Source organism: Herbidospora galbida (assembly GCF_005233835.1).
Classification (GTDB): Bacteria; Actinomycetota; Actinomycetes; order Streptosporangiales; family Streptosporangiaceae; genus Herbidospora; species Herbidospora galbida.
The window spans coordinates 1-57,164 of the sequence record NZ_SZQA01000041.1; the positions used below are offsets into that span (position 1 = coordinate 1).

Consider the following 57,164-nt stretch of genomic DNA (forward strand, 5'->3'; position numbering starts at 1 on the left):
CGCGTCGGCCGCCCGGAACACCGGCGGCATCGCGGCGGCCAGTTCGGCGGCCCGGCCCGCGTCGGCGCCGGTCAGCACCGGCCGCCAGCGGGCCTCGCGCCCCACCAGGCCAGGCAGCACCCGGCCGCGTCTGACCAGGTCACGCGCGAAGTCGTCGAGGGCGGCGAGGAAGCGTACCGAACCCGAAGGCTCCTCCAGCTCGGGCAGGTCGCCCGGGAAGACCACCGGCAGGGACCACTCGCGCAGGTGGGTCGCCGTGGTGAACGACGAGTGGACCGGCCCGTCGGCGTCGGACGGCAGCCGCAGCACGACCTCCTCGGGCCGGCCGTCGAGCTCCTCCGGCGGCCCCGCGAAGGGATGGTGTTCCGACGTCGCGGGGCATGGCGAACCTTCCGCCCAGAATCCGGCCCGCCCTCCGGCCCAGACCGCGTGCACTGGCATCCCGACAAGCTACCCCCGTTTTTGTCGGGCGCCGTTGCTTGAATGAGGGCCTACACGTGATCTTCCCTACGAGGACGGTGTCCCCCCATGGCATTGGTGACGTTCCGCGACGAGACCGCGACCGGCCGCGCGCTGGCCGAGTTCTCCCTGCCCGACCTGCCCGAACGCATCTCGGCGCGGGAGCTCGTCCGGCTGCGGGTGCGCGAGGAGGTGGCCCGCCACAACGCCTCCCCCTCCCACCACTACCGGGGCCTGGTGCGGCCGACCGACGCCGAGGCCGACCTCAACGGCTACCGCATGCGCACGGCCCGCACGCTCGACTGGGAGAAGCAGGCCGACGCGGCCGAGGCGGCGTTCCAGCGCAACGGCTTCCTGCTGCTGATCGGCGACCGCCAGATCCTCGACCTCGACGTCGAGATCGACCTGCTGGTCGACCCGGTCGTCTCGTTCGTCAAGCTGGTCCCGCTGGTGGGCGGCTGAGATGGGTGTGCTCGACGGCCTCCCGGCGGAGTCGCGCGGCTGGCTCGACGAGCTCGACCCCGAAACGCTGGAGGTGTTCGACCGCCTCGACGGCGTCGTCACGCCGCGCGGTCCCTACGGCTATATCGACAACCCGCTCTTCAAGGAGCTGTCCGGCGGGTGGGGCGAGGCCGAGTGGCGGGCGACGGCGCTCTGGGCGCAGTTGCTCACGCTGAACGGCGACGTCTTCGACTGGCCGTTCCTCATCCAGGTCGCCAAGCGCAAGCTGAACTGGACGCCGCACCAGCGAGACCTGCTGTGGCGGACCACCGGCACCGCCTCGGTGCGCTACGCCGACACCGTCCTCGAGATCCCCGTCTCCGCCGTCCGGGGGCTGCCGGTCGCCGAGCGCGAACCCCTGGTGCCCAGCATGACGCGGGCGCGCCGGGAGATGGACAAGCTCCCGCACGCCGTCGCTGCGCCGGTCGTGCGTCGGCTCGACGACCTCCTCGCCGAGCACCTGGCCGGTGAGCCCGCCGCGGCGGTGCACTGCCTGCTGCCCTCGGATGACGCCTTCGCCGAGCTGCTGCACGAGGAATACGGCGAGCGTCTGGGCCACGTCCTTCCGATGGTGCGCCACTGGGCCACCGCGATCGCGGCCAACCCGTCGGCGCGGTGGACGAAGGTCGCCGCCGAACGGCTCACCCCCGAGGCGGTCGAGCTGATCCGGGAGATCCTGGGTCGCGTACCGGCCTACCGGGAGAAGCCGCGGCACAACGGTTACGTCGAGGTCGTCGTCTACATGGAGCCCCGCACCGCCGACCTCCTGCGCGGCATGATCTGGACCTGCTCGGTCATCGACGAGCCCTGGGTGACCGGTCTGCTGGGTGACGTCGCCCTCGCCACCGGCACCGGGGTGGGCGGCTCCGGTCCCAATTCGCGCAACGAGCGGGTGGCCAACGCCGCCCTGGGCGTGCTCGACCGGCGCGGCGGGCTCGACGTCGTTCCCCAGCTCGCCAGGGTGCAGGCGAAGGTCCGTAAGAAGAGCATCCTGACGAAGGTCGCCGCGATCCTGGTGTCGATCGGCGCCCGGGAGGGCCTGTCGCCCGACCAGTTGCTCGAACGCACCGTGCCCGCCTTCGGCCTGGGCTTCGACGGCACCCGCACCGACGGCGGACTGACCCTGTCGGTGACGGGCGCGATCACCTACGACGGCCGCAAGACCATCCCCAAGAGCGTCGACCGCGCGCTGCTGGCGAAGTTCCGCGCCGCCGCCGCCGAGCTCAAGAAGGCGCTCCCCGCCGAGCGGTTCCGTGTCGAACGCGCGCTGGCCGCCGAGCGCGTGTGGCGCTGGCGCGACGCCTGCGCCCTCTACCTCGACCACCCCGTCACGGGCGGCTACGCCCGCACCCTCATCTGGGAGGTCGTCCAAGGCCCGGCCGGGCTGCCGGCGCGGGTCGAGGGCGAACGGTGGGAGCTGACCGATCCGGTCGGGAGACGCGTCGGGGTCGACCCGGAGACCCCGGTCCGGTTGTGGCATCCGCTCCGCCACACCGCCGACGAGGTTCGGCGGTGGCGTGACCACCTGCTCGACGCCGGGCTCCGGCAGCCGTTCAAGCAGGTGTTCCGCGAGGTCTACCTGCTGACCCCGGCCGAAGAGGAGACCCGCGACCACTCGCGCCGGTTCGCCGACCACCGGCTCCGCTACGGCCAGGCCAAGGCACTGCTCACCGAGCGGGGCTGGACCGGCATGTCACTGGGTCACTGGGACGCCGCGGGCGGTTCTGACCAGTGCACCGCGACCAAAGGGCTGCCCGGCGGCCTGACCGTGGCCTGGGACTTCTGGGCCGACGTCCACGCCGACGACCACACGGGTACGGTCGCCGTCTGCGTGAGCGGTGACGTGCGCTTCCACGACGAGCGCGGCGGCCGTGTCGCGCTGGCGGAGGTGCCGCCGCTGCTGTTGTCGGAGGCGCTGCGCGACGCCGACCTGGCCGTCGGAGTCACCTCGACCGGGCTCGATCCGGAGGGCGACGGCGACTACTGGCGGTCCTACGGCTTCGGCGACCTCACCGAGAGCGCGAAGACCCGGCGCGACGCCCTGACCCGGCTGCTGCCCCGCCTGGCCATCGCCGACCGGTGCGCCCTGACCGACCGGTTCCTGGTGGTCCGGGGCGAGTTGCGGACGTACAAGATCCATCTAGGCTCGGGCAACATCCTGATGGAGCCCAACGACGCCTACCTGTGCATCGTGCCGACCGGCGGCGGCGACCGGGTCTTCCTGCCCTTCGAGGAGGACGGCGGCATGTTGTCGGTCGTGCTGTCCAAGGCGTTCCTCCTGGCCGCCGACGCCGAGATCACCGATCCGTCCATCACCCACCAGATCCTGAGATGATCCCCATGACCTACACCGAACTGTCCGCGCTCGCGCGGCGCCTCTACCACGTGCTCAACGGAACCGCCCGCGACACGGGCACCCTGGCCGGGGCGAACATCCCCGACCTGCGGGTGATGGCGCCCTCGGCCCGTGAGCTGGTCGACAACGCGACGAACGACCGTCATCCCCGCATGGGGACGTGGCCCACCGTGGTCGCGGCCGGGATCGCGGGCATGGACGCCGAGCTGGCGGCCTGGCTCGCCGAGCGGCAGGGCGCCGTCGCGGTCGCCGAGCAGGCGGTGGTCTTCGGCTGGGACGTCGGACGGCGGGCGCGCTTCAGCGAGCTGCTGCGGAGCGTGGCCGAAACCCTGCCCCGCACGCCGATGCCCGCCGGCGGGCTCGACTGGCTGGCGGAGCAGCCCGGTTACCTCGGCTTCGCCCGCGCCGCGCTGGAGTCGGCCGAGGCCAGGGTCGGCGCGTTACAGGCGGGCGAGATCCCGTACACGACCAGGCTCTTCGACGACCCGGAGGTCATGGCGCTCGGCCGGGCCGTCCGGCTGGCGCTCCATCGCGACGAGACGTGGCTGCCCGGCCTGCTCGACCGTCTCGTACGCGGCATCGCGGTCGCCCCCACCGCGGCCAAGACCCTGCCCTCCCAGGCGCTGCTCTACGAGATCGCCCGCGCGACCGAAGACTTCCCGACCCCCGAGGCGATCTCCGCGCTGCGCACCGCCGCTCGCATCACCCGGCACGCGGGGGTGCCCAAGGAGCTCGCCAAGAAGTTCAAGCGCATCGAGCCCGCCCTCGCCGAGCGGCTCGACGTCGCGTTCCGGATGCCCGACGGCCGGCTCCGCGAGACGTTCGGCGAGCACACCGCGGTCATCTCCACCGATGGTGCCGTCGAGCTGTCGTGGTGGCACGGCGACCGGAGGCTCAAGTCGGTGCCGGCGGCGGTCCGGCGCGATCACCCCGACGACGTCAAGAGGCTGAAAGACCTGGCCAGGCAGGCCGCTCAGCAGCAGGTCACGCTGGCCAGGGCGCTGGAGGCCGGATACACGAGCCAGACCCCGCCGCCCTACCGCCAGCTGGAGGGCAACCCGGTCACCGACCGCCTGATCTGGGAGTTCGAGGTCGCGCCCGGCGTCTGGCAGGCGCAGCTCGGGCTGACGGTGCCCGACGTGCCGGTCCGGCTGTGGCATCCGGCGCGGGCCTCGGTCGAGGAGGTGCGGGCCTGGCGGGAGGTCGTCCAGGACAAGGAGATCCGGCAGCCGTTCAAGCAGGCGTTCCGCGAGGTCTACCTGCTGACCCCCGCCGAGGAGGCGACGCGGGTCTACTCCGGCCGGTTCGAGAACCACATCGTCCACTACTCGCAGATCCGCGCGCTGTTCAAAGACCGCGGCTGGACCTCCCGCTACATGGGCTTCTGGGACGGCGGACACGACGACGGGGAGGCCCGGCGCGTGCTGGCGGGCGGCCAGTGGCGGGCCACCCTGAGCCACCACCTCTACGAGGAGGGCTACGCCCAGACCTCTGTCGTCCGCTTCCACCGGCGGGCCGGGAGCTCGTGGGAGGAGGCGCCGCTGACGGAGGTCCCGCCGCTGGTCTTCAGCGAGGCGATGCGCGACGCCGACCTGTTCGTCGGGGTCAGCTCGATCATGTCCGAGCCCGAGTGGGCCGAGCGGGAACAGGGGGAGCTGCGCCACTACTGGGAGACCAACTCCTTCGCCGAGCTGTCGTCGTCGGCCGAGGTGCGCCGCGACGCCCTGGCCCGCCTGCTGCCCCGCCTCACCATCGCCGACCGCTGCACCCTGGCGGGCCGCTTCCTGGTCGTCCGGGGCGACCTGCGCACCTACAAGATTCACCTGGGCTCGGCGAACATCCTGATGGAGCCCAACGACGCCTACCTGTGCATCGTCGCCAAGACCACCGCGTCAGGGGGCCTGTTCCTCCCGTTCGAGGAGGACGGCCGCCTGTCGCTGATCCTCAGCAAGGCCTTCCTGCTCGCCGACGACACCGCCATCACCGACCCGAGCATCACGCGCCAGATCACGGCGGCCTAGAGGAACGAGGCGACCAGGTTCACGGCCGACAACAGCGCCGCGCCGGCGAGGCTGACGACCAGGACGAGACAGACGGCTTTCACCCAGGGCTTCACCCGGCCATGGTCGGGTGCGGCAGGCCGTAAATCAAATCGCGCCGCCTGCTCGCGTGGTGCAGGCCCATGTCACGGAGCGGTCAGGGCCTCGCGGTCCGCCCGCGCAGGCGGTCGGCGTGCCGTGCCTGGTTGTCCAGCGCGCGGCGCAGGAAGGTCTCAATGAGTTCGAGTTCGGTGACGCTGAACCGGAGCAGTTCGGCCCGGGCGTCGTCGGCGATCGGCCCCCAGATCTCCTGAACGGCGCTCCGGCCCGGCGCGGTCAGCCGCACCAGAACCCGGCGCCGGTCGGCCGTGTCACGGACCCGCTCGACCAGGCCGGTCCGCTCCAGCCGGTCGATGGCGGTGGTGGCGGCGCCTCCGGTGAGCCCGGCGGCGGCCGCCAGCTCGCTCGCGGTGAGCGGGCCGCGTGCGGTCAGCCGGCTCAGGCACCTCAGGTCGGTGCGGTTGACGCCGAGGCGCCGGCCTGCGAGTTCGTCGATGAGGTCGGTGGCATCCTGCAGCTCCTGAACGGCCCTGGCCACGGCCTGGACCCTGAATTCCTTTGACAATCTAACCTTTAGAAAGTTGAATCAACTGGGTGATCTGAAGTCTAACTCTCCCGGAGGGCACGATGCCAGGACTGAGACCGGCCACGGCCGACGACGTCACCGCCCTGCTGACGCTGATGGACTCCGTCCACGCGTGGCTCCTCGCCCGAGGCCGGCCGGGGCAGTGGGGCACGGTGCCGTTCTCCCGCATCCCCGGCTTCCCCGACCGGATCGCCGACTGGACCCGCCAGAACGTCATCACCCTGGCCGAACGAGACGGCCGCTGCGTCGGCATGCTGGCCGCCGCCCCGGTGATCCCGCCGAGGATCCCCGCCGGCGCGGTGCCCGACGGATCGATGTTCATCCACACCGTGATGACCGACCGAGGCCCCGCCGGGCGCGGCGTCGGCGCGGCCCTGCTGCACGAGGCCGAGCGCCTCGCCCGGGTTCACGGCGCGCCCGCGCTGGCCCTGGACCACTGGGCCGGCAGTCCGGAACTGGGCCGCCTCTACGAGGAACACGGTTACGGCACGGTCGCCGAGTACACCGAGGAACAAGCCGGCGGGCCCACCCGCAACGTGGTACGCGTCCGCCCCCTGCCCGCCCCCGGCTGAGCGAGCCGGGCTGCCCGATCACCCCAGCAGCAGCCGGACGAGCTCGCCGATGCCCAGGGCGGCGCCCACCGACACGATGGCCAGCAGAATCGAATAGAGGCAGCCGGTGCTGCCGCTGATCGGCTTGCTGTGGGCCGCCCCCTCACCGGGCCCCCGCCACAGCGGCCTCGGCTCCAGCACCAGGAACAGCAGCGCGCCGATCTCCCCGATGGTGAACAGCCAGAACCACGCCCACCGGTTGCCCAGCCTCGGCCGCGATCCCAGCATCATCAGGAAGGTGACGACCCAGGCGGTCGCCAGCCACCACAGGTTCGTGCCGCCGGGGAACCGGAACGGCCATGAGGGCGGGATGGAGCCGCTACTCCGATCGTTGAGACGCACGATCGACGGCGAGACCGGGTTGCGCGAGGCGTCGGCGTTGAGCCGCTTGATCGTGTACGGCCCCTTGGCGTCCCGCAGCCCGTCGCTCCGCACCTCGTGCCAGACCAGTGGTGACTCCGACCACATGAGCAGGGACATCTGGCCGCCGTCACCCTGCCACGTCACCCGGTCGACCTCGCCGGCCGAAAGCGCGAACCGGAACTGGTCGAGCGTGCGGATCGACGGCCGGAATGTGGCGCTGACCAGAACGGCCCCACCGACCATGACGACCAGCAGCACGATGCGCACCGCGAAATGGAACCAGTGCAGAAAACGCCGGGCTGAATCCGATTCCACTCTTCGGTTCTACCGCGTCTGTTTCGGCGTGGATGTTCTCATCGCGCCAAGGAATGTCACCATCCGTCCCAGGTCTTGCACGACCACCACGGGCCGGACAGATGCCGGAACGTCTCGCACCCGGAGTCGTCGGGCGGCTGAACTCCACCCGGAAGCCACAGGAAACCCCGTGACTGCGCGATCGGCGGATCGGTGACCATGATCTGGGCCCCGCCGGCGACGGGCTGCGCGCCGCCGACGTGGACGCCGCAGACGTAGTAGAGGCCGACCATTTCGCAGTCGTTCTTGGCGCCGTTGGCGACGATGTCGCGCGCGTACGCCTCCAGGCTGCTCTCCGACAACGCGAAACGCGCCTTGTAGGGAAGGTCGGACGCCATTCCCAGCAGGCAGACCGCGAAGACCACCAGCACCAGCAGCGACGGGACCGCCGAGGATCCGCCACCGGGCTTGGCCAGCACCAGCTTGACGACGAACGTCGGAAGAATGACGCACCAGGCCAGAAAGCCGAAGACCAACGCCTCCGAATAGGGGTCGGGAACGGAGGTCAGGTAGAAAGCCATCAGCGTCACCAGGATCGTGCAGGAAAGAAACATCTTTCCCGGCGGCTCACCCGTTCGCCATCCGGCGGGCGAAATCGCCTGATCGTTCAGATCGGTCACGCGAGCAGAATGCCGTACCTCAAATCGGAGGTCCAGGAAACGCATGTGGAAAGCCCCGCCCCCCTGCGGAATGAGGGGCGGGGCCGTTGGTGGCCCGCCTCCCCCAGAGGGGTCCGTCTGGGGAAGGCGGGCGGCTCGGGTCAGGCCGGGGTGCAGGTCACCGCCGGCACTCCGTTGCTGCCGTTCCAGCTGGCGTTGAAACCGAAGCCGGTCGAGGCGTTGGGGGACAGGTTGCCGTTGTAGTTCATGTTCCGGACCGTCACTGCCGAGCCCGACTGGGTGTGCTGGCCGTTCCAGAGCTGGGTGATGCTCTGGCCGTTGGGCCACGTCCAGTTGACGGTCCACCCGGTGATGGCGACGCTGCCGGAGTTCCGCACCGACACCTCGGCGCCGAAGGCGCCGCCCCACTGGCTGCTGATCGTGTAGGTCGCCGTGCAGGCCTTACCGGTCGGGGAAGGCGACGGGCTCGGGCTGGGGCTCGGCGAGGGCGAAGGCGAAGGCGAAGGCGACGGGCTGGGCGAGGGGCTGGGCGAGGGGGAAGGCGACGGGGACGGGGACGGGCTGGGGGAGGGCGACGGGTCGTTGCCCGGGGTGTTGCCCCAGATCTTGGTCGTGCCCGCGTACAGCGGGATGTTGGTGACGCGCACCGGCGTCGAGCCCGGCGTCGTCGACACGCCTGCGAACGACCAGTCGTTGGCCGCGCTCCACTGCTTCGAGCTGGCCACCCGGAACTGGACCTCGCGCCGGTGCTGCGACTGCCCGGCCGGGGCGATGTTCTGCCCGGTGCAGTTGATCGTCACGTAGTAGGTGGCGCCGGAGTGCTGGGTGGGGCCGGTCGGCGCGCTGCACTGGTTGTAGTTGGCCGTGATGGTGATGTCGGCCGGGGTGGTGTCGCCGTCGAGGGTGAAGTAGTAGCGGAACGAGCCGTTGGTCAGGTTCCTGGCCGGCCAGCCCGACTGGTTCCGGACCATGACCTTGACCTCGGTGAAGTTGCTCCCGGTCGCGTTCACCGACGCCTCGGTGAAGATCTCCGGCTCGGGCGCCGTCTCCGGCTGCGGGAAGTTGGAGAGCGGCGTGCCGCCGTACTCGCCGTAGAGGCGGGCCAGGGCGCTGGTGAAGCCGGCGTTGTAGTCGGTCGCGACCTCGTTCATCACGTAGTCGTCGCGCTTGTCGGTGTAGGCGTCGTTCGGGTCGGGCGGGCCGCCGACCAGGGCGCCGTACAGGACGTGGCGGGTGTCGACCGGGTTGGTCATCTGGTCGGTCCACGAGCCGTGCGCCGTGCGGTGGTGCGGGTTCTTCGGCGGGTTGGCGCCGAAGCCGATCACGTACGAGGAGTTGCGCGGGTTGTCGCCGAGCGCGTAGTCGATCTGGCGCTTGGCGAAGTCGTGGTAGCGGGCCTTGCGCGTCGCGTCGGTGATCGAGTCGCTGTGGACGAGCGCCGCGAAGGAGGTGTTGGCGGCGTACCGGAGGGAGCCCCAGCGGTCGAGGACGGCCTGGCCTCCCGGCGAGTAGGCCACCCGCTGCCCGTTGACTCCGACGGTCCAGTAGTCGAGCCAGCGGTTGGCGTCGTCGAGGTACTGCTGCTTGCCGGTCAGCTTCGCCAGCAGCACGTAGGCGCCGTAGGACTTGTCGTCCCAGGCGATCGTCCACTTGTACGACTTGGTCGTCGACTGCGGCTCGGTGCCCAGGTTCGCGTACGCGGCCTCGGCCTTGGCCAGGTAGGACGCCTCGCCGGTGGCCCGGTGCAGCCAGATGGCGCCCCACACGAGCTCGTCGTTGAAGCCGCTCCACGAGCGGTAGTAGCCGGCCGCGTCGGTGATGCAGTCGCTGTAGGCCCGCTTCACGTTCTCGGCGAAGGCGTAGAGCTGCCGCGCGTGGGTCACCAGCGTGTTGGCGTACGTCGCGTCGGTCGGCCGGAACACGATCGAGGAGGCCGCCATCGCCGCCGCCGTCTCACCGGCCAGGTCGGCGCCGCCGCAGCTCGCGTCGATCTTGTACGACGGCCGGTTCATCTGCATCGCCTCGGCCGGCCCCCACCAGGCGTGGTCGAGCCCGCCGTTGCCGACCTGCCCGTAGAGCACGTTGGCCGACGGGTGCGCCTTGATGAAGTAGTCGTTGACGAACCGCAGGTTGTTCATCAGGTGCGTGAGCTGGGTGCCGTACGACGAGCGGTACTCGACCGCCCCCCAGGCCAGCATCGTGGTGGCCGCCGCCATCGGCAGGCCGAACTTGACGTGGTCGCCGGCGTCGTACCAGCCGCCGGTCAGGTCGAGCCCGACGTCGGCCCCGTCGGTCAGCCCGGAGGGGCCACGCCACGAGACACGGTTCCAGGAGGGCAGCGGGCCCGACTGCTGGGCCTCGTAGAACAGGATCGACTTCTGCAGCGCCTCGCCGTAGTTGAACACGGCTGCGGAGGCCTGCTGGGGTTGAAGGGTGACGGCGGCGACCAGTGCGACGGCCGCGACGCGGAGGGTACGGCGCATAGGAGCGTCCTTACGGAGGGGGGTGTCGGGGGCGCGGCAGCGGGTCAGGCGCTGTCGCGCCCCTCGCCATCTGGGGCGTGGGAGCGCTCCCAAGGGGAATTTCGTGTACGACGGTTGAGATGTCAATCAAGCGGGCCTCGGCAGGCCGCTGACCTGCGGAATCGTCCTCTGAATGTTTCACATCGGGGGTCCCCGCAAAAAGGGGAGGAGCCCCCCGGAGGGGGCTCCTCATGGTCGTTCTGTAGGGGCGTGACGGCGGGTCCGGCACCGCCACGCCCCCGTCCGCGGGATCAGCCGTTCGGGAAGAGGCGGCCGTATTCGCCCATGGCGACGGCCACGTCGACCTGGGCCCAGAAACGGTGGTAGTTGAAGGTCGGGGCCGGGCCGGTCCCGTCCAGGTAGGCCTTGACCTCGGGGTAGTCGGGGTCGTTCTGGTAGAAGGACCGGATCGACAGGAAGGTCGAGCTGGAGTTGATCGGGTCGCCGTTCGGCATGGTGCCGGTCCAGCCCGGCGGCACGTAGACCGCGTCGTCGAGACGGTTGTAGTCGGCCTTGGTCTCCGGCACCGAGACGCCCTTGGCGTCCTGGTTGAGCCAGATGCCGTCCAGCAGCGCCTTGGCCATGTTCTTCGCGCCCGTGTGGTTCGCGCGGGCGGCGTAGTACATGAGGACCTTCGCGTACGAGCCGGCGACGCCGACGTCGGTCGTGTGGTCGGCCACGGTCACGTGCAGGCCCGGGTTGGCCGGGGGCATGCCGGTGGTCGAGCTCCAGCTGGCCACCGGGGCGCCCGACCAGCGCAGGGTCGACGGGATCTGGTAGGTCCCGTTGGCGTTGATGGTGGTGTTCGCCATCGCCCAGGAGACCCACTTGTCGAGGATCGTCTTGGCGTCGGCGTTGCCGCTGGCGTAGTACAGCGAGGCCACGCGCTCCATCGACCACGCCTGGAAGCCGAACCACTGGTTCGACGGCGGGTCGTGGTAGACCGGCTGCCAGTCATAGGTCATGCCGTGGAACTTGGGCAGGTTCGACGGCGGCGTCGCGTAGTGACCCTGCCACGAGTTGGTCGCGCCGCCGGCGATGGCGCCCTCGTCCGACTGCAGCCACTTGTAGAACTGGAGCTGGCGGGTCAGCGAGGTCGCCCAGTCGGAGGCGCCGGTGGAGCTGCGCGGACGCAGGTCCGTCTGGGTCGACAGGGCCCAGGCCGCGAGCGGGTTCTGGTAGCCGCCGTGGTTGTGCGACGAGCCGATGCGCCAGGCCCAGCCGGCCGACGAGTCGGTCGCGCCGCCCCACGCGTAGTACCAGCTCAGCAGGTAGGTGGCGCTGTTCTTGCCGGTGCCGGCCGGGCACGAGGTGCTGGTGCAGCCGGGCTGCTTGAAGTACTTGTCGTACATCGCGTAGCGCAGGTAGTCGCCCATCTTCGCGGCCTTGGCCACGGTCGAGGCGATCTGCGACTGCTTGCCCTGGGCCTTGGCCCACTCGTTGGCGTAGTAGGCCACCTGCACGGCGCGGGCGTCGGCGTCGGGGGCGTTGGTGTACTTCCACTGACGGGCGTAGTTGCTGTCCTTGATGAACAGGTCGAGGAAGCCGTTGCGGCCACCGTGCGCGAAGGTGTCGCACGACGGCTGCGGGATGGTCTCGAAGACCGACTCCTCGGGGCCGCGCTGGTAGGTGTTGATGTACGCAGGCTTGGTCGTGCCGTCGCCGCAGCGGCCGAAGCCGTAGGTGTTGTCGACGTCCAGCAGCCAGTGCATGCCGTAGATGTCGCTGGTGTTGTACGCCGTCCGCAGCTCGGCCGCGATCGGGTCGGTGCCGACCGAGACGCCCGAGTTGATCTGCGACGGGTAGGCGCTGATGTCGTCGAACTCACCGGCGTAGGTGGCCGGGGAGCTGGCGTTGTAGAACGAGTTGGTCGGCTGGTCCTGCGTGGAGGGGATGATGTACCTCTCCATCGACGCCCACGCGGTGTTGAACTTGGTCCAGTCGCCGGTCACCTGGCCGTAGACCGCCTCCAGCCACAGGTAGTAGCTGTAGGCCTCCGACGTGGTCTCGTGCCCGTGGTCGGGCGCCTCGACCAGGAAGGTCTCGACCGAGTGGTAGGGCACGCCCTCGGGCGAGAAGTAGCCGTTCGCCGGGTCGTGGATCTTGTTGTACAGGCTGGTGAACCGCTGGATGTACTCGTTGCCCGGCGTGGTGCCGTCGTCGTCGGCCTCGGTGGCGTCCAGGGGCGAGGAGAAGTAGAAGACCCCGCCCCCGCTCGTCGACATGTTGAACCGGGCGGTGCCGCCGGTCGCGTCGGCGTCCTGCGCCGCGCTGACCGTGACGGTCTGCGGGACGTTCCAGTTGGCCGGCGTGAAGGTCAGCGTCGTGGGCGCCGCGGTCAGGTCGGCGTCACCGCCGCTCTGCTTCGACACCGTGACCGTGACGTTCGAGGTCGGCTGCAGCGACAGCGACACCGCCGCCGTGGCCGAGCCGCCCTCGGCGACCAGCACCGACGTCGGCGCGATGCGGACGAACCCGTCAGGCTGCGGCGACGGGCTCGGAGACGGGCTCGGCGACGGAGAGGGCGAAGGGCTGGGGGAGGGCGACGGAGAGGGCGACGGAGAGGGCGACGGAGAGGGCGACGGCGACGGCGAGGGGGTGCCGCCGCAGACCACGTTGTTCACCCGGAAGGTCGTCGGCTTGGGGTTGCTCCCGCTCCAGGTCCCGTTGAAGCCCAGGGAGAGGGTCGCGCCGCTCGCCAGCGTGCCGTTCCACGGCATGTTGGTGGCGGTGACGTTGGCGCCCGACTGGGTCCAGTTCGCCGACCATCCCTGGGAGACGCGCTGGCCGGAGTTGGGGAAGGTGAAACCGAGGTTCCAGCTGCTCAGGGCGTCGCCGGTGTTCCGCACCGTGAGGTTCGCGGTGAAGCCGCCGTTGCCGGGGCTGGTCGTCCAGTCGTTGGTCGTGTACGTCACGTCGCAGGTCACGGCGGCGGACGCCGGTTGCGCGACCAAGGTCACGGCAGCCGTGCAGACGGCCAGCACGGCCGCCCACAGGGCGCGTTTGCGATAAGCACGTATCGCCATTGTCGGGGGGTCTCCAAGCTCTCAGGGACTAAGGGGGATGGGAGCGCTCCCACCGGTAGCATGCCCGGATCGCCCGAATCTCTGTCAATCGACGTGCGCATTCGCCGCCCTTTGTCCTGCCCGAAGGTGAAACTTTCACCTCGCCGAGTGCCACGTGTGAGGCCGTCACCTGCGGGTAGACGCGCGCCCATGGCCAACGACAGAGTGAACGAGATGACCGACGCTGCGAAGACGGCCGCCGCCAAGATCGAGGGGGCGTTCCACGAGACCGCCGCCAAGGTCGCCGCGACCGTGGAGGACAAGATGCCCGAGGTCCGCGACGCCGCCCAGAAAGCGGTGGCCAGCGTCGAGGAGCACATCCCCGACGCCGTGAAGGACAAGGTCAGGGGCGCGACCGAGACGGTGTCGGCCAAGGCGGCCGAGGTGACGCCGGTGCAGGTCAAGGACGCCACCGACCGCCTGACCGCCGAGGCGAGGAAGCGCCCGATGCTGGCGGTCGCCGCCGGGGTCGCCGCGCTGCTGGTGTTCCGCCGGCTCCTGCGCCGCAAGCGCTGATCAGGAGGTGATCAGGGTGCCGTGTTCGCCGGGCGCAGCACTCGCGTGCCGCCCGCGATGAGCGCCGTCGCCAGGATCCACCCCGATGCGATGAGCGCGTTGGCCACCCAGATCGTCCAGCCGGTGGGCTCCCAGGCGGCCCGTTGCTCGAACAGGCTCACCGGCACCAGATGGTCGAGGGTGTAGACGAACGGGTTGAAGTGGCGGGGACGCTCGTCCAGTCCGATCTGGACGGGGGGAACCAGGGAGAAGACGACCGTCCCCGCCGTGAGCAGCGCCGACAGCCACGCCCCCGCCAGCCAGGGGCGGAAGCCGTAGCCGACGACGGCGTCCAGGACCAGGCCCCAGGCCCGTCCGGACACCGCCAGGGTGCGGCGCCGGGCGCGCTGTTTGGCCAGCAGGACCCGCCGTGCGTCGTGTTCGTGGCCGATGCGGCGGTAGTAGGCGGCCAGTTGCTCGTAGGGCTGCGGGCGGTAGCGGTCGGGGTGGCGGTTCAGCCAGTTCAGGCGGTCGCGGATCGTGGCGGGGCTGCGGAGGGATTCGTACACGAGACCGTCGAGCCGCACCACGCCGGGGTAGCTCTCCGGACGGTCGGCGAGCAACCCGACGCGGGTGTAGCCGAGGTCGACCCCGCCCTCGATCGACTCGGGGGTGAGCAGGAACTCGCCGACGTCGAGGTGACGGGTGTGCACCGCCAGCTGCTCCGATTTCAGGCTCGCCCCGTCGAGTGAGAGGGTGCCGCTGATCCGGGCCCCGCGCAGGCTGATCTCGCCTTCGGCGGAGAACCCCGTGCCCATGTTCATGACCGTGGCCTGCAGATAGTCGCCGTGGACGGCGTACCGGCCGAGCGCCGTGATCGAGGTGTGCTGCAGCCACAGCCCGCCGTTGAACCGGGCGCCCTGGAGCCGCAGGCCGCCGGTCACCGTCATCCCGCGCAGGAACGCGCCGCCCTCCACCACCAGGCCGCCCGCCCAGAGCGCGGTCTGCTTCTGCTCCTGTTCGCGGGGGTCGCCGGCGTAGCGGGTCCCGGCCCACCCCGCCTCCTTGAGCGTCCAGTGGACCGGGCTGCCGATCTCGCAGCCGGACATCCGCAACTGCCCGCTGACGTGGGCGTTGTCGAGCCGGATCCCGTCGTGGACGACGCAGCCGCCGATGTCGAGCACGCCGTCGACCCGCGCCCGCCCGGCGCGTAATCGCAGCAGGTCGCAGTCGCGGAACCGCAGCGCCCGCGTCTGCGCCTCGACCAGGTCGATCACCCCGCCGACGTGACACTCGATCAGGTGCAGCGTCGTGGTCAGCTCGGCCCCCGCGAGATCGAGGTCCCCCACCACCCGCGCGCCGATGAGCCGGACCGCGGCCACCTGCCCGGGGAGCGAGGGCCGCGCGCCGAGCAGCAGCGCCCGGATCACCTCGGCCCGCACGACCCGCTCCCGATCGGCCGGGCCGCCCCCGTTCAGGGAGGCCCAGGCGGCCCGGACCCGGCCGGCCCTGGTGGTCTGGTCTTCGTCGGGCGGGTGCACCCGGTCGCGGGTGGTGCGGGCGCGGTCGGGGTGGACGTCGACCCATTCCCCGGTCGGGTAGGCGGCGACGAGTCGCTTCTCCGCCGGAGTGAGCCGCCGGAAGGGGAGTGATCTTCGCATGCCCCGACTGTATTCACCGTTTCATCGCGCCGTCGGCGATCGCGTCGGCGGCCTCGCCGATCGCGGTGCCCACGATCTCCAGGCGGCGGACGAGCTCGCGTTCGCGCAGGGCCTCGGCGGTGATGTCGGAGGAGAGGATGCGGGCGATCTCGTACTGGTACATCCGCCGGATCGTGCCGCCGGCCTTCTTGGCCTCCAGGGCGTCGTGGCCGACCGCCGACGAACGGGTGGCCAGGTCGCGGACCGACTTCTCCAGCGCGTCGACGCCCACGATGACCTGGTCGAGCATCGGGGCGAACCGCTGGCGTCCGCGCACCCGGTAGAGGTGCGACTCGCGGACGAAGTCGCGCAGCGAGTCGAGGATGTCGTCGATCGACCGCGACAGCCGGAACAGGTCCTCGCGGTCGATCGGGGTGACCAGGGCCCCGGCCAGTTCGGCGACCAGGCGGGCACGGCAGGTGTCGCCCCGGTGCTCGATCTCGCGCATCGCCTGGTGGGCCTTGGTGCGGCCGATCTCGCCGCCGCTCATGGCGATGGCCAGCCACGCGCCCTCTCGGGTGGCGTCGAGCTGGCCGATGAGGGCGTCGGCGAGGCTGGTGTCCATGCGGCCCCGCATCATGCCGAACATCCGCCGGAGCCGCCTCAACCGGCCACCCCCTTGATCATCAGCCCGGCCCCGAGGCCCAGCAGGCCGCTGACCGGCAGGGTCAGCGTCCAGGCCAGCACGATCTTCGACGTCGCCGCCCACCGCACCCGCCGGACGCTGTCGGCCACCCCCGCGCCGACGAAGCCGCCCGCGATGGCCTGCGTCATGCTCACCGGCGCCCCGGCCGCCGCGCAGCCGATCACCGACAGGCCGCTGCCCAGCCCGGCGGCCACCGCGTGCAGCGGACGGGCGGGCAGCAGCTGCCGGCTGAGGGTCCGCCCGGCGCGCGGCAGCCCGTAGACGGCGCCGACCGCGAACAGCGCCGCGACCAGCAGGCAGACCAGGGGAGGGGCGCCGCCCACCCCGAGCCCGATGAGGAAGACGGCCAGCATCTTCTGTCCGTCGTTGGCGGCGTACGCCAGGCACTGCACCGCGAACCCGCCCCAGTGGAGACGGGGCAGCGACTGCGCCCGGCCCAGCCCCGAAACCACGCGGCTGGCCAGCACCGCCACCGTGGCCCCGACGAAGGGCGCGACGACGCCCGCCACCAGGACCAGGCCGACCGCGCCCGCCGAGACGGGCAGCCCGAGCCCGGCGGCCGCGCCGGTCAGCCCTCCGACGATGGCCAGGGTCAGGCTGGTCGGCCACCCCCGGCTGCTCAGGACCAGGACCACGACGAGCGCGCAGACCACCGCGACGGTCATCGCGACCTGTCCGGCCGTGCCCGGCAGCGACGCCAGCCGGGTCGTGAAGGTCGCGGCCACCCGCGACGTCAGCATCGGGACCGCCGCGACCGCGGCGACCAGTACGAACAGCGCCACCAGCGGGCGCACCCCCGGGACCCGGAGCCCGGCGCCGAGCAGGGCGCCTCCGTCGTTGACCCCCGAGACCACCGCGAACACTCCGGCGAGAACAGCCAATGAGGCGGACAACAATCTCCCCTCGTTTGCCTTTTGTTCACCATTTGTTTACCCAGGCATTCCCGGGCGGCGGGGTGATCACTCCGGCGGAGATCTGGGGACGATAGGGGAGTGACCGTACACGCAGCCCATCTCGGCCGTTACTACGAGGATTTCGTCGTCGGTGACGTGTTCCAGCACCCCCTCGGCCGCACCATCTCCGAGGCCGACAACACCTGGTTCACCCTGCTGACGATGAACACCAACCAGAACCACTTCAACGCCCACTTCGCCGCGCGGGCCCCGGTCGGGAAGATCATCGTGAACTCGGGGCTGTCGGTCGCGATCGTGCTCGGCCTGTCGGTCATCGACGTCAGCCAGAACGCCTCGATGAACCTCGGCTGGGACGAGATCCGGCTCACCCACCCGGTCTTCGTCGGCGACACCCTCTACGCCGAGTCGCTGGTCGAGGCCGCGCGCGAGTCACAGTCGCGCCCCTACGCCGGGATCGTCACCTGCCGCACCCGCGGCCTGAACCAGGACGGCGACGAGGTCATGTCGTGGCGGCGCTCGGTGCTGGTGTACAAACGCGACGCCCCCCACGACAAGGGCTTCTTCCCCGTCGCGAAGAACGGCCCGCTGGCGTGAACTTCGACCTCACCGACGACCAGCGGCTCTTCCGGGAGACCCTCCGGGAGTTCGTCGACGCCGAGATCGTCCCGGTGGCGGCCGAATGGGAACGCTCGGGCCGCTACCCGGCCGAGATCGTCGACGCGTTCGCGTCGCTGGGCCTGTTCGGCATGACGATTCCGGAGGCGTACGGGGGTCTCGACCTCGACCGGGTGTCCTTCGCCCTCGTCTTCGAGGAGATCGCGCGGGGCTGGATGGGCGTGGCCGGGATCCTCGGCTCCCATTCGCTCGCGACCTGGATGGTGGCCCAGTACGGGACCGAGGCCCAGAAGGAGGAGTTCCTGCCGGGGTGGGCGTCGGGCGAGCGGCGTACCGGCATCGCGCTGACCGAGCCCGGCGCCGGCACCGACCTCCAGGGCATCGCCACCCGCGCCGTCCGGGACGGCGACCACTACGTCGTCACCGGCACCAAGACGTGGATCACCAACGCCCGGCACGCCGACCCGCTGCCCGTCCTGGTGAAGACGTCCGCCGAGACGCCGGCGCACCGGGGCATGTCGGTCCTCCTGATCGACCAGGACGACCTTCAGGTCAGCCGTGACCTGCCGAAACTCGGCTACAAGGGGACCGAGACATGCGAGGTCGTCCTGGACGCCGTGCGGGTTCCGGCCGAGCGGCTGCTGGGCGGGGTCGAAGGGCGGGGGATGCAGCAGGTGCTGGCCGCGCTCGAACTCGGGCGGATCAACATCGCGGCCCGCGCGGTCGGGGTGGCCCAGTGCGCCTACGACGCGGCCCTCGCGTACTCGAAGGAGCGGACGGCCTTCGGGCAGCCCATCTCCGAGTTCCAGGCGATCCAGCTGAAGCTCGCCGACATGGCGACCGAGATCCAGGCGGCCCGGCTGATGACCTACTGGGCGGCGACCCGGTCGGAGCAGGGGGCGGTGACCGGGGAGGCGGCCATGGCCAAGTACTTCGCCTCCGAGACGGCGCTGACCACGACGATGGAGGCCATGCGGGTGCACGGCGGCTACGGGTACTCGCAGGAGTTCGTGCTCGAACGCCTCTACCGCGACGCGCCGCTGATGGCCATCGGCGAGGGCACGAACGACGTCCAGCGCATGGTCATCGCCCGTGCCCTGCTGAAGGGGAGCCTCAGGGTCGGCTGGTAGGCGGATCAGGCGATCCGGAAGCTCCGCGCGTCGAATCTGATGAAGCTGTGGATGTCGTTGGCGGGGAAGTAGAGGGCGTGGCCGGTGCAGTCGGCGGTGGCGTAGACCTCGATGGCGACGTTGGTGTCGTTCCACTCCGCGTGCGCGACGGAGGGGAGCGCGTGGCAGCCCGCGCCCAGCGTGGCCGCGTCGTAGGCCGCGATCTGGGTGGTGAACCACGCGTCGGCGTAGAAGTTCACCGTGCCGGCCGGGCCCGTCGCGGCGGAGGCCGGCGCCGCCGCCGTGACCACCGCCGTCGCCGCGAACGCCGCGGCGGCCAGGCGCATGACGGATTGCTTCGTGAACGTGAGCATCTTCTGCCTTCCGGTTCAACAAGATCTCCGAGTGACGGGATCATAGGCAGAAGATGGTTGAATCTTCAATGGAAAGTTGGCGGCCGATCCTGACCGCCGGTCAACTAGGGTCGCGAAGGTGAGTGACTGCCTGTTCTGCGCGATGGTGGCCGGGGAGACCGGCACCGTCGGGGTCTACGACGACGACGTCGTGTTCGCGTTCCTCGACCACCGGCCCGTCTTCAAGGGCCACGTCCTGGTCGTGCCGAAGACCCACGTCGTCACCCTGCTCGATCTGCACGACGTCGGGCCCTACTTCGAGCGGGTCCAGGCCGTCACCCGGGCCGTCATGGCCGGGCTCGACGCCAAGGGCAGCTTCGTGGCCCTCAACAACGTCGTCTCGCAGTCGGTCGCCCACCTGCACACCCACGTCGTGCCGCGGAACCCGAAAGACGGGCTGCGCGGCTTCTTCTGGCCGCGCACCACGTACGCCTCCGACGAGGAGGCGCGCGAGTACGCCGCGAAGATCAGCGCTCAGATGAGCTGATAGACCAGCTCGGGCCGGCCGATCCCGCCGTACTGGGGCAGGCGGCGGGTGACGCCGCTCTCGGTGAGGTGTTCCAGGTAGCGGCGGGCGGTCACCCGGGAGACCCCGACCGAGGTCGCGACCGCCGTGGCCGACAGGCCGTCGGAGGCGCCGCGCAGTTCGGCCACCACGGCCTCCAGCGTCGGCCGGGTCAGGCCCTTCGGCAGGTGCGAGCGGGCCGGGCCGCGCAGGGCGGCCAGCATGTCGTCGACCTCGCCCTGGCCGCTGGCCTCGCCGGGGGCGTCGACCGTCGAGCGGAACTTGGCGTACTGCCGCAGCTTCTCGTTGAGCGCGGCGAAGGTGAACGGCTTCAGGACGTACTGGGCCACGCCCACCGACACCGCCGACCGGACCATCGACAGGTCGCGGGCCGAGGTGATGACGATGACGTCGCACAGGACGCCCGCGGCCCGGATCGCCCGGCACACCTCCAGGCCGTGCATGTCGGGCAGGTAGAGGTCGAGCAGCACCAGGTCGACGTGCTGCCGCCGGAGGAACCGCAGCGCCTCGCCGCCCGACCGGACGACCCCGGCGACCTGGAACCCGGGCACCCGGTCGACGTAGACGCGGTGGGCCTCGGCGGTGATCTCCTCGTCTTCGACCACGAGCACCGAGATCAAGACATCGTCCTCTCGGGCAGCGGGAGGCGGACCGTGAAGACCGCGCCCTGACCTGCGGCGACGTCGATCGTGCCGCCCAGCCGCCGCACCGCCTGGGCCGCCAGGGGCAGGCCGAGGCCCCGGCCGTCGCCCTTGGTCGTCCAGCCGCGCTGGTAGGCCTCCTCCACGCGGGCCGGGTCGAGGCCGGGGCCGCTGTCTGCGACCCGGATCTCGCACGCGGAGCCGGACGTGCCCACGTGCACCTCCACCCGGGCCGGCGGCGCGCCGGACATGGCGGCGTCGACCGCGTTGTCGATCAGGTTGCCCAGGATGGCGACCAGGTCGTGGGGGTCGAGGCCGATGTCGTCGAGGTCGCTGTCGGGGCTGATCGACAGTTCCACCCCGCGCTCGGCCGCCTGGGCCGACTTGCCGAGCAGCAGGGCCGCCAGCACCGGTTCCCTGACCGCCGCCACCACGCGGTCGGTGAGCTCCTGGGCGGCGCGCAGCTCCTCGGTCGCGAAGGACACCGCCTCGTCGGGGCGGCCCAGCTCGACCAGGCTGATCACCGTGTGGAGGCGGTTGGCCGACTCGTGCGCCGCCGACCGGAGGGCGTCGGCGAAGCCGCGTTCGGCGTCGAGCTGGCCCGTGACGTCCTGCAGCTCGGTGTGGTCGCGCAGCGTGACGACCGTGCCGAGGGAGCGGGAGCCGGAGCGTACGGCGGCGACGCTGACCAGCAGCACCCGGTCGCCGGTCAGGTGGATCTCGTCGGTCCGGTTCCCGCCCGACGACAGCAGTTCGGTCAGGGACGGAGGCAGGCCCAGGGACTCGACGAACGAGCCTTCGGCGTTCTCCGGGAGGCCGAGCAGCTCGCGGGCGCCGTCGTTGCACAGCGTGAGGACGCCGCGGCCGTCGACCAGCAGCAGGCCCTCGCGGACGGCGTGCAGGATCGCCTCGTGGTACTCGTACATGCGGGTCAGTTCGTGGGTTCCGAGGTCGTGGGTGTGGCGGCGGAGGCGGCGGCCGGCCAGGTAGGTGCCCGCGGTGCCGGCGGCGAGGCCGAGCAGGCCCGCCAGCACGCCGGCCTCCAGCTGCTCGCGCAGCCGGCCGCCGATGTTCTCCACCGTTATACCCGCGCTCACCAGCGCCCTGACCCGTCCCGAGGCGTCCTGGACGGGGGTGATCGTGCGGATCGAGGGGCCCAGCGTGCCGGTGTAGGTCTCGCTGTAGGGCCGCCCGGCCAGGGCGGGGGCGATGGTGCCCAGGTAGGGCTTCCCGATCTCCTCGCGGGTCGGATGGGTGTAGCGGATGCCCGCCGGAGTCATGATCGTGATGAAGTTGACCCCGGTCTCGGCCCTCACCTTCTCGGCATAGGGCTGGAGCAGGGCCGTCGGGTCGGGGTCCTCCAGCGCGGCCAGCACCGACGGCGCCGACGCCACGCTCACCGCCACCGCGTGGGTCACCGCCGTCGCGTCCTCCGCGACCAGCTCACGGGTCTGCAGCACGCCCATCACGGTGCCCGCAGCCACGGTCGCCACCACGACGACGATCTGGAGCGCGAGCATCTGCCGCGCGAGGCTCCACCGCCGCATCCGGCCTCACCTCTCCTGACTCGGTCCGGTGAACGAAATGTACGCAATAGTGACCCAGGTCACTCCCCGGGCAGATAGTCGCCCCACCGACACCCCCCAGGGAGAGTGAACTCCATGTCCGAACCCCAGGTGAGGCGCGACAAGACCCGCTACCTCTACCTCGCCGTCATCGTCGCGGCCGTCGCCGGCGTCGCCGTCGGCTTCCTCGCCCCGGACCTCGGGGTCGCGTTGAAGCCGCTGGGCACCGCCTTCGTGGCGCTGATCAAGATGATGATCAGCCCGATCATCTTCTGCACGATCGTGCTGGGCATCGGTTCGGTGGCCAAAGCCGCCAAGGTCGGCCGGGTCGGCGGGCTCGCCCTCGGTTACTTCCTGGTCATGTCGACCGTGGCGCTCGCGATCGGCCTGGTCGTGGGGAACCTGGTCGACCCCGGTCAGGGCCTGCAGCTTACCGACGAACTGAGGGCGTCGGCCGCGGCCGAGGCCGCCAAGGGCGGCGAGAGCGACACCACGGCGTTCCTGCTCGGCATCATCCCGGCCACGCTCGTGTCGGCCTTCACCGAGGGCTCGGTGCTCCAGACGCTGCTGGTCGCGCTGCTCGCCGGGTTCGCCCTGCAGGCGATGGGACCGCGCGCGACGCCCATCCTCGCCGGCGTCGAGCACATCCAGCGGCTCGTCTTCCGCATCCTCGCCATGATCATGTGGGCCGCCCCGGTCGGCGCGTTCGGCGCGATGGCCGCCGTGGTCGGCGCGACCGGCGTCGACGCCCTCACCAGCCTCGGCGTGATCATGCTCAGCTTCTACGCGACCTGCCTGCTGTTCGTGTTCGTCGTCCTCGGCCCGCTGCTGCACCTGGTGGCCCGCGTCAACGTGCTGTCGCTGTTCTCCTACCTGCGGCGCGAGTTCCTGCTGATCCTGTCGACCTCGTCGTCGGAGTCGGCGCTGCCCAGGCTGATCGCCAAGATGGAGCACCTCGGCGTGAGCCGTCCGGTCGTCGGCATCACCGTGCCGACCGGCTACTCGTTCAACCTCGACGGGACCGCGATCTACCTCACGATGGCCACCCTCTTCGTGGCCAGCGCGACCGGGGCCCCGCTGTCGTTCGGCGAGCAGGTCTCGCTGCTGGTCTTCATGATGATCGCGTCCAAGGGCGCGGCCGGGGTCACCGGCGCCGGTCTGGCCACCCTCGCCTCCGGCCTCCAGTCGCACCGGCCCGAGCTGGTCGACGGCGTCGGCCTCATCGTCGGCATCGACCGCTTCATGTCCGAGGCCCGCGCGCTGACCAACTTCGCCGGCAACGCGGTGGCGACCGTCGTCATCGGGAGCTGGACCGGCGAGTTCGACCGGGAGCGCGCCCAGGAGGTCCTGTCGGGCCGCGATCCCTTCGACGAGACCACGCTGCTGGACGAGGAGCACGAAACCGCATCGGAGGCCGCATCGAAGGACGCTGTTCCCGAACCGGTCCGGTAGGCTCCGCGACGTGGAGCCCCTGGTCGCCGTCCTGGTGGTCGCAGCCCTGGTCGGCGTCCCGGCGGTCGTGCTGTGGCGCGTGCTGAGCGGACGCCGCGAACTCGGCAGCGGCCCGGCCGAACGGGCCACGTTCGAGACCCTGCACACCGCCAGCCTCGCCGCGCCCCCGCTGCGCGCCGGGCTCACCCAGGCGGGCGTCCTGAAGGCCTCACGTCATCTGCGGCAACTCCTCGGCTCACCGGCGATCGCGATCACCAACGCCGAGGAGTTGCTCGTCTACGACGGGACCGGCGACCACCACGCCCGCGAGGCCTTCGACCACGCGGCGAGCACCCTCAAGGACGGCCGCATCCAGGTCCTCCAGCTCTCGTGCACGCAGCCCGAATGCCCGATCAGGCACGCGGTCGTCGTCCCGCTCACCACCGACGACCGGGTGGTCGGCTCGCTGGCCGCCTACGGCGACCACACCTCCGCCGGTCTGGTGCGGGCCGTGCAGGAGGTCGCGCGGTGGGTCGACTCCCAGCTCGAACTCGCCGAGCTCGACCGGTCGCGCACCCTGCTCATGGAGGCGGAGGTACGGGCCCTGCGGGCGCAGATCTCCCCCCACTTCATCTACAACTCCCTCACCACGATCGCCTCGTTCGTGCGGACCGACCCCGAGCGGGCCCGCGAGCTCCTGATCGACTTCGCCGACTTCACCCGCTACTCCTTCCGGCGGCACGGCGACTACACGACCCTGGCCGAGGAGCTGCGCTCGATAGACCGCTACCTCACCCTGGAGCGGGCCCGGTTCGGCGACCAGCTCCAGGTCACCCTGCGCATCGCGCCCGAGGTGCTGGCCGTGGCGGTGCCGTTCCTGTGCATCCAGCCGCTCGTCGAGAACGCGGTCAGGCACGGGCTGGAGAGCAAGCCCGGCGTTGGGCGGATCTCGATCGTGGCCGAGGACGCCGGGTCGGAGTGCTCGATCACGGTCGAGGACGACGGGCTGGGGATGGACCCGGAGCACCTGCGGCGGGTGCTGGCGGGGGAGGAGCGCGCGACGGGGGTCGGGCTGGCCAACGTCGACGAGCGGCTCCGCCAGGTCTACGGCGACGAGTTCGGGCTGGTCGTCGAGACCGGCAAGGGCGCCGGGACGAAGGTCAGCATGCGGATGCCGAAGTACCGGCCGGGGGTGACGGTCCGTTGACGGCGGAGCCGTGACGGAAGAGAAGTTAACGATCTGGAACTTGCGTTGACTTCCAAATGCCGATTTATCACGCTCTAGGGACTCATCCAGTGAAGGGGTTAGACGTGAGCGGGTTGCGGGTGCTGGCTGTGGACGACGAGCAGCCTGCCCTCGAAGATCTCGCCTATCTCCTGCGCGCCGATCCCCGCATCGGCGAGGTGCAGACCGCCCGCGACGGCGCCGCCGCGCTGAAGCTGCTCGACCGGGCCATGGCCGACGGGCGGCCCATCGACGCCGTCTTCCTCGACATCCGCATGCGCGGCCTCGACGGGGTGGTGCTCGGGCGGCTGCTCACCCAGTTCTCGCGCCCGCCGAAGGTCGTCTTCGTCACCGCCTACGAAGACCACGCCGTCGACGCCTTCGAGCTGAAGGCCGAGGACTACCTGCTCAAGCCGGTCCGCCCCGACCGCCTGGCCGAGGCGATCCGCCGGGTCTGCGCCGGGAGCGAGGCCTACACCGAGCCCGAGACCAGCGACACCATCCCGGTCGAACTCGGCGGCGTGACCCGGTTCGTCGCCTCGACCGAGGTGCGCTACGTGGAGGCGCGCGGCGACTACGCCCGCCTGCACACGGCGACCGGCAGCCATCTGGTCCGCATCCCGCTCGCCGCCCTGGAGGAGCGCTGGGCCTCGGCGGGCTTCCTCCGGGTACACCGCAGCCATCTCGTCGCGGTCAAGCACATCGACGAGCTGCACATCGACTCGGGCCGCTGCGTCGTGCGGATCGGCGACACCGAGATCCCGGTCAGCCGCCGCCACACGCGTGAGCTGCGCGACCTGCTGGTTCGACGGGCCCGCCGTGCCAAGCCGGAGCAGTGACCCGCCCCCGGCCCCGCGCCGCCGCCGCGCCCCGGCCCGTCAGCCGCGCGCCGGCGACGACCCGGACGTGACCAGGCCGCGCCGCGAGACGGTGACGAGCCCCCGCACGAGCGCCGCGCGCCGGCCCCGCTATCCCGCCACCCGCGAGATCGACGAGCAGACGCGGCTCGGCGAGGTCTACATGCGGTCGCTGATCCGCACCCAGCTCCGCCTGGCCCTGTTCGTCTGCACGCTGCTGGCCTGCGTGATAGGCGGGCTGCCCTTACTGTTCATGCTGGTCCCGTCGATGCGGGAAGTGGTCGTGCTCGGGCTGCCACTGCCGTGGCTGGTGCTCGCCGGGCTCATCTACCCGGCGTTCGTCGTCGGGGCCTGGCTGTACGTCCGGGCCGCCGAGCGGAACGAACGACGGTTCGCCGAGCTGGTGGAGGGCGATTGAGCTCGCTCGTCGCGATCGTGCTCGTGGTGCTCGCGGCGGTCCTGATCGGGGCGTTCGGGGTCCGGGTGTCGCGGACCACCTCCGACTTCTACGTCGCCTCGCGCACCGTCACCCCGCTGTGGAACGCCTCGGCCATCGGCGGGGAGTACCTGTCGGCGGCCTCGTTCCTGGGCATCGCCGGGCTGATCCTCACCTACGGCGCCGACATGCTGTGGCTGCCCGTCGGCTGGACCGGCGGCTACCTCGTGCTGCTGGTGCTGGTGTCGGCGCCGCTGCGGCGGTCGGGGGCGTACACGCTGCCCGACTTCGCCGAGGCGCGGCTGGAGTCGATGGTCGTACGGCGGGTGTCGAGCGTGCTCGTCGTGCTCATCGGGTGGCTCTACCTGATGCCGCAGTTCCAGAGCGCGGGCATGGTGTTCCGGGCGATCACCGGGGCGCCCGCGTGGGCGGGCGGGCTGCTGGTCGCCGGGGTCGTGGCGGTGAACGTGCTGTCGGGCGGGATGAAGTCGATCACGTTCGTGCAGGCGTTCCAGTACTGGCTGAAGCTGACCGCCCTGGCCGTGCCGCTGGTGTTCATGCTGCTGGCCTGGCGGGCCGACGGCGCTCCCGGCCTTCAGGCCGGCGACCCGTGGGCGCTGCCGCTGCACGGGCGCGAGCATCCGGTCTACGCGACGTACTCGCTGATCCTGGCCACCTTCCTGGGCACCATGGGGCTGCCGCACGTGCTCGTGCGGTTCTACACCAACCCCGACGGGCGGGCCGCGCGGCGGACCACGCTGGTCGTGCTGTCGCTGCTGGGGGCCTTCTACCTGCTGCCGTCGATCTACGGCTATCTCGGCCGGGTCTATTCGCTGTCGCTCGACGGGCCCGACTCGGTCGTGCTGGCCCTGCCGGGGCACCTCGTCGGCGGGGTCGCGGGGGAGCTGCTGACCGCGCTCGTCACCGGCGGGGCGTTCGCGGCGTTCCTGTCGACGTCGTCGGGCCTGGCCGTGTCGGTCGCGGGCGTGCTGGGGCAGGACATCCTGCGGTTCACCGACGGCGTGCGGTCGTTCCGGGTCGCCACCGTCATCGGAGTCGCGGTGCCGTTCGGGCTGGCCGTCGTGGCGCGGGCGCTGCCGGTCGCCGACGTCGTCGGGCTCGCGTTCGCCGTCGCCGCCTCGTCGTTCTGCCCGCTGCTGGTGCTGGGCATCTGGTGGCGGCGGCTCACCACCTCGGGGGCGATCGCCGGGCTGCTCGCCGGGGGAGGGCTCGCCGCGGTGGCCGGGCTGGTCACCGTCGTCGGCGGGCCCCACGGCGGGTGGGCCGGGGCGCTGCTGGCGCAGCCGGCCGCCTGGACGGTGCCGATCTCGTTCTCGGTCATGGTCGTCGTCTCGCTGCTCACCCCCGGCCGGACGCCGCCGAACGTGGCGCGCACGATGGTACGTCTCCACACACCCGAGACACTTGACGTGGACCGGGGCGATTGGCGTCCACGGTCGTCATAACGGACAGTTGAGGGCGGCCGAAAAGGGTGCCGTTCGTCGTGGATAGCGGACCATTCGGCGCAAGCCGTACAACACTGAGCGCCTTTGCCCGTCGGCTCGGCGAAGGACGGGTCTCCGTATCTCCTCCCGGGGTAGCGTCCACTCCTACCGTGTGGGTGATCCAGATCACAGCGTGGGAGGTCTCGTGACGACGGAGCAACATGACTCGTCGGTATATGAGCAGATAAGAGCGACGGACCGGTTCCAGGAGCTGCGCCGCCGCTATCGCTCGTGGGCGTTCCCGATGACGGTCGCCTTCTTGGTCTGGTACCTCCTGTACGTCGTGTTGTCCGCGTTCGCGCGCGACTTCATGGCCATCAAGGTGCTGGGCAACATCAACGTCGCGTTGATCTTCGGACTGCTCCAGTTCGTGTCCACCTTCTACATCTCGTGGGCTTACGCGCGGCACTCGGCGGCCAAGCTCGACCCATTGGCCGACGAGCTTCGCGGTGAGATCGAGAAGGTGGAGAAATAAATGAGCCACACGACACTCGCCACCGTCCTGTTCCTGCTGTTCGTGGTCGGGACGCTGGCGATCACCTTCTGGGCCAGCCGGCAGAACAAGACCGCCGCCGACTACTACGCGGGCGGTCGCGCCTTCAGCGCGGCGCAGAACGGCCTGGCCATCGGCGGCGACTACATGTCGGCCGCCTCGTTCCTGGGCATCGCGGGCCTCATCGCCCTCTACGGCTACGACGGCTTCCTGTACTCCATCGGCTTCCTGGTGGCGTGGCTGGTCGCGCTGCTGCTGGTCGCCGAGCTGATGCGGAACTCCGGCAAGTACACGATGGCCGACGTGCTCGCCTTCCGGATGAGCCCGCGCCCGGTCCGCACCGCGGCCGGCGTCTCGACGATCGTGGTCTCGATCTTCTACCTGCTCGCGCAGATGGTCGGCGCGGGCGCGCTGGTCGGCCTGCTGCTCGGCATCACCTCCGACTCGGGCAAGGCGCTCACCATCGTCGGGGTCGGCATCCTGATGATCGTGTACGTCGTCGTCGGCGGCATGAAGGGCACCACCTGGGTCCAGATCGTCAAGGCCGTGCTGCTGATGGGCGGTGCGACCCTGGTCACCCTGCTGGTCCTCGGCAAGTACGGCTTCAACGTGTCCAACCTGCTGGGCACCGCCGCCGAGCAGAGCGGCAAGGGTGACTCCTTCCTCAACGCCGGCCAGCGCTACGGTACCGACGCCCAGGGCATCTGGGGCAAGTTCGACCTGATCAGCTTGGGCCTTGCCCTGGTTCTCGGTACCGCCGGCCTGCCCCACATCCTGATCCGCTTCTACACCGTGCCCACCGCCAAGGACGCCCGTAAGTCGGTCCTGTGGGGCATCGGCATCATCGGCACCTTCTACCTGCTCACCCTGGTCCTGGGCTTCGGCGCGGCGGCCATGGTCGGCAGCGAGGCGATCCGGGCCGAGAACGCGGCCGGCAACACGGCGGCGCCCCAGCTCGCCCTCGCGATCGGCAACGCCATCTTCGGCGACGTCGGCGGCACGATCCTGCTGGCCGTCATCGCCGCCGTCGCCTTCGCCACGATCCTCGCGGTGGTCGCCGGTCTGACCCTGGCCAGCTCCTCCAGCTTCGCCCACGACCTCTACGCGCACGTCTTCAAGCGCGGCAACGTCACGGAGAAGCAGGAGATCCTGGTCGCGCGGATCTCGGCCTTCGTCATCGGCGCGGTCGCGATCGGGCTGGGCATCCTGGCCCAGGCGCAGAACGTGGCGTTCCTGGTCGCCCTGGCCTTCGCCATCGCGGCCTCGGGCAACCTGCCCGCGATCCTCTACAGCCTGTTCTGGAAGAGGTTCAACACCGCCGGCGCGGTGGCCTCGATCTACGGCGGTCTCGTCTCCGCCCTGGTCCTGGTCATCTTCTCGCCGGTCGTGTCGGGCCGCCCGACGTCGCTGATCAAGGACATGGACTTCCACTGGTTCCCGATGGAGAACCCGGGCCTGTTCTCGATCCCGATCGGCTTCCTGTGCGGCTACATCGCCACGCGGATGAGCAAGGAGTACAACGAGTCGAAGTACGCCGAGATGGAGGTCCGCTCCCTCACCGGCGTCGGCGCCGAGAAGGCGTCGACTCACTAAAGCGCCACCCAGATAACCCCTCCAGGAAAGAGAAGCCCTCGGGACCCGCCCCCGAGGGCTTCTCGCTTCTATTGAGGCAGATTCATGGCGCGAGCCACGGCCGCCCTTCGGCCGTCCGCGTCTCGCTTCTATCGAGGCAGATTCATGGCGCGAGCCATGGCCGCCCTTCGGCCGTCCGCGTCTCGCTTCTATCGAGGCAGATTCATGGCGCGAGCCACGGCCGCCCTTCGGCCGTCCGCGTCTCGCTTGTAAGGCGGGTGTTCCTTTTCCGGCATGTCGGGCCGGTATGGGCAGCGGTTATGGTCGGCGCGTGGACAGCCCATCGGACGCGCGCAGCCGGATCCTCGACGCCGCCGAGGAACTGTTCGCGGGCGGCGGCTACGACGCCACCCCGACCGCGCGGATCGCGGCGGTCGCCGGGGTCCCCAAGGGGCTCGTGTTCCACTACTTCCCCCGCAAGATCGACGTGCTGGTGTCCCTGGTCGACGAACGCACCCTCGTGACCGAGGAGGATCCCGAGCCCGCGCCCGGCGACGCGGCCCGCGCCCTGTCGAAGCTGGCCCGGCGGCTGCCGCTGACGGCGTCGCCGTCGATGCGGCGGATCCTGTTCCGCGAGGCCGACACGCACCGGTCGGTGAAAGACCGCATCCACGGGCTGAACTCCGAGATCATCCGGCGGGCGCGGTTCGCGCTGGAACTCGCCCTGCCGGGCGGGCGGGGCGACGCGGCGCGGCTGGAGGCGGCGGCGGCCACGTTCGCGGCCGTCTTGCTTTATCAGGAGAGCATCGCCCATTTGACCGGGCACACGATCGACGCCGACGTGGTGGCCGACCTGATGGCGACGGCCTTGGCGCAGTTCGGCTGAAACGTACAGCTTTTTGGGCGCGTGAATCGGCTAGCCTTTGTCATGAAAAAGGCTGATGAATAGGGCGGGGAATTGTCCCCATTTAGGTCGGCGACAAATCGGGGGTTCTGGTGGACTCGGCCAAAGTGATCGCCGCCGCCGTCATCGTCGCCGTGGCGGCCGCCGTCATCGCGGTGGGCGCGGTCCTGACGGCCGGCCCGGCGGACCCGCCCGCTCCCGTCGCGAACGCCGACGTCACGAGAGAGCCGGTCGTCCCGAGCACGGAGGCCGCGCCGATGGTGGTCGTTCCCGACGTGGCCAGTTCGGCGCCCCCGCCGCCGCCACCCCAGACGGTCGCCCCGACGTTCGACCCCGCCGTGCCTCCCGCCGTCGAGATCCACGGCGACCCCGGACTGCGCGCCATCAACCTTCTGTTCAGCGGGTTCGAGCCGGGTGAGGTCGTCGTCGTGACCGTTGAAGGGCGCGAGGCCGCGCAGATGGAGATGGGGGAGACCGGGGCCGCCGAATTCCGGGGCTTCGACTACCACCTGACCCTGCCCGACGGCCATCACGAGTTCACCGCCACCGGCCGGCGGTCGGGGCGGTCGCTGATCTTCGGTCTGGACGTCTGAGAAATTCCTCGGCGGCGGTGTCGAAAAACGCCGTCCCCGTTCGAGGCGAGGGCATGAACCGAACCTCGCTCGTCCTCGGCGCCCTCGCCGGCCCCTGCTACGTCGTCGTCTCCCTGCTCGAGATCGCCTTCCGCGACGGCTTCGACCCCCTGCGCCATCCGTGGAGCGCCCTGTCGCTGGGCGAGCAGGGCTGGATCCACGTCGTCACCCTCGGACTGTCCGGCCTGGCCGTCGTGGCCGGCGCGTTCGGGTTCACCGGGCTGCTTCGAGTCCTCTTCTCCCTGTACGGCCTGAGCCTCGCCGGCGCCGGCGTCTTCACGATCGACCCGGTCGGCGGCGAGGTGAGCTTCTCCGGCCTCATGCACTTCGCCTGCGGCGCGGTCGGCTTCACCGCCGTCACGGTCGCCGCCCTCGTCGTGGCCCGGCGGTTCCGCGCCCAGGGTGCGACCGGATGGGCGGCCGCCTCGGCCCTCAGCGGGCTCTTCTTCTTCGCGAGCTTCGCCGCGATGGCCTCGGCGGCCGGAGCCGGGTGGAGCCTGCTCCTGTTCACCGCCGGGGTCATCGTGATCTCGGGCTGGTACACCGCGATCTGCCTGCGGCTGCTCAGCTCACCGGCCGCCGCCGAGCGTGCGCAGGCCCGGTAGGGCGCGGTCGGCGTAGTCGAACAGGGCCTGGTTCTCCCAGGCGTTGCCGGAGCTCGGGTCGGCCGGGTCCCAGCCGTTGCCGGGCACGCCCGTCCAGGTCGCCTCCCAGTAGAACAGGCCCAGTCCCAGCCCGTTCGGGACGGCCCTGACGATCTCGTACATCTTGGCCAGGAAGGCGGCCTGGCCCTGCGGGGTCGCCGGGTAGCCGGGATAGGGCTCGGCCGAATAGACCAGGTTGGCCCAGCCGTCCTTGTCGGCGGTGGTGAAGGGGTAGCCGGTCTCGGCGACGACGACCGGTTTGCCGTAGCGGGCGGCGACGTCGTTGAGGTTGGCCTGGAAGGCCTCCAGGGTGCCGTGCCAGTACGGGTAGTAGGACAGCCCGATCACGTCGTAGCGGATCCCGTGGGTGGCGGCGTTGTCGAACCACCACCGGTAGAGGCCGTTGTCGCCGCCGTTGGCCAGGTGGATGACGACCTTGGTGTGCCGGGAGACGGCCTTGACGGCGTCGTATCCGGAGTTCAGCAGGCCGGCCATGCCGGGCCAGGCGTCCCACTGCCCGTCGGGCCAGAGCAGGCCGCCGTTGAGCTCGTTGCCGATCTGGACGAGGTCGGCCGTCGCCCCCTGCCGCTTCAGCGTGTTCAGGACGTCGAAGGTGTGGTCGTACACGGCCTGTCTGAGCTGGTCGTAGGTCAGGGCCGCCCAGGCGGCGGGCTTGTTCTGCTTGCCGGGGTCGGCCCACGAGTCGGAGTAGTGGAAGTCGACCAGCAGCTTCAGCCCGAGCGCCTTGGCCCGCTTGGCGACCGCCACGACGTGGGCCTTGTCGTTGTAGCCGTCGGCGGGGTTCACCCAGACCTTGAGCCTGATGTGGTTCACGCCGGCGTCGCGCATGATCCGCAGCGGATCGCCGCGCCTGCCGTGGGCGTCGCGGTAGACGCCTCCGTACGCCTCGGACTTGGCGAGGCTGGAGACGTCGGCGCCGCGGACCGGCGCGGGCGGCTGCGCCTGCGCCGGGGCGGGTGACCCGAGCAGGGAGAGCGCGGCCGTGACGGCCACGAGGGTGCGTTTCACCTGGTTCCTCCGGTGGGTGTCAGGGGGTGCGCACGACGCACACCCCACCGGCGGGCACCTCCCCGGTGAAGGGGGCGCCCGAGATCAGCTCCTCGCCCGCGACGTCCGCGACCTGCACGAGGCGTCGGCGTGGTTGACGAGGAAGACGTAAGGGCCACGATGGACCATCTCCAGGGTGTCGGGCAGATCGCGCGGCACGGCGACGCCGGCGTCGCCCGCGATCCCGGCCGGCAGCTCTCTCAGGTCACCGGGCGCGGTGGCGACGTACCAGGCGATTCCGCCGCCGAGGCGGTGCCTGGTCACCGCCGGATGCCCGGCGTCGGGCCCGGTGGCGAAGCTCCGCACGGTCCGCGCTCCGGCCGGCCGCACCCGCTCCGACCAGCTCCGACCAGCTCCAACCAGCTCCGACCAGCTCCGACCGACGCTCCGGGACGCGCCGGGGCCGCCCGTCGTGCCCGGCGCGGTGGCCCCGACGAGCCCCGGGTCGCCTGGCACGGTGAGGTGCGCGGGTTCCGGCCCGCGCAGTGCGGGGGCGGGTGAAAGGTTCAGCGGGATCGAACACGGCGACTGGACCCGCCAGTCGGGCGAACAGGCGATGGCCCGCCTCCTGGAGCGCTCCCCCGACCTCGACGCCGTCTTCTGCGCCTCCGGCGTGATGGCGGCCGGCGCGCTGGCGACCCTGCGCGCGGCGGGTCCCCGACGACGTCGCGGTGGGCGGCTTCGACGACTCCGACGTCGCCATGTCGACCCACCCGCCGCTGACCACCATCCGCCGGCCTTTGGCCGAGATCGCCGAGGAGACGGTGCGGATCCTGCTCGACCTGATCGACGGCGCCGATCAGGTCGCGTCGGTGACGGTGCCGACGCGCCTGATCGTCCGCGAGTCGGCCTGAGGGCCGAACGACCAGACGTTGCCGACGGGCCGTCCACCACGCCGCAGCACGGTGCCGAGCAGAGTGGTGAGCTCCTCGTCCACGTGGCCCACGAGGTCGTCGCCGAAGACGCAGAGCGACGACTCCCGCCAGTTCCCGAACGTGCCCATCCGCAGGTCGGCGGTCGCCTGGATGACGTGCTCGTCGTCGAGATAGGCGTAACACGTCCACGGCGGCTGCCCCGGGCCGCCGACACGGAGGGGGTCGATCCGGGTGCTGCTGATGTACCACTTCAGCCGGTAGAGCCGATCGCCCGGCCGGGCGCAGGCCCGCAGGCCCCGCTCGACGATCTCCTCCATCCGGGCGATCGTGGGCTCGTCGGCGTCACCCAGATGCCAGGTCGCGGAGGCGGCGGGTTCGGCGATGCCCTTCTCGGCGGTCTCGTAGGTCACTCCGAACCGTTCCTCGAAGCGGAGGAGGACCTCGACGTCGTCGCGGCCGCGCACGGGGGCCTCCACGGGACGATCCCGCGCGGGCTCGCCGGGCGGCGCCCACCGGTAGGTGGTCACCCGGCCGATCTCCGCGAACCCCGCCTTCTCGTACGAGCCCACCAGCGGACCGGCCGCCTCGGCGACCAGGAACAGGGTGTCCCGCCGGGGCCGCCGCAGTCTCCCGTCGTCGGGCGGGGGTGCCCACATGCGCGCCGCCTGGTGGAGCAACTCCGCACCTTCGCCGGCGATCCCGCCGACGGCCGCGAAGTCGGTGCCCACCAGCCGTTCGATCCAGAGCAGGCCCAGCACGTGGGCGTGCCACTCCAGCGTGAAGATCCGCATGTCCGACTCCTCGTCGGGGAGCCCGTCGGCCAGCAGTTCCCGCAGCGCCCGCCGCTGCCCGGGCCCGGCCTCGGGCACGCGCGGCGGCAGGGGGTCCCATCGGGTGAGCGTCCGGATCGTCGCCCCGTCGCGCAGGCTCGCGGGCGGTGGGACGGCCTCGACGTCGGCGGCGAGCAGGACCCGCTCGGGGCCGGGGGCGAACCCGGCCGCCCGGAGGTGGTCGGCCAGCCGGGGGGAGTCGGTGGCGTGCACCTTCCACTCGGCCGGTTCGCACCGGGCGGCGAAGACCTCCTGCTGGCGGCGGATCAGCCCTGGCAGGTCGTCGTGGTCGAACGTGGCGTGGTCGACCGTGCCGTGGGTGCCGTAGTGGACGCGGACCAGGGGACCGTCGCGCTCGACCACGGCGCCCGACGGCGGATGTTCGGGGCACAACCCGCGAACCTGGCGCTCATAGAGGTCCCGCAAGCTCACCCGGACAGCCTGCCCGGAAGATCACTCCACGTCGACCGCGTCGGCCAGCTTCACCAGTTCGGCCATCGCCTCGCGCAGGTGGTCCATGATCCGCCAGACGTCCGGCACCCGGGCCGGACACGCGACGACGCCGAAATCGAGGCTGCCGTCGTAGGAGAGGCAGGTGATGGACAGGCCGCCGGTCACGTCGGTGAGCACCGACATCGGGTAGTAGGCCATCAGCCGCGCCCCGCACAGGTAGAGCGGCAGCTGCGGGCCGGGCACGTTCGACACGATCAGGTTCACCCCGGGCGTCACCTTGCCGGCCAGGCGGAACAGGTGCGGGGTGGCCAGGTTGGCGATCGGGGCGGGCAAGACCGAGCAGAGGTCGTTCAGCCAGCTCGTGCGCGACTGGGCGAAGCGGCGCTTGGCGGTGGCCATCAGGCCCCTGACCGCCGACAGGCGCTCCTCGGGGTCTTCGACGTCGGTGGCCAGCGGGGTGATCATCGCGGAGATCTGGTTGCCGATGGTCTCGTGGCCCTTGGCGGTCCGGACCGACACCGGCACGGCCGCCACCAGCGGCTGGCCCGGCAGGGCGGCGTGCTCCTCCAGCCACGACCGCAGCGCGCCCGACACGACCGTCATCACGACGTCGTTGACGCTCATGCCGAACGAGCGGCCGACGTGCTTGACGTCGCTGAGCGCGATCGATCCGTAGGCGAAGGTCCGCATGCGGGTGATCGGACCGTTGAACGGGGTGCGCGGCGCGGCCAGCGAGGGCAGCGGCGGCAGCGGCTTCTCGCCGAGCAGGCGGCGGGCGGCGCTGGCCAGGCGGTGCGCGCCGGGCAGGCCGCCGGAGACCGGCATCGCGTCGAGGTCGGCGACCGCGCGGGTCAGCGACCGGACCGCGTCGCCGGGCTGGGCCAGCATCCGGCCGAACGCCCCGGCGAGCATCTCGGCCGAGTTGGGCGCCTTGGCGCGTGGCGTGTCGGCCGAGGGCGGCTCGACCTGCCGCTGTTCGGGCGTGAGGTCGAGGAAGGCGCCGAGGATCTCCGAGCCCGACACGCCGTCGATGGCGGCGTGGTGGACCTTGGTGTAGACGGCGACGCGGCCCTCGCCGAGGCCGTGGATCAGGTGCATCTCCCAGAGCGGACGGCTCCGGTCGAGCTTGCGGGCGTGCAGTCGGGCGACGTGGACGGCGAGTTCGTCTTCGTGCCGCAGGGTCGACTCGTGCACGTGGTCGGCGACGTCGAAGTCGTCGTCTTCGGTCCAGTAGGGCCGGTCGAGCCCGAAGGGCACGTCGGCGAGGCGCATCCGCAACGGCGGCGCCAGATGGACCCGATCGCGCAACAGCGCGACCAGGCGTTCCCGGGTGACGCTGCCGTCAAGGACGGCGACGCCGGCGACGTGGGTGACCGTCGTGTCGGACTCGGTGCTGAGGAACTGCGCGTCGAGTGCCGTGAGCTGGCCCATGGGCAACCTCCCCCTGTCGTTCTCCGCCGGATCCGCCCCCATCCTCCTCAGGAGCGGTTACCGGGGCGTTACCAAGACGTCTCCAAGGAGCGATTCTGACAGCGCGGAATCGTCTCCCCGTACTTCCCCCATAGGCGGCCAGCCCCTCGCGAACCCCCGCGAGCTGCACGAAAACCAGCGAACCTTCCGCAAAGGTAACACTTCGCTACTCGACGATCACCGGGTGCGCCACGATGGCGTCGAACAAATACCCCATCTTGTCGTAAGCAGTGATTTCCGGCTGCCTGTACCCATTGTGATCTACCGCTCGCGCGAGGAGCACGCCGGGGCCCTTCTCCCTCGGACACCACTCCAGGTGCCACGGGGTCCAGGCGCGGGTTCCCCTTCTGTGGAAGGCCTTCCGCCACGACCGGCCGCCGTCGGTGCTGACCTCGATCTTCGCGATCCCTCCGGCCCCCGACCAGGAGCGCCCGCGCAGGACGTGCCGCTGCCCGAACGGGATCCGGGCGGGCCGGGGCAGCTCGAAGGCGCTCTTCACCGAGGGCGTGGTGACGCCCGTGCCGAACGGGTTGTCCAGCGGTCGCGTCGACACCTCGACGTCCCCGAGCCACTTGACCGACGCGATCCCCACCCACCCCGGCACCACGAGCCGGGCCGGATATCCGTGGTCGGGCGGCAGGGGGACGCCGTTCATCTCGTACGCGACCAGCACGTCGTCGAGCGCCTTCGCGAGCGGCACGACATGCCGGACGCGACCCCGCGCGTCGGCCGGGTCGTCGAGCCCGGTGGCCAGCACGTCGACGGCGTCGGGCCGGACCCCGGCGAGCGCCAGCACCGCTTTGAGCGGCACGCCGCGCCAGCGGGCGACCCCTATCCCGCCGAGCCCCCACGACGCGCCGCCCGCGCCGCCCGCGCCGAACAGCGACCGGCCGTTGCCGGCGCACTCGATGGCCACGTCCATCGTGCGGGCCGGGAGCTTCCGCAGTTCCGTGTACGTCACGAGGCGCGGCCCCGCCAGGCCGTCGCCGTGCAGGCGCAGCCTCCAGGAGTGGGCGTCGATGAGGGGAGTGGTGGTGTGGTTGCCGACGAAGAAGCGGTCGTTCGGGGTGTGGTAGCCCTGCCCGGCCATGGCCTCCCAGCGGGTCTCCGCGCTGGCGCCGTGCGGGGTGAACAGGTGGTCGGGGAGCGGCTTGACGATGGGGCGGCGGTGGGCGGAGAGGGGCGGGATGTCGCCCAGGGTGCACAGAGCGGTCCGGTCCATGAGGAACCCCTTTCCCTTATAGGTATTTCCTACCAGGAAAGCGGCAAATCCTTCAACGTGACGGCGGGACCCGGCAGCGGTGCGGAGCGCCGGACGCGGCGCGGGCCGGGGGCGGTGGGCGGCGCCGGCGGGGCGGAGCCGTAACGGAAGAAAAGAGAACTAGCGGCCCAGGAAGCGGAGGAGCCGGTCGAGCGGCCAGGTGTTGATCACGTCGTCGGGGGTCAGCCAGCCGCGCTGCGCGATGCCGACGCCGAACTTCTGGTTGTCGAGGTGGGGGATGGCGTGGGAGTCGCTGTCGATGGAGAACTTGACGCCGTGGTGGCGGCCCAGGCGGACCAGGTCGGAGGGCAGGTCGGCGCGGTCGGGGTAGGCGTCGATCTCCAGCGCGGTGCCGGTGCGGGCGGCGGCGCGGAAGATCGCGTCCCAGTCGGCGTCGACCCCCGGACGCTTGCCGATCTTGCGGGTGGTCGGGTGCCCGACGATGTCGACCTGCGGGTTCTCGCAGGCCGCGATGAACCGGCGGGTCATCTCGTCGCGCGACTGGTTGAAGTGGGAGTGGACGCTGGCGACGCAGACGTCGAAGCCCGCCAGGATCTCCTCGGGCCAGTCGACGCTCCCGTCGGGCCCGATGTTGAGCTCGCTGCCGTGCAGCAGCCGCATGCCCGGATAGCTCTTCTGGAGTTCGTCGAGCCGGGCCCGCTGCGCGAGCGCCTTCTCCAGCGTCATCCGCTGCATGACCAGGTCGGGGGCGTGGTCGGTGACGGCGTAGTAGGCGTAGCCGCGCTTGGCGGCGGCGGCCAGCATGTCTTCGAGGGTGGCGATGCCGTCGGTCAGGTCGGTGTGGGTGTGCAGGTCGCCCTTCAGGTCGTCGAGGGTGACCAGCCGGGGCAGCTCGTGCTTGAGCGCCGCCTGGATCTCGCCGCCGTCTTCGCGCAGCGTCGGGGGGATCCACTCCATCCCGAGCGCGGCGTAGATGTCTTCCTCGGTCGCGGCGGCGATCACGTTGTCGTCGGCGTCGAAGAGCCCGTATTCGGAGAGCTTCCACCCCTTCTTCACGCACATCTCGCGAAGGTGGACGTTGTGCTCCTTCGACCCCGTGAAGTAGATCAGCGCGGCCCCCCACGACTCCTCCGGGATCAGCCGCAGGTCGACCTGGAGCCCCCGGTCGGTGCGGACCGACGTCTTCTTCTCGCCCCGCGCGATGACCTCGGTGACGTAGGGCTGGGCGGCGAACCGCTCCATCAGATCAGGTGACCCCACAGCCAGGATGTCGATGTCGCCGACCGTGTCGCGCATCCGCCTGAGCGACCCGGCGAAGGCCATGCGGCCGGCGTCGAGCGAGGCCATCACCCGGTCGGCCAGCTCGGCCGCGATCCCCAGGTGGACGCGGGTCTCGGCCATCTGCGCGATGCCCTTGAGGATGTTCTCCTCGGTCTTCGGCCCGAAGCCCTTCAGCCCCTTGAGCCGCCCCTCGCCGATCGCCGCCGCCAGGGCGTCGGGGGAGTCGATGCCGAGCTCCTGGAACAGGAACAGCGCCTTCTTCGGCCCGAGGGTCGGGATCTTCGTCAGTCGCCGTACGCCGTCGGGCACCTTCGACCGCAGGTCGTCGAGCTGGCGGAAGCTCCCCCGTTCGAGGAACTCCTCCATCTTCTTCGCGATCGCCTCGCCGACACCCGGGATCTGGCGGACGGGGATCTCGCGCAGGTCGTCGGGGTAACCGGCGATCGACTTGGCCGCCTTCTGGTAGCTGCGCACGCGGAAGGCGTCGCCGCCGTTCAGCGCGAACAGTTCGGCGTACTCTTCCAGGGCCGCAGCGGCCTCGTCATTCGCCCGTGCCATGACGATCAGCGTACATACCGGTGCTTGACGCCGGGCGGGAAGTCGGCGGGGTCGGCGTAGGGCCGCAGCGTGATCAGCGGGAGCTGCTTCGCCTCCGGCACGTAGTGGGTGAACTCGCTGTTCAGCCGCCTCAGATGGGTGACGATCCGCAGGGCGACCTCCTTGGCCAGGTCCTCCGACGGATCGTGGCCCGGGGATAGTTCGACGGTGACGTGCAGGCCGTCGGCGCCCTCGGGGGCGGCCAGCACGAACTTGCCCGTCACCGCCCGGTTGACCTCGGGCTGCTCCAGTCCGACCGAGATGTTCTCGGCGTAGACGTTGGCGCCGTAGAAGGAGACGGCGAAGCGGCTGCGGCCGAAGACGTACACGAACGGCAGCTCAGGCCCGGTGTTCTCCGGCCGGAACCCGATTCTCGCCAGCATCTCGTCGTGGGGGATCAGGCCGCCCTCGTCGGCGATGTGGTAGCGGATCAGCGGGATGCCGTTGTCGCCGCTGAACAGCAGCGTGCCGCCGGACTCCTCGAAGTAGCGCACCGCGGGGTCGTACTGGACGAGGGTCGGCAGCCGGTCGGCCCCGAACAGCTCCCTGGCCTTCTCCGGCCGGGCGGCCAGCTGCCGCCTGATCTCGATGGACAGCGGCGTCTCGTTGCCCAGGACGCCGGCGTCGGCGGTGCCGTACAACGACGCGAAGGACCTGACCGGGTCGGCGATCCCGGCCCGCTCGGCGACCAGCGTGCGCCACTCCTCGGAGAAGACCTCACCCGCGGTCACGATCTTGATGTTGTACGCCGCCCAGGGCAGGTCGAGGGTGTCGACGACGTCCTTGACGAAGGGCGGATAGCCGAACAGCACCGTCTGCTCGGCCAGCGGGGCCAGCTGCGGCACGACCCGCGCGATCTCCGCCGGGTTGTTGCCCGGGGCGACGACGGTGATCGGATAGCCGCGCTCCTGCAGATGCCTGATACAGGCGAGGGTGAACAGCCCGCCCACCCAGGTGCCGAGCGAGAAGCAGACGACCGCCAGCGTGGGCCTGCGGCCGAAACCGTCCATGACCTGGGCGAACCGGTCGGCGATGACCTTCTCGTCGTCGGCGGTCCGAGCCCAGAACGACGGTTCGCCGGTCGACCCGGAGGAGACGGCGATCATGCCCGCGAGGACGCCGTCGCGGCACAGGTCGTTGAGCGGATGGCGCCGGGTGTAGTTGTCCTTCGTCGTGAAGGGGAGGGTGGCGAAGTCCTCCGCGCTCCGGATGGAGGCGGGGTCGACGCCGTGCTCCCTGAGGAAGGCGGCGTAGGCCGGGACGGTGGCCGCGACCCGCTGGAACAACTCGATGGGCGCCATGGTCGTGACTGTATCGTCCGGGTATGGGCGTTCGAGGGGTCGTACGGGAGTGGCACGCCGACGAGGGCTGGGGAGTGATCGACTCCCCGGAGACCCCCGGCGGCTGCTGGACCCACTTCAGCCACATCCAGGCCGAGGGATTCCGCGCGCTGACGGCCGGCCAGCCGGTGGACCTCGAATGGGAGGCCCCCGGCCAGGACGGCTATCCGTACCGCGCGGTGTCCGTGTCGGCGTGACCTGCTTTCAGAAGTGCGCCGACCTCGGCTGGTAGGGCTCCTGTAGGGCGGCCAGCTCCTTGTCCGACAGATCGAGCCCGACGGCGGCCAGGGCGTCGTCGATGTGCCCGTCCTTGGTCGCGCCGATGATGGGCGCGACCATGCCGGGCTGGTGGAGCAGCCAGGCCAGGGCCAGCGTGGCCGGGGCGACCCCGCGCCCGGCCGCCAGTTCGGCGACCTTGCCCAGGACGTCGGCGTCGCCGGGGCCGCCGTAGAGGAAGCGCTGGCGGTCGCCGTCGCCTTCCTGGCGGGTGGTGTGCTCGTCTTTGCCGGCGCGGGCCAGCAGGCCCCTGGCCAGGGGGGACCAGGGGATGAGGCCGACGCCCTGGTCGGCGCAGAGCGGGATCATCTCGCGCTCCTCCTCGCGGTAGAGGAGGTTGTAGTGGTTCTGCATCGAGACGAACTTCGTCCAGCCGTTCTTCTCCGCGACGTGCTGGGCCTTGGCGAACTGCCAGGCGCGCATGGACGACGCGCCGATGTAGCGGGCCTTGCCCGACTTCACCACGTCGTGGAGGGCCTCCATCGTCTCTTCGATGGGGGTCTCGTCGTCCCAGCGGTGGACCTGGTAGAGGTCGACGAAGTCGGTGCCCAGGCGGGTCAGGGAGTCGTCGATGGCGGCCATGATGTGCTTGCGCGACAGGCCCTTGTCGTTGTGGCCCTGGCGGACGGGGAAGAAGACCTTGGTCGCCAGAACGTAGTCGTCACGGCGCTCGAAGAACTTCCTCAGCAGGTTGCCGGTGACGACCTCCGACATGCCGGCGGAGTAGACGTCGGCGGTGTCGAAGAAGGTGACGCCGGCCTCTGCCGCCTGGCGGACCAGGGGTTCCGACTGATCTTCGGGGAGGATCCAGCTCGCGGCCTCACTCGGCTGGCCGTAGCTCATCATGCCGAGACAGATACGACTGACCTTGAGACCGGTCTGCCCCAAACGTACATATTCCATGACCTGCAGACTAAGTCCCGTGTCTGATCATGCTGTCCGCACCCGCCGTGACGGCTTCCCCGGGTGCTGCAGTGGCGATCCTGTCAAGGAGTGCAGGAGACGATCATTGCGCCGGAGGAGCGGCAGACCTTCCGCGAATGTTCGACGCGTGAAAAGGCCACTTCGTCCGGCGGAACGGCGAACCGGGTGCGGCTCATTCGCCGGACCACCGAGGCGCGCGTTACCTACTGATGGGCGTCCTGCGGTGCGGAAACCCCGAGCCGGATGGGTTCATCTCTGGAAAATTGTGCGCTGTGCTTCCTCGGGCGAAATAAGCTCATACACGATCAGGAAATTGCGCGTGACTACTTTTGAATTCTTAATGAGAGATCGGGTGTGCGGCGTGGACGGGCCCACTCTTGGCGCCGAGCTGGTAGAGGGTGAGAAGGAGCATGCCTGCCGGTGACCGGGTGCGGGGGGTCTGTCTCTCCTTGCGACAAGCGGCGTAACCATGCGCCGCGCCCGTCACCGTGGCCGCGACCGTCGACGCCCACGCCGATTCGACATTCTCGAATGCCGGTGAGAAATCCGTCGATCGGCCGGGAAAGTCCACGAATCGAAACCCTTGACAAGGTGTCTCGCATTTATCAAAGCTGTGATCAGGTACAAAATCGAAGAGGATTCGAGTTATTCGAATGGTGACGACAGGAATGCCGACGACGAGGATTGAGGTGGTCGAGCTGCTGGAGACGGCGGCCTCCGCCGGCACAGCGGGTGCGGGCCCCTGCGATCTGGCAGCGCGTCCCCTGTCGCGGTCAGCACGGCCCACCGCCACGCCGCATATGGGGTCAAGCAGACCGAAGCCGAGGCGAGGAACTACGGGTACGGACCCACGACGACGAAGGCATGTCGGTCACGGCCAGCATGTTCACCACCCCCCTCGGCCAGGACGTGACGGCCGCCCTGGTCGACGACTCGACCGGAAGCACGCTGACGGGTGCGGCTCACGGGTGACGCGTACGTCTCGAACCCCGACGAGTGAACCGAACCAACGCACATCGGCGCCCGTGACGGGGGCCGCGCCGCACGCGCGGCCCCGAGGCCCGGAGCGGCACGAACGGACGCCTTGCTCAACGGAGAAGGAAGCGCAATGACAGCAACACATCGCAATCGCGGACGCCGCTCGGCCGTGGCGGCCCTGAGCGTGGTCACGCTGGGGGCATCTCTGCTCCTCGGCGCGGTACCGGCCGCCGCGGACGGGCCCGTCGCCTCGATCGTCTTAGGCGAGGTCAACCAGGAGACCGGTCTCCGGCAGATCGAGCAGGGTGACGGCACGACCGCACCCGTGACGGTCGGCGGGCGGAGCGCACGCAGGACCGTGCAGACCTCGGCGCCGGCGCAGCACATGTACTTCCAGGTCGACGACGCGATCGCCTTCGACGGCGCGTACGTCGCGTGTCTGCAGGTCGAGTACTTCGACGAGGGCGGTGCCACCTTCCGCGTCCAGTACGACTCGACCAGCAGCGCGTACGCCGGGACGGGTTCGGTGAACCGCACCGGGTCGAACACGTGGAAGACGGCGGGCTTCGAGCTGATGGACGCCCGGTTCGCCAACCGCGAGAACGGCGGCGCCGACTTCCGCGTCGAGGCCGGCACGACCGGGGTGACCTTCCACAGCGTGAAGCTGACGATCATCCAGGACGACGACGGCGTGACCCCGCCGTGCGCCGCCGCCGAGCCCGAGCCGGAACCCGAGCCCATCCGCTGGCGGCTCAAGTACGACGAGCCGTTCAACAAGAAGATCCGCACCGAGGCCAGCCCATGGGTGCTCGACGACTACAGCGACCCGGTCGACGACTACAACGACGACAACGGCGACCTCTACCGCCTTCAGCTCGGTCCCGAGTTCGACGCGTCGATGGCGACCATGCGGACGTACCGGCAGGAGACGGAGTTCGGCAAGGACGGCTGGCTCACGGCGTCCCTCTCCACGCGCGAGACCGGCGGGCGGGTCGACGACAGCTACACCGACACCGCCGAACGTCCGTCGATCAAGACGGAGAAGCTGGACACCGTGGGCGCCGTCGCCAACATCACCGTGCCTCACTACACGGGTGGCGCGATCATCCGCAACACCGAGCCGCTGCCGAAGTACTACCGCATCGAGTACGAGCTCAAGACGCTCGACTTCGGCGGCCTGCGTAACGGCTCGCTGTTCTACGACGGCAAGTACAACGGGTACAAGCTCGGGGAGTGCAAGACGTTCTACCCGTGGGTCAGCAACCCGAACGACATCGACCCGGCCGACCCCTGCGCCACCCGCTCGGTGCGGGAGGACAGCAACGAGGCGTACAACGCGTTCCACTTCATGTCGATCCTCGACTTCCCGGCGATGCCCCGGAACCTGGCGATGTACCACTGGCACCGCAAGGTGCTCATGGACCAGTTCAGCCCGGCCCCGTCCCGCAACACCAACGGCTACGACGTCTGCAACTCGCTGACCGGTCAGAAGTACCCCTGGGACCAGAGCAACAAGACCACGGTGAACATGCTCTACTTCACGGGTTCGCTCGGCCAGTCGCAGACGTTCGTGACGAGCTGCGACCGCCGGCCGGTCTCCGGCGTGCAGAAGTCGGCCGTGGAGCTGCAGCCCGAGCTGATGCCCCACAAGGACTACGCGTTCGCCATCGAGCGCACCCCGGCGGGTTACACGATGGAGGTCAGCGGCGTCTTCAAGCACGTCGGCAAGCAGACCTACCGGTTCACCCGGGGCTTCATCGACGACGACGCCGGCGTGATCGGGGCGAACGTCCCGATCTTCCACTACAACGTGGACGCCTCGGAGTACAACGGCCAGTTCAACACCTCGCACCGCGCGTCGGGCGCGTTCGGCTCCAAGACGTGGGACAACCAGTGGCCGGCCGGCTCGGCCTACCCCGACTACTTCGTCATCGGTGAGCCGTACACGAACGTCGGCGAGGGCCAGGCCCGCATCGACAACATCCGGCTGTACGTGCCGAAGGACTAGGCACGGGAAGGTCGCGATCGAAGTGACGCAGCCGCGCCCTTGGGACCTGCACTCAAGGGCGCGGCCTGCGCTCGGGCCTGATCATGCTGTCCGCGCCCGCCGTGACGGCCTCCTCCGAGGCGCGTGGCCGCCACCCCAGAACCCGGCGGGCCTTCTCGCTGGAGACCTTCTTGGCCGGGTCGAGCTCGGCGGCGTCGGGCGGGAACAGACCGGCGATCCGAGCGGCCAGGTCCGGGGTGGACGCTTCGAGATGGTCGCTCAGGAGGGCCCCGATCTGCCGCACCGTGATGGCCGGTCCGCCGGAGAGCAGGAACCGGTGCCCCGCCGCGGCAGGTTCGGTCATGGCGCGGACGTGGGCGCTCGCGACGTCGCGCACGTCGACGATCGGGATCCACAGGCCGGGGGAGCCGGGCGCCGTCCCGTCGAGGATCAGCCGGATGATGCGGTTGGCCCCGGAGATCTCCTCACCCATGATCGGACCCATCACCGCGACCGGCTGGAGGGTGACGAGTTCCATCGGACCCCCGGCCGCGAAGTCCCAGGCCGCCCGCTCGGCGAGGGTCTTGGCCCGGCCGTAGGCGTCCATGCCGGGGCCGTCGAGGACGGACCAGTCGTCTTCGGTGAAGGTGTGGTCGGTGGGCGGGTGGCCGAAGCCGACGGCGTGGAAGGCGGAGGTGAGCACGACCCGCTTGACCCCGGCGTCGCGGGCGGCCCGCAGCACGCGCAGGGTGCCCTCCCGGGCGGGGGCGATCACGTCGTTCTCGTCGGCCACCTCGCCGAGGCGCACGGGGGAGGCCACGTGGAGGACGAAGTCGACGCCGGCGACGGCGTCGGCCCAGCCGTCGTCGGCCAGCAGGTCGGCCGGGACGAAGGTCAGGTCGTCGCCGTTCACCATGCCGGCGTCGGCGAGCACCGCGCGTACGGCGCTCTCCCGGGCCGATGACCGCACGGTGGTGCGGACGGCGTAACCCTGGTCGAGGAGCTGAAGGATGCAGTGTCCGGCGATGAAGCCGGATCCGCCGGTGACGAGGACACGTTGCTGACTCATGACGACGAGGCTCCCCGCCGGGGTTCGCCCGAGCCAGGGCCCTCCCGACACTGGTAGCGACAGGGACAGGCAGGCATCCGGCGAGGCGGCATAGCGTGGAGACATGAGCGTCGAGCCGAACCTGCTGGGCGAATACCTCCGTGCCCGGCGCGAACTCGTGACCCCGGAGCAGGTGGGCATCCCGTCCCTGGGAACGCGGCGGGTGCCGGGGCTGCGGCGCGAGGAGGTCGCGATGCTCGCGGGGATCAGCGCCGAGTACTACCTGCGGCTGGAGCAGGGCCGTGATCGCCGTCCGTCGGTGCAGGTCCTGCAGTCGATCGCCCGGGTGCTGCGGCTCGACGACGACTCCTACCTCCTCGGCCTCGCCGAGGAGAAGCCCCGCCGTGCCCGCAGGCGGCCCCGGAAGGAGGTCGTGCCGGCGAGCACCGCGAGGCTGGTGGCGTCACTGCCGTATCCCGCGTTCGTCGAGGGCCGTTACCTCGACGTCCTCGCCGCCAACCCGCTCGCCACGGCGGTGTCACCCCGGCTGAGGGTGGGCGGCAACCGGCTGCGCGACGTCTTCCTCGACCCGGCCGAGCAGGCGCTCTTCCCCGACTGGGAGCGCGCCTCGGCGGTGCTGCTCGCGGGGTTCCGTCAGTCGGTCGGCAGCGACATCGACGATCCGCGGTTCATCGAACTCGTGGGAGAACTCTCCCTCGCCAGCGAGCACTTCCGCCGGTTGTGGGGACGCCACGACGTCGCGGGGCGGCTCGGCGCGACGCTCACCTTCAACCATCCCCAGGTGGGAAAGCTCAGGCTCGACCGCGAGAAACTGGCCGTCAGCGGCACCGACGGCCTGATGCTCGTCATCTACCATCCCGAGCCGGGCGGCGAAGGCGCGGAGAAACTCGCCCTGCTGGCCTCCGCCTCGGTCACGCCGGTCAGATCGTCGGCTCCAGGATGTCGTACTGACGGTACGGCAGCGGAGTGATCACCGTCAGCGACCCCTTCTCCTTGTGCTTGGCCGCCTTCCACAGCGCTCCGAACGTCGCCTTCAGGTCGCGCAGCGGTTCCGGGTCGAGCCCGTTCGCGATCGCCAGCCGGTGGCACACCACCACGAACGTGTGGATGAACCGCCAGTCGGGCAGGACGTCGCGTCGTCCCGACAGGTAGTCGGACAGGGTCGAGTCGGGTAACCGCACCCAGCCCGCGTGGTCTTCCTCCGCGCACAGGGCCGCGGCGGCCTTCTCGACCTCTTTGAGTGACGGGTTGCCGGCGTCGACCCGCAGGCCGACCGCCGTGTCGCGGAGCAGGTCTCTGGAGGCCTTGCCGGCGAGCTCATCACGCATTGGGGGGATCCGTTTCTGGACGCGGTGATAACCGTGGCAATTGTGAGAGTAATGCCTGTCGTGATGGCATGCACCATTAGTTACTGAATTTCAATCGGCGAGCCGATGTGCGGATATGGGGAGAAAATTCCGGTGGAATCCGTGGCCGTCCGGGGTCATCCGGCTACGTCCGGGCGTGCGGAAAATCCCAGGTCCGACGGTATCCGGCGGAGGGTGTGTATAAGTGGAGCCGGAAGGGCGTCCGCCTGGGAAAGGGGAAGCCGACTGTGCGAAGCATCGTGCCGATCGCGGTGGTCTGTCTGCTGGGGGCCGCGAGTCCGGCGTACGCCGACCACACCACCGACATCCGGGTCTACAACCGGATGGACGGCAGCCGCCTCGCGGTGGCCGACAACGGCACCGCCGAGGGCGCCCGGGTGATCAGCCTGCGGTCGCCGGCCTGGCAGTACACGACCGCGCGCTGGACGGTCGACGAACGGTCCGACGGCTACACCGTCTTCAAGAACGAACTGGCCAACAAGTGCCTGCAGCCGGGCACGGCCACCCCGGTGGCGGGCGACCCGCTCGTCATCCGCACGTGCGACGGCTCGAAGCTGCAGGACTGGTCGCGGCGGGCCGAGGAGACCTACGCCGACGCGCCCACCGGGTGGGGGACCTTCCGGCCCCGGCTGAACCCGAACCTGGCGATCACCATCGCGACGTGGGAGGCGGGGGGCAGCTGGGCCTCGCTCCATCTCGACGCCGACCAGAACTCCACCGACCGGCTGTGGCGGCTGGCCAGGGGGAACAACACCTGGTGGTAGAACCGGATCCGGCCGCGGCGTGGGGGCGGGCCGCGGCCGGTTCACCCGCGTGGAACGTGCCGTTTCACGGCGGAACGTCCCAGGAGTAACGTTCGCCAGATGCGTCTCCTGCTTCCCGCTGTCCTGCTCGCCTCCGTGCTCCCGGCGGCCCCGGCTCAGGCGGCGGCCGTACAGACCATCGGCACGGGAACCCCCGCGAGCTGCACCTCCCAGGCCGTCGTGAAGGCGGTCGCCAAGGGCGGGACCATCCGCTTCGCCTGCGGCCCGAAGCCGGTCACGATCAAGATGACCGCCACCGCGAAGGTCCGCAACACCAGCCGCGACGTCGTCATCGACGGCGGCGGCAAGGTCACCCTCAGCGGCATGGGCAAGCGCCGCATCCTCTACATGAACACCTGCGACCGCGCCCAGGTGTGGACCACCTCCCACTGCCAGGACCAGGCCACCCCCCGCCTGACCATCAAGAACATCGGCTTCGCCGACGGCAACTCGATCGGCCGGCGCGCCGAGGGCGGCGGCGGTGGCGCGGTGTTCGTCCGGGGCGGCCGCCTGTCGGTCAGCAACGCCACCTTCACCCGCAACCGCTGCGAGGCGAGCGGCCCCGACCTGGGCGGCGCGGCCATCCGCGTGCTCGACCAGTACAAGGACCTGCCCGTCACCGTCAGGAAGAGCCGCTTCACCAACGGCACCTGCGCCAACGGCGGCGCGCTGAGCAGCATCGGCGTCTCGTGGGTGGTCGTCGACAGCGTCTTCACCGGCAACCGCGCGACCGGCTCGGGCGCGAACCCGGCCCGCAGCGGCAAGCCCGGCGGCGGCAGCGGCGGCGCGCTCTACATGGACGGCAACTACTTCACCGTCAAGATCAGCGGCTCCACGATCCGGAACAACCGCGCCAACGAGGGCGGCGGCGCGATCTTCTTCGTCAGCAACGACGACACCGGCACCCTGCACATCACCAAGTCGAAGCTGGCCGACAACCCGAGCCTGGGCTTCGAGACCTCCGGCTTCCCCGGCATCTTCTTCAAGGGCAAGGGCAAACCGCAGATCACCCGCTAGTTCTCCGTTACGGCTCCCGCCCACCCCGGCACCGCCCGCCGCCCCGGCCTCCCGCCGCACCCGGCGCCGACCGGCCGCGCGGAGATCGCGCGGAGATCGCCAGGTGACGCGAAGATGGCCGGACCCCCCGAGGTCCGGCCACCCCTTCACTCCCCATTCAGATGGCTACGCGTTCCACTTCTGGTTGGCCGTCCCGGTGCAGGTCCAGATCTGGAGCCTGGTCCCGTCGGCGCTGGAGTTGCCCGTCGCGTCGGCGCACTTGCCGGACACCGGGTTCACCAGGTCCCTGCCCGAGGTGTACGTCCACTGCTGGTTGGCCGTCCCGCCGCACGTCCACAGCTGCAGCTGCGCCCCGTTGGCGGTGCTCTGGCCGGTCACGTCGAGGCACTTGCCGAAGGCGCGGATGGTGCCGTCGCCGGGGCGGGTCCACTGCTGGGCGGCGGTGCCGTTGCAGGTGTAGAGCTGCACCGCCGCGCCGTTGGCCGTGCTGGCCCCGGCGACGTCGACGCACTTGCCGCCCAGGCCGGTGATCTGGCCCGTGGTGCCGCCTCCGCCGCCGCTCTGGGTGCCGGTCCACGTGAAGGTGGCGGTGGTCCGGGCCGGGAGGGTGTAGGTGAAGGCCTGGTTGCCCCAGTTGACCCGGACCGACTGCGACGAGGTGGTGCCGTTGTGGGCGATCAGGGCCTTGGTGCCGTCGGTGTTCTTCCAGGCCACGTTCTGGACGGTGCCGTTGGCGGTGGAGTCGATGCGGGCCGCGCCGGGCTTGACGAACTTGGTCAGGTGACCGGTCGTGTAGTACTCGATCGTGTTGTCGACCTGCCCGGCGCGGGCGCCGCCCTCCTGGACGGTGACCAGGCCGGTGCAGACGTCGCAGCCGCCGTTGTGCGGGCCCATCGACTGGTTGAGCGCGAGCGACCACTTCACGATGCTCTTCGACCAGTTGCGGGTGTAGTTGACGATGTCGGCCATGTCCTCGTTGTGCTGGTTGCCGATCCAGGTGCCGCCCGAGTGCTCCGTCGAGAACTGGTTCACGTTCGGGTACTGGTTGTGGACCTGGGTGCCGACGTTGGGGTCGCCGAAGTAGCCGTGCCAGGCGATGCCGGCGAACAGCGGGTCGTTGCGGACCGCCGGGTCGGCCAGCAGGCCGGCGCCGATCTGGTTGTAGTCGCCGTAGTTCCAGTCGTGCACCATCACCTTGGTGGTGATGCCGGCCGCGCGGAACGCCGGGTAGATGTGGTTCTTGGTCAGCTCGACCAGGCCGGAGGAGTTCCAGCTCATGCCGGGGTAGTTCATCGCGGTCGGGTTGCCCGCCTGGCAGCAGTTGGGCTCGTTCTGGACCGAGATGTAGTCGACCGGCACGCCGATGGCCTGGTAGCTCTGGATGTACTTCACGAAGTACTGGGCGTAGAGGGAGTAGTACTCCGACCGGAGCCAGCCCATCTGGTCCATCCGGCCGTTGTCCTTCATCCAGCCGGGGGCGCTCCACGGCACGCCCTTCACGCGCAGCTGCGGGTTGAGCTGCTTGGCCTGCTGGGTGAGCAGGCGCACGTTGGTGTCGTAGCCGTTGGCGCCGAAGTCGTTGAGGTTGCAGCAGGTGTCGTCGAGCGAGACGTGGCCCGGCCGGGACAGGTCAGAGGCCCCGATCGGGTTGCGGACGAACGACAGGCCGATGCCGTCGACCGGGTGGAACAGGCGGCGCATCACCGCGTCGCGGGTGGCCGCGCTGATCGCGCCGCCGCGGAACAGGTGGGCGGTGGTGTCGGTGATCGACGCGCCGCCGCCCTCGAAGGTCTGGTACGTCGTGTTCTCGTTCACCGTGATCGTGTGGGTGGCCCCACCGGCGGTGGTGCCGAAGGTGACGGGGCTCTGCTGCTGGAGGCCGCGGGTGACGTTGCGGCCGCCGCCGTCGGAGGTGGTGGTGAGCCAGACGTTGACGGTCTCGTTGGCGGCGTACGCGGCGGGAGTGGCCGTCAGTAAGGCCGCGGTGGTGACGAGGGCGGCGCCGATCGCGACGGCCCGGCGAAGGGGAGGTAACACCGTTGATTCCTTTCGCGGTCCGCGGGACGCCGGCTGGCGGACCATGTAACAAATGAAACAGGAAAGAAACCTTGCTGTGCGCCACAGCACAACACGCACGGGAAAACCTGTCAAGCTCAGTGTGAAACAAGTGGAACAGTCGGGACCGGTCCAGTGGATCCCCGCACGACCAGCTCGGCTCCCAGCGAGACGTGCAGCGCCTCGACGGCCTGCCGGCCGAGGATCCGCATGAGCAGGGTGACCGCCGTGCGGCCCATCTCCTGCAGGGGTTGACGCACCGTGGTCAGGGCCGGGCTGGTCGCGCGGCTCACGTCGATGTCGTCGAACCCGGCGATCGACAGGTCGCCCGGGATCGACAGGCCGCGCTCGGCGGCGGCCCACATCGCGCCGACGGCCATCTTGTCGTTGAACGCCACCAGCGCCGTCGGCCGCTCGGGCAGGTCGAGCAGTTCGGCGGCGGCGCGGTGGCCGTTGCGCGTGTTGGGCTCGACGACCGCCCGCGTCAGTTCCGGCGCGGGCAGCACGCCCGCTCCCGCCAGCGCGGCGGTGTAGCCGGCCAGGCGGGCCTCGGAAGCCAGCCACTCGACCGGGCCGCCGATGATGCCGACCCGGCGGTGGCCCAGGCCCACCAGGTGGGCCATCACGGCCCGGCCACCGGCGAAGTGGGCGGCCGACACGGCGGCCATGTCCTTGGCGGGCGGGGTGCGCGGGTCGACGACGACGAAGGGGAAGGCGCGGTCGCGCAGGCGTACCAGAACGGCAGGCTCTTCCGGAGGCAGGATCAGGATCGCGCCCGCGATCCCTGAGCGGCCCGGCAGGCTGCCCAGGGTCTCGGCCGGCTGGGCGGCCTCGCCCGCGTTGAGGATCATCTGGCGGCCGTGCAGGTCGATGGTCTCGGCGATCGACGACACGATGAGGCCGAAGTAGTCGGTCAGCAGGTAGGGGCAGCGCACGAACACCGCCCCGGCGGCCTGCTCGGCGCGCGGCCGGGGGGCCTGGTCGCCGAGGCGGCCGACGGCGGCGAGCACCAGTTCACGGGTGTGCGGCGCGACGTTGGCCTGCCCGTTGAGCACCCGGGAGACGGTGGCGATGGACAACCCGGTCGCCGCCGCGACGTCGCGGACCGTCGCCCTGACTCTGGCCATACCGTCTCCAATGAATCCACAAGCCGCCGACAAGCGGGCAATCCTATAAAAGAGCCATGGAACTCACGCGGCCCAAACCGGCGGACGCCCAGGCGATCTACGACCTGATCGCCGAACTCGACACGATCGTGGTCGGCCGTCCCGACTCCACCCTCGACGACATCGCCGACCTGCTCGTCGACCCCGACTTCGATCCGGCGACCGACGGCTGGCTCTGTTACGAGGACGGCCGGCTGACGGGCTTCGGCCAGGCGATGCGCAAGGGCCGCACTGACGAGGTCATGCTCGACGTCCGCGCCCGCACCCGGCCCGCCGCCGAGCTGCTGTGGGAGCAGGTCCTCGGCCGCTTCAGCGGCGTCACCGCCGAAATCGGGGTGTACGCCCAGGACGCCGCCCAGCGGGAGGCCGTCGAGGCGCGGGGGTTCACCTACGCGACGACCTTCCACCGCATGCGCATCGACCACGTCGAGCAGCCCGAAGTGTTGTTCCTGCCCGGCGTGACCGTGGAGGCCGGCGCCTTCGACAAGGAGGCGGTGCTCCGCGACGTCCACCACGTGCTGGAACTCGGCTTCGCCGAGCACTTCGGCGCCTACGAGCGCACCTACGACGAGTGGTACGAGTCGCGCGAGGCCGCCAGCTCCACCGACTGGGGCCAGATGCTGCTGGCCCGCGTCCACGGCAAGCCGGCCGCCGCCCTCATGGGGACCAACAACTTCGTCCCCGACGAGAACTGCGGCTACGTCCAGCGGCTGGCGGTGCTGCCCGGACACCGGGGCAAGGGCCTCGGGAAACTGCTGCTCAGCCGGGCCTTCGCGGCGGACTTCCGGCGCGGCCGGGTCGGCACCATCCTCGACGTGGACACCAACAACGTGACGCCCGCGCTGGGCCTGTACACCTCGATGGGCATGCGGCCCTACATGGCCCTCGACATCTGGCGTGCTCGCCTCTAGATCCACCTGGCCGCGACCGCGGACGCGACCGCGGTCGCGGCCAGGCACACCATCGTGATCGAGATCGACCCGCCGCTCAGGAACAGCGTCCCGAAAGCCGCGACCCCCACGACCTGCCCCAGCTGCAACATCATCGCGAGCAGCCCACTCGCGTCCGGCGCGTCGGCGGGCGCCACCCGGGCGAGCGCGACCGTCATGAGCGGGCTGAACGCCCCCGCCATCCCGGCCCCGATCACCGCCAGCGCGATCAGCAGGTACGGCAGCCCGTGCCCGCCCCCGGAGAAGACGCCGGCCAGCGCGACCAGCCCGAGCGCCACGACCACGGAGGCCGAGACGATCAGCCGCCGGTGCAGCCTGGCGGGGATCCGCTTCCAGTTGAGGCTCACCAGCGCGAACGCCCCCGCCATCGGCACGAAGGTCAGCCCCGCCCGGAGCGGGGAGTCGTGGAGGTCGTTCTGCAGGTGCAGGGCGTTGGAGAACAGGAACCCGCCGTACACGGCCATCACCCCGAAGATGGCGACCCCCGCCGCCACGAGCCCGGGAACCCGGAGCAGGCGACCGGGGATGAGCGGATGCGCGGCCCTGCGCTGGATCACCACGAACCCGGCGAAGACCAGCGCTCCCGCGATCATGAAGACCCACCCGCGCTCCAGCACGAGCGGGACCACGACGAGGCTGGTCGCCAGCGACAGGGTGAGCAGCCCCGGCAGGTCGAGCCCCCGGCCGGGCTGGGGCTCGTCGGCGGGCAGGTTCCGGGCGCCGAGCCAGAGCAGCGCCAGCCCGATGGGCACGTTGACCAGGAAGATCGGCCGCCACGAGGTGCCGAACAGGTCGAGCGTGACGAGCAGGCCGCCGAGGATCTGGCCGCCGACCGCCGCGAGGGAGATGACGGCGGCGTAGATCCCCAGCGCCCGGGCGCGGCCCGTCTGCGGAACGCCGACCTGGATGAGACTGAGCACCTGCGGCACCATCAGGGCGGCTCCCGCGCCCTGGAGCAGCCGGAAGGCGATGAGGGTGGCCGCCCCGGGCGCGATCCCGCAGAGCAGCGACGCCACGGTGAACACGGCCAGCCCGGCGAGGAACCACCGGCGATACCCCGACCGCCCGCCGAGCCGGGCGCCGGTGATGAGCAGCATCGCGTACGCGATCGTGTACCCCGCCACGATCAGCTGGAGCTCGGCTCCGGACGCCGCGAGGTCGGCCTGGATGGTGGGGGCGGCGACGTTGACGATCGACACGTCGAGGATCGCCATGAACTGACCGGTCAGGATGAGCCCCAGCAGGGGGCGTGGCCGGGTTTCGACGAGGGACATGCCCTGTATGGTGGCGGTGCGCTTATCCAGTTACTAAGAGCCTGCTTATCCTGGTATTGGGGCTACCACCTATGGTCCGCCACGAACTCGCCGCCTTCCTGAAGAACCGCCGCTCCCGCATCTCCCCCTCCGACGTCGGCCTCCCGCCGGGCACCCGCCGCCGCACCCCCGGCCTGCGCCGCGAAGAGGTGGCGCAGCTGGCCGGAGTGGGCGTGACCTGGTACACGTGGCTCGAACAGGGCCGCCCGATCAACGTCTCGGGCCAGGTCCTCGACGCGGTCGCCCGCACCCTGAAGCTCGACGCGGACGAGCGCGAGCACCTCTACCGCCTGGCCGACGTGCCCGGGGGATTGGCCGGCGGCCCCGCCGACGACGAGCTCGACCAGGCCGTCCGCGACATCCTCGCCGGGCTTGACCCGCTGCCCGCCGCCGTCTACAACGCCCGCTACGACGTGCTGGCCTGGAACCAGGCGTATGCGGCGATCTTCTGCCGTATGGTGACGGTCCCCCGGTGCGAGCGCAACGCGCTCTGGCAGATGCTCATCGGGCCGTCGTGCTGCGCCGTGATGATGAACCGCGAGGAGGAACTGCCCCAGATGGTGGCGACCTTCCGCGCGGCCTACGCCCGCCACCTCGGCGAACCGGCGTGGACGACCTTCATCGACCGGCTGACGGTGGAGAGCGCCGAGTTCGCCCGGATGTGGGCGACCCACGACGTGACCCGGTCGTGGCGGCGGACGAAGATCCTCAAGCATCCGGCGGTGGGCCTGCTGAACCTGGCCAGCACGAGCCTGACACTGGGTTCCCCGGCCGAGTCGAGGGTCGTGGTGTACACGCCGGCCGACGAAGCGAGCCGGGCCAACGTGCAGTGGCTCTACGAGCACAAACCGGGCCTCGACCACGACCACTGAGCGAGGCGGACGTGAAAAGGGCGGCCCCTGGGGAGAGGGGCCGCCCTGGTCTCACGTGAGCGGGATGACTACCGGCCGACGGCCAGGCAGGTCGCCGTGGCCTGCTTCGTCGGGTCGCTCTCCGAGGTCGCGGTCAGCTTGATCGTGGCCAGCAGGCTGCCGCCCGTGGCTCGGATCGCGTGGACCGGGACGGTCACCTTCTTGCCGAACTCGGCCGAGGTCAGGAAGTTCGGCACGTTGACCGACCAGCCCTTCCCGTTGACCGTCGTCGACAGGCGGTACACGTCGCCCTTGGTGTAGGCCGAGACGTCCTCGGGGTGCGCGGCGGTCGAGGCCGCCGCCTTGCCCGTGTTCATCAGCTGGAACTTGCAGGTCGCCATGCCGTCGCCCAGGGTCACCCCGGCGGCGGGGAGCACGCGCACGCCGCGCTTCTGCGGGCCCGAGCCGTCCAGCGAGCGCACGGCCACCTTGTAGGACAGGGTGCCGTCCTTGGCGCGCTTGAGGTCCAGGACGTAGAAGTGCAGGCGGTTGGCCTCGTCCTTGAACTCGTACTCCGAGCCCGAGTCGGCGCCGGCCTTGAACAGGGCGTCCGAGAGCTGGCGGTAGTCGCCGATCGTGATCGGGACGGCGGTGCCGTCGGGCAGGACGTAGTCGGTCATACCGATGTCCTGCGGGTTGGCGTCGACGACCCACTCGAAGGGGGCCGAGTCCTGGTCCTTGGTCTTGGCGATCAGGACGCCCGAGTCGGGCGTGAACGAGTCGGCGCCCATCCGGTCGACGACCTCGACCGTGTAGTTGTTGTAGTTGCCGCCGTCGCACAGCGGGTCGGTCTGCCACTGGCAGGCGGGGGACTTGTCGCCGCTCTGGAAGGCGACGTTGACGCCCGACAGGCCCTTGTCGCCCGGCTGGACGGCGCGGGCGGTCACGTCGGCCACCACGAGGCCCGACTCGTCGAGCTGGTCACGGTTGAGGCGCAGCACGTTCTGCTCGTCGACCATGTTCAGTTTGATCTTGTTGCGCAGCATGTGCTGGGCGCCCATCGAGCCGCCGCCGGTCGGCGGGATCAGCCAGCGGCTGTGCGGGCCGCCCGGGCCGTTGAAGCTGCCCCGGCTGAGCATCTCCCAGATGCCGGTGTACGCCCGGCGTACCGGCACCCCGTAGGGGTTGTTGTAGTTGTCGGCGATGCCGAAGATGTGCGACAGCTCGTGGGCGTACACGCCCATGCCCGAGCTCTCGGCCTGGACCGAGTCGACGCCGAAGCGGGCGTTCGGCCAGAAGGTCGAGCCGGCCTGCCAGGAGGTCCAGTCGACGTAGCGGGTGGCCGACCAGTTGGGCAGGGCGGGGTCGTCGGGACCGAACTCGTCGGTCACGTCCTCCTTGGTCGGGAACTTC

General features: G+C 70.6%; 52 protein-coding genes and 1 pseudogene (1 of these 53 running past the window's edge). 27 read left to right on the top strand and 26 right to left on the bottom strand.

What is annotated here, in order from left to right:
- Positions 1–441, bottom strand: a pseudogene (locus tag FDA94_RS32195) (hypothetical protein); the annotation flags it as partial.
- Between the two features lie 87 nt (positions 442–528).
- On the opposite strand from FDA94_RS32195, the gene FDA94_RS32200 reads away from it, so the two are divergent.
- The 3 genes from FDA94_RS32200 to FDA94_RS32210 are packed head-to-tail and all read left to right on the top strand — an operon-like array spanning position 529 to position 5,337.
- The gene (locus tag FDA94_RS32200) at positions 529–921 is read left to right on the top strand and encodes a hypothetical protein (RefSeq protein WP_137250837.1); all 393 of its coding nucleotides are present in this window, start codon (positions 529–531) and stop codon (positions 919–921) included.
- A 1-nt stretch (position 922) separates the two neighbouring features.
- Positions 923–3,295, top strand: coding sequence for a DUF4132 domain-containing protein (locus FDA94_RS32205; RefSeq protein WP_137250838.1), 2,373 nt, complete (start codon positions 923–925; stop codon positions 3,293–3,295).
- 5 nt (positions 3,296–3,300) lie between these two features.
- Positions 3,301–5,337: a DUF4132 domain-containing protein gene (locus FDA94_RS32210; protein WP_137250839.1), complete on the top strand. Its 2,037-nt coding sequence runs from the start codon at positions 3,301–3,303 to the stop codon at positions 5,335–5,337.
- Positions 5,338–5,512: 175 nt separating this feature from the next.
- On the opposite strand, the gene FDA94_RS32215 is transcribed toward FDA94_RS32210, so the two are convergent.
- The gene (locus FDA94_RS32215; protein ID WP_170991226.1) at positions 5,513–5,953 is read right to left on the bottom strand and encodes a MarR family winged helix-turn-helix transcriptional regulator; all 441 of its coding nucleotides are present in this window, start codon (positions 5,951–5,953) and stop codon (positions 5,513–5,515) included.
- 89 nt (positions 5,954–6,042) lie between these two features.
- Between FDA94_RS32215 and FDA94_RS32220 the strand changes: the two genes are divergently transcribed.
- Entirely contained in the window at positions 6,043–6,573 is a 531-nt protein-coding gene (locus tag FDA94_RS32220) for a GNAT family N-acetyltransferase (protein WP_137250841.1), read from the top strand.
- Between the two features lie 18 nt (positions 6,574–6,591).
- Here the strand turns inward: FDA94_RS32220 and FDA94_RS32225 are convergent, their stop codons facing one another.
- The 4 genes from FDA94_RS32225 to FDA94_RS32240 form a co-directional block, all read right to left on the bottom strand.
- Complete coding sequence (locus FDA94_RS32225; RefSeq protein WP_137250842.1) at positions 6,592–7,242, bottom strand: hypothetical protein; 651 nt, start codon at positions 7,240–7,242, stop codon at positions 6,592–6,594.
- 104 nt (positions 7,243–7,346) lie between these two features.
- On the bottom strand, positions 7,347–7,994 hold the full coding sequence (locus FDA94_RS32230) for a hypothetical protein (RefSeq protein ID WP_137250843.1): 648 nt from the start codon (positions 7,992–7,994) through the stop codon (positions 7,347–7,349).
- Between the two features lie 95 nt (positions 7,995–8,089).
- Positions 8,090–10,432, bottom strand: coding sequence for a glycoside hydrolase family 9 protein (locus FDA94_RS32235; RefSeq protein ID WP_137250844.1), 2,343 nt, complete (start codon positions 10,430–10,432; stop codon positions 8,090–8,092).
- 290 nt (positions 10,433–10,722) lie between these two features.
- Complete coding sequence (locus FDA94_RS32240; RefSeq protein ID WP_137250845.1) at positions 10,723–13,497, bottom strand: glycoside hydrolase family 48 protein; 2,775 nt, start codon at positions 13,495–13,497, stop codon at positions 10,723–10,725.
- A 189-nt stretch (positions 13,498–13,686) separates the two neighbouring features.
- On the opposite strand from FDA94_RS32240, the gene FDA94_RS32245 reads away from it, so the two are divergent.
- Positions 13,687–14,052: a hypothetical protein gene (locus tag FDA94_RS32245; RefSeq protein ID WP_137250846.1), complete on the top strand. Its 366-nt coding sequence runs from the start codon at positions 13,687–13,689 to the stop codon at positions 14,050–14,052.
- Positions 14,053–14,063: 11 nt separating this feature from the next.
- On the opposite strand, the gene FDA94_RS32250 is transcribed toward FDA94_RS32245, so the two are convergent.
- From FDA94_RS32250 to FDA94_RS32260, 3 genes are read right to left on the bottom strand one after another with little or no spacing between them, the layout of a single operon-like run.
- On the bottom strand, positions 14,064–15,692 hold the full coding sequence (locus FDA94_RS32250; RefSeq protein WP_137250847.1) for a hypothetical protein: 1,629 nt from the start codon (positions 15,690–15,692) through the stop codon (positions 14,064–14,066).
- A 13-nt stretch (positions 15,693–15,705) separates the two neighbouring features.
- The gene (locus tag FDA94_RS32255) at positions 15,706–16,338 is read right to left on the bottom strand and encodes a DUF47 domain-containing protein (RefSeq protein WP_137250848.1); all 633 of its coding nucleotides are present in this window, start codon (positions 16,336–16,338) and stop codon (positions 15,706–15,708) included.
- A complete protein-coding gene (locus FDA94_RS32260; protein ID WP_246060262.1) occupies positions 16,335–17,270 on the bottom strand; it encodes an inorganic phosphate transporter in 936 nt (311 codons plus the stop codon). Before FDA94_RS32260 ends, FDA94_RS32255 begins: the two co-directional genes overlap by 4 nt.
- A 99-nt stretch (positions 17,271–17,369) precedes the next feature.
- Between FDA94_RS32260 and FDA94_RS32265 the strand changes: the two genes are divergently transcribed.
- On the top strand, positions 17,370–17,885 hold the full coding sequence (locus tag FDA94_RS32265; protein WP_137250850.1) for a MaoC family dehydratase: 516 nt from the start codon (positions 17,370–17,372) through the stop codon (positions 17,883–17,885).
- Positions 17,882–19,036, top strand: coding sequence for an acyl-CoA dehydrogenase family protein (locus FDA94_RS32270; RefSeq protein WP_137250851.1), 1,155 nt, complete (start codon positions 17,882–17,884; stop codon positions 19,034–19,036). Before FDA94_RS32265 ends, FDA94_RS32270 begins: the two co-directional genes overlap by 4 nt.
- 5 nt (positions 19,037–19,041) lie before the next feature.
- On the opposite strand, the gene FDA94_RS32275 is transcribed toward FDA94_RS32270, so the two are convergent.
- Positions 19,042–19,389: a hypothetical protein gene (locus FDA94_RS32275; protein ID WP_137250852.1), complete on the bottom strand. Its 348-nt coding sequence runs from the start codon at positions 19,387–19,389 to the stop codon at positions 19,042–19,044.
- 76 nt (positions 19,390–19,465) lie between these two features.
- Between FDA94_RS32275 and FDA94_RS32280 the strand changes: the two genes are divergently transcribed.
- Complete coding sequence (locus FDA94_RS32280; protein WP_281286667.1) at positions 19,466–19,915, top strand: HIT family protein; 450 nt, start codon at positions 19,466–19,468, stop codon at positions 19,913–19,915.
- On the opposite strand, the gene FDA94_RS32285 is transcribed toward FDA94_RS32280, so the two are convergent.
- Positions 19,903–20,565: a response regulator gene (locus FDA94_RS32285; protein WP_246060265.1), complete on the bottom strand. Its 663-nt coding sequence runs from the start codon at positions 20,563–20,565 to the stop codon at positions 19,903–19,905. The genes FDA94_RS32280 and FDA94_RS32285 overlap by 13 nt on opposite strands.
- Positions 20,566–20,570: 5 nt before the next feature.
- Positions 20,571–22,142 carry a sensor histidine kinase gene (locus FDA94_RS32290; protein ID WP_137250855.1) on the bottom strand — a complete coding sequence of 524 codons (1,572 nt, stop codon included), beginning with the start codon at positions 22,140–22,142 and terminating at the stop codon, positions 20,571–20,573.
- Positions 22,143–22,256: 114 nt separating this feature from the next.
- Here FDA94_RS32290 and FDA94_RS32295 point away from each other — a divergent pair, with 114 nt between their 5' ends.
- From FDA94_RS32295 to FDA94_RS32340, 10 genes are all read left to right on the top strand, one after another.
- Positions 22,257–23,612 carry a cation:dicarboxylate symporter family transporter gene (locus tag FDA94_RS32295; protein ID WP_137250856.1) on the top strand — a complete coding sequence of 452 codons (1,356 nt, stop codon included), beginning with the start codon at positions 22,257–22,259 and terminating at the stop codon, positions 23,610–23,612.
- Between the two features lie 10 nt (positions 23,613–23,622).
- On the top strand, positions 23,623–24,798 hold the full coding sequence (locus tag FDA94_RS32300; RefSeq protein WP_137250857.1) for a sensor histidine kinase: 1,176 nt from the start codon (positions 23,623–23,625) through the stop codon (positions 24,796–24,798).
- Between the two features lie 104 nt (positions 24,799–24,902).
- The gene (locus tag FDA94_RS32305) at positions 24,903–25,655 is read left to right on the top strand and encodes a LytR/AlgR family response regulator transcription factor (protein ID WP_062333492.1); all 753 of its coding nucleotides are present in this window, start codon (positions 24,903–24,905) and stop codon (positions 25,653–25,655) included.
- 67 nt (positions 25,656–25,722) lie between these two features.
- Positions 25,723–26,091 (top strand): hypothetical protein, encoded by a 369-nt coding sequence (locus FDA94_RS32310; protein WP_137250859.1) that lies wholly within the window; start codon positions 25,723–25,725, stop codon positions 26,089–26,091.
- The gene (locus tag FDA94_RS32315; protein WP_137250860.1) at positions 26,088–27,575 is read left to right on the top strand and encodes a sodium/solute symporter; all 1,488 of its coding nucleotides are present in this window, start codon (positions 26,088–26,090) and stop codon (positions 27,573–27,575) included. The genes FDA94_RS32310 and FDA94_RS32315 overlap by 4 nt, the downstream gene beginning before the upstream one ends.
- Before the next feature lie 184 nt (positions 27,576–27,759).
- Complete coding sequence (locus FDA94_RS32320; RefSeq protein ID WP_137250861.1) at positions 27,760–28,089, top strand: DUF485 domain-containing protein; 330 nt, start codon at positions 27,760–27,762, stop codon at positions 28,087–28,089.
- Positions 28,090–29,700: a solute symporter family protein gene (locus FDA94_RS32325; protein ID WP_137250862.1), complete on the top strand. Its 1,611-nt coding sequence runs from the start codon at positions 28,090–28,092 to the stop codon at positions 29,698–29,700. It begins immediately after the preceding gene.
- 310 nt (positions 29,701–30,010) lie between these two features.
- Positions 30,011–30,565, top strand: coding sequence for a TetR/AcrR family transcriptional regulator (locus FDA94_RS32330; protein ID WP_246060263.1), 555 nt, complete (start codon positions 30,011–30,013; stop codon positions 30,563–30,565).
- 110 nt (positions 30,566–30,675) lie between these two features.
- The gene (locus tag FDA94_RS32335; RefSeq protein ID WP_137250864.1) at positions 30,676–31,176 is read left to right on the top strand and encodes a hypothetical protein; all 501 of its coding nucleotides are present in this window, start codon (positions 30,676–30,678) and stop codon (positions 31,174–31,176) included.
- Positions 31,177–31,229: 53 nt separating this feature from the next.
- Positions 31,230–31,820 carry a DUF998 domain-containing protein gene (locus tag FDA94_RS32340; protein WP_137250865.1) on the top strand — a complete coding sequence of 197 codons (591 nt, stop codon included), beginning with the start codon at positions 31,230–31,232 and terminating at the stop codon, positions 31,818–31,820.
- Here the strand turns inward: FDA94_RS32340 and FDA94_RS32345 are convergent.
- The gene (locus FDA94_RS32345; protein ID WP_212735606.1) at positions 31,785–32,888 is read right to left on the bottom strand and encodes a glycoside hydrolase family 53 protein; all 1,104 of its coding nucleotides are present in this window, start codon (positions 32,886–32,888) and stop codon (positions 31,785–31,787) included. The genes FDA94_RS32340 and FDA94_RS32345 overlap by 36 nt on opposite strands.
- 84 nt (positions 32,889–32,972) lie before the next feature.
- Positions 32,973–33,383 carry a beta-galactosidase trimerization domain-containing protein gene (locus FDA94_RS32350; RefSeq protein ID WP_246060264.1) on the bottom strand — a complete coding sequence of 137 codons (411 nt, stop codon included), beginning with the start codon at positions 33,381–33,383 and terminating at the stop codon, positions 32,973–32,975.
- A gap of 215 nt (positions 33,384–33,598) precedes the next feature.
- On the opposite strand from FDA94_RS32350, the gene FDA94_RS40105 reads away from it, so the two are divergent.
- On the top strand, positions 33,599–33,781 hold the full coding sequence (locus tag FDA94_RS40105) for a substrate-binding domain-containing protein (RefSeq protein ID WP_212735607.1): 183 nt from the start codon (positions 33,599–33,601) through the stop codon (positions 33,779–33,781).
- Here the strand turns inward: FDA94_RS40105 and FDA94_RS32360 are convergent.
- From FDA94_RS32360 to FDA94_RS32380, 5 genes are all read right to left on the bottom strand, one after another.
- Positions 33,727–35,064, bottom strand: coding sequence for a DUF2716 domain-containing protein (locus FDA94_RS32360; protein ID WP_137250867.1), 1,338 nt, complete (start codon positions 35,062–35,064; stop codon positions 33,727–33,729). The genes FDA94_RS40105 and FDA94_RS32360 overlap by 55 nt on opposite strands.
- Positions 35,065–35,085: 21 nt before the next feature.
- Positions 35,086–36,516 (bottom strand): WS/DGAT/MGAT family O-acyltransferase, encoded by a 1,431-nt coding sequence (locus tag FDA94_RS32365; protein WP_137250868.1) that lies wholly within the window; start codon positions 36,514–36,516, stop codon positions 35,086–35,088.
- A gap of 205 nt (positions 36,517–36,721) precedes the next feature.
- A complete protein-coding gene (locus FDA94_RS32370; RefSeq protein WP_137250869.1) occupies positions 36,722–37,777 on the bottom strand; it encodes a molybdopterin-dependent oxidoreductase in 1,056 nt (351 codons plus the stop codon).
- Between the two features lie 159 nt (positions 37,778–37,936).
- A complete protein-coding gene (polX, locus tag FDA94_RS32375) occupies positions 37,937–39,616 on the bottom strand; it encodes a DNA polymerase/3'-5' exonuclease PolX (RefSeq protein WP_137250870.1) in 1,680 nt (559 codons plus the stop codon).
- Between the two features lie 5 nt (positions 39,617–39,621).
- Entirely contained in the window at positions 39,622–40,956 is a 1,335-nt protein-coding gene (locus tag FDA94_RS32380) for a phenylacetate--CoA ligase family protein (protein WP_137250871.1), read from the bottom strand.
- 23 nt (positions 40,957–40,979) lie between these two features.
- Between FDA94_RS32380 and FDA94_RS32385 the strand changes: the two genes are divergently transcribed.
- Entirely contained in the window at positions 40,980–41,192 is a 213-nt protein-coding gene (locus FDA94_RS32385) for a cold shock domain-containing protein (RefSeq protein WP_137250872.1), read from the top strand.
- Between the two features lie 7 nt (positions 41,193–41,199).
- Here FDA94_RS32385 and FDA94_RS32390 read toward each other — a convergent pair whose 3' ends face one another.
- The gene (locus FDA94_RS32390) at positions 41,200–42,174 is read right to left on the bottom strand and encodes an aldo/keto reductase (RefSeq protein WP_137250873.1); all 975 of its coding nucleotides are present in this window, start codon (positions 42,172–42,174) and stop codon (positions 41,200–41,202) included.
- A gap of 90 nt (positions 42,175–42,264) precedes the next feature.
- On the opposite strand from FDA94_RS32390, the gene FDA94_RS39590 reads away from it, so the two are divergent.
- The gene (locus tag FDA94_RS39590) at positions 42,265–42,405 is read left to right on the top strand and encodes a hypothetical protein (protein WP_170991227.1); all 141 of its coding nucleotides are present in this window, start codon (positions 42,265–42,267) and stop codon (positions 42,403–42,405) included.
- A gap of 898 nt (positions 42,406–43,303) precedes the next feature.
- Positions 43,304–45,181, top strand: a complete 1,878-nt coding sequence (locus FDA94_RS32395; protein ID WP_137250874.1) for a hypothetical protein — start codon at positions 43,304–43,306, stop codon at positions 45,179–45,181.
- A gap of 52 nt (positions 45,182–45,233) precedes the next feature.
- On the opposite strand, the gene FDA94_RS32400 is transcribed toward FDA94_RS32395, so the two are convergent.
- A complete protein-coding gene (locus FDA94_RS32400) occupies positions 45,234–46,229 on the bottom strand; it encodes an SDR family oxidoreductase (RefSeq protein WP_137250875.1) in 996 nt (331 codons plus the stop codon).
- Between the two features lie 103 nt (positions 46,230–46,332).
- Here FDA94_RS32400 and FDA94_RS32405 point away from each other — a divergent pair, with 103 nt between their 5' ends.
- Positions 46,333–47,199, top strand: a complete 867-nt coding sequence (locus FDA94_RS32405; protein WP_137250876.1) for a helix-turn-helix domain-containing protein — start codon at positions 46,333–46,335, stop codon at positions 47,197–47,199.
- Here the strand turns inward: FDA94_RS32405 and FDA94_RS32410 are convergent.
- Positions 47,150–47,557 (bottom strand): hypothetical protein, encoded by a 408-nt coding sequence (locus FDA94_RS32410; protein ID WP_137250877.1) that lies wholly within the window; start codon positions 47,555–47,557, stop codon positions 47,150–47,152. The two genes, FDA94_RS32405 and FDA94_RS32410, sit on opposite strands and share 50 nt — an antisense overlap.
- A 266-nt stretch (positions 47,558–47,823) precedes the next feature.
- Between FDA94_RS32410 and FDA94_RS32415 the strand changes: the two genes are divergently transcribed.
- Positions 47,824–48,360: an RICIN domain-containing protein gene (locus tag FDA94_RS32415; protein ID WP_137250878.1), complete on the top strand. Its 537-nt coding sequence runs from the start codon at positions 47,824–47,826 to the stop codon at positions 48,358–48,360.
- A gap of 99 nt (positions 48,361–48,459) precedes the next feature.
- On the top strand, positions 48,460–49,416 hold the full coding sequence (locus FDA94_RS32420; RefSeq protein WP_137250879.1) for a hypothetical protein: 957 nt from the start codon (positions 48,460–48,462) through the stop codon (positions 49,414–49,416).
- A 165-nt stretch (positions 49,417–49,581) separates the two neighbouring features.
- On the opposite strand, the gene FDA94_RS32425 is transcribed toward FDA94_RS32420, so the two are convergent.
- Both FDA94_RS32425 and FDA94_RS32430 read right to left on the bottom strand, forming a co-directional pair.
- A complete protein-coding gene (locus FDA94_RS32425) occupies positions 49,582–51,453 on the bottom strand; it encodes a ricin-type beta-trefoil lectin domain protein (protein ID WP_212735608.1) in 1,872 nt (623 codons plus the stop codon).
- A 116-nt stretch (positions 51,454–51,569) separates the two neighbouring features.
- Positions 51,570–52,598 (bottom strand): LacI family DNA-binding transcriptional regulator, encoded by a 1,029-nt coding sequence (locus FDA94_RS32430; RefSeq protein ID WP_137250881.1) that lies wholly within the window; start codon positions 52,596–52,598, stop codon positions 51,570–51,572.
- 56 nt (positions 52,599–52,654) lie between these two features.
- Between FDA94_RS32430 and FDA94_RS32435 the strand changes: the two genes are divergently transcribed.
- Positions 52,655–53,548 (top strand): GNAT family N-acetyltransferase, encoded by an 894-nt coding sequence (locus tag FDA94_RS32435; RefSeq protein ID WP_137250882.1) that lies wholly within the window; start codon positions 52,655–52,657, stop codon positions 53,546–53,548.
- Here the strand turns inward: FDA94_RS32435 and FDA94_RS32440 are convergent.
- Positions 53,545–54,861 (bottom strand): MFS transporter, encoded by a 1,317-nt coding sequence (locus tag FDA94_RS32440; RefSeq protein WP_137250883.1) that lies wholly within the window; start codon positions 54,859–54,861, stop codon positions 53,545–53,547. The two genes, FDA94_RS32435 and FDA94_RS32440, sit on opposite strands and share 4 nt — an antisense overlap.
- Before the next feature lie 71 nt (positions 54,862–54,932).
- Between FDA94_RS32440 and FDA94_RS32445 the strand changes: the two genes are divergently transcribed.
- A complete protein-coding gene (locus FDA94_RS32445) occupies positions 54,933–55,772 on the top strand; it encodes a helix-turn-helix transcriptional regulator (RefSeq protein ID WP_137250884.1) in 840 nt (279 codons plus the stop codon).
- A 68-nt stretch (positions 55,773–55,840) separates the two neighbouring features.
- Here the strand turns inward: FDA94_RS32445 and FDA94_RS32450 are convergent, their stop codons facing one another.
- A protein-coding gene (locus FDA94_RS32450) for a M6 family metalloprotease domain-containing protein (protein ID WP_137250885.1) crosses the window boundary here: on the bottom strand, positions 55,841–57,164 show its 3' portion. The gene runs 776 nt beyond the window's last position; 1,324 of the gene's 2,100 nt are visible here — the last part of the coding sequence; its start codon lies beyond the right edge, outside the window; it ends in the stop codon at positions 55,841–55,843.

Excerpts from the sequence above, each read along its gene's own strand:
- FDA94_RS32380 (WP_137250871.1), bottom strand. The coding sequence starts at position 40,956 with ATGGCGCCCATCGAGTTGTTCCAGCGGGTCGCGGCCACCGTCCCGGCC.
- FDA94_RS32395 (WP_137250874.1), top strand. The coding sequence starts at position 43,304 with ATGACAGCAACACATCGCAATCGCGGACGCCGCTCGGCCGTGGCGGCC.
- FDA94_RS32365 (WP_137250868.1), bottom strand. The coding sequence starts at position 36,516 with ATGGGCCAGCTCACGGCACTCGACGCGCAGTTCCTCAGCACCGAGTCC.
- FDA94_RS32430 (WP_137250881.1), bottom strand. The coding sequence starts at position 52,598 with ATGGCCAGAGTCAGGGCGACGGTCCGCGACGTCGCGGCGGCGACCGGG.
- FDA94_RS32230 (WP_137250843.1), bottom strand. The coding sequence starts at position 7,994 with ATGCGTTTCCTGGACCTCCGATTTGAGGTACGGCATTCTGCTCGCGTG.
- FDA94_RS32385 (WP_137250872.1), top strand. The coding sequence starts at position 40,980 with ATGGGCGTTCGAGGGGTCGTACGGGAGTGGCACGCCGACGAGGGCTGG.
- FDA94_RS32370 (WP_137250869.1), bottom strand. The coding sequence starts at position 37,777 with ATGGACCGGACCGCTCTGTGCACCCTGGGCGACATCCCGCCCCTCTCC.
- FDA94_RS32290 (WP_137250855.1), bottom strand. The coding sequence starts at position 22,142 with ATGCGGCGGTGGAGCCTCGCGCGGCAGATGCTCGCGCTCCAGATCGTC.
- FDA94_RS32210 (WP_137250839.1), top strand. The coding sequence starts at position 3,301 with ATGACCTACACCGAACTGTCCGCGCTCGCGCGGCGCCTCTACCACGTG.
- FDA94_RS32405 (WP_137250876.1), top strand. The coding sequence starts at position 46,333 with ATGAGCGTCGAGCCGAACCTGCTGGGCGAATACCTCCGTGCCCGGCGC.
- polX (WP_137250870.1), bottom strand. The coding sequence starts at position 39,616 with ATGGCACGGGCGAATGACGAGGCCGCTGCGGCCCTGGAAGAGTACGCC.
- FDA94_RS32445 (WP_137250884.1), top strand. The coding sequence starts at position 54,933 with ATGGTCCGCCACGAACTCGCCGCCTTCCTGAAGAACCGCCGCTCCCGC.
- FDA94_RS32440 (WP_137250883.1), bottom strand. The coding sequence starts at position 54,861 with ATGTCCCTCGTCGAAACCCGGCCACGCCCCCTGCTGGGGCTCATCCTG.
- FDA94_RS32250 (WP_137250847.1), bottom strand. The coding sequence starts at position 15,692 with ATGCGAAGATCACTCCCCTTCCGGCGGCTCACTCCGGCGGAGAAGCGA.
- FDA94_RS32340 (WP_137250865.1), top strand. The coding sequence starts at position 31,230 with ATGAACCGAACCTCGCTCGTCCTCGGCGCCCTCGCCGGCCCCTGCTAC.
- FDA94_RS32420 (WP_137250879.1), top strand. The coding sequence starts at position 48,460 with ATGCGTCTCCTGCTTCCCGCTGTCCTGCTCGCCTCCGTGCTCCCGGCG.
- FDA94_RS32325 (WP_137250862.1), top strand. The coding sequence starts at position 28,090 with ATGAGCCACACGACACTCGCCACCGTCCTGTTCCTGCTGTTCGTGGTC.
- FDA94_RS32295 (WP_137250856.1), top strand. The coding sequence starts at position 22,257 with ATGTCCGAACCCCAGGTGAGGCGCGACAAGACCCGCTACCTCTACCTC.
- FDA94_RS32435 (WP_137250882.1), top strand. The coding sequence starts at position 52,655 with ATGGAACTCACGCGGCCCAAACCGGCGGACGCCCAGGCGATCTACGAC.
- FDA94_RS32235 (WP_137250844.1), bottom strand. The coding sequence starts at position 10,432 with ATGCGCCGTACCCTCCGCGTCGCGGCCGTCGCACTGGTCGCCGCCGTC.
- FDA94_RS32275 (WP_137250852.1), bottom strand. The coding sequence starts at position 19,389 with ATGCTCACGTTCACGAAGCAATCCGTCATGCGCCTGGCCGCCGCGGCG.
- FDA94_RS32220 (WP_137250841.1), top strand. The coding sequence starts at position 6,043 with ATGCCAGGACTGAGACCGGCCACGGCCGACGACGTCACCGCCCTGCTG.
- FDA94_RS32240 (WP_137250845.1), bottom strand. The coding sequence starts at position 13,497 with ATGGCGATACGTGCTTATCGCAAACGCGCCCTGTGGGCGGCCGTGCTG.
- FDA94_RS32400 (WP_137250875.1), bottom strand. The coding sequence starts at position 46,229 with ATGAGTCAGCAACGTGTCCTCGTCACCGGCGGATCCGGCTTCATCGCC.
- FDA94_RS32245 (WP_137250846.1), top strand. The coding sequence starts at position 13,687 with ATGGCCAACGACAGAGTGAACGAGATGACCGACGCTGCGAAGACGGCC.
- FDA94_RS32390 (WP_137250873.1), bottom strand. The coding sequence starts at position 42,174 with ATGGAATATGTACGTTTGGGGCAGACCGGTCTCAAGGTCAGTCGTATC.
- FDA94_RS32205 (WP_137250838.1), top strand. The coding sequence starts at position 923 with ATGGGTGTGCTCGACGGCCTCCCGGCGGAGTCGCGCGGCTGGCTCGAC.
- FDA94_RS32410 (WP_137250877.1), bottom strand. The coding sequence starts at position 47,557 with ATGCGTGATGAGCTCGCCGGCAAGGCCTCCAGAGACCTGCTCCGCGAC.
- FDA94_RS32200 (WP_137250837.1), top strand. The coding sequence starts at position 529 with ATGGCATTGGTGACGTTCCGCGACGAGACCGCGACCGGCCGCGCGCTG.